General features: G+C 69.0%; 51 protein-coding genes (1 of these 51 running past the window's edge). 22 read left to right on the top strand and 29 right to left on the bottom strand.

Annotated elements, in window-relative coordinates; genetic code table 11:
* Nucleotides 1–337, bottom strand: partial view of a sensor histidine kinase gene (locus HII36_RS12960; protein WP_173523383.1) — the start only. The gene continues 1,097 nt to the left of window position 1, outside the view; 337 of the gene's 1,434 nt are visible here — the first part of the coding sequence; its start codon is at nt 335–337; its stop codon lies beyond the left edge, outside the window.
* A 109-nt stretch (nt 338–446) separates the two neighbouring features.
* Here HII36_RS12960 and HII36_RS12955 point away from each other — a divergent pair, with 109 nt between their 5' ends.
* On the top strand, nt 447–1,352 hold the full coding sequence (locus HII36_RS12955; RefSeq protein WP_173523382.1) for an ABC transporter ATP-binding protein: 906 nt from the start codon (nt 447–449) through the stop codon (nt 1,350–1,352).
* The gene (locus tag HII36_RS12950) at nt 1,349–2,083 is read left to right on the top strand and encodes an ABC transporter permease (protein ID WP_173523381.1); all 735 of its coding nucleotides are present in this window, start codon (nt 1,349–1,351) and stop codon (nt 2,081–2,083) included. Before HII36_RS12955 ends, HII36_RS12950 begins: the two co-directional genes overlap by 4 nt.
* On the opposite strand, the gene HII36_RS12945 is transcribed toward HII36_RS12950, so the two are convergent.
* Nucleotides 2,046–2,984 carry an SMP-30/gluconolactonase/LRE family protein gene (locus tag HII36_RS12945; RefSeq protein ID WP_173523380.1) on the bottom strand — a complete coding sequence of 313 codons (939 nt, stop codon included), beginning with the start codon at nt 2,982–2,984 and terminating at the stop codon, nt 2,046–2,048. The two genes, HII36_RS12950 and HII36_RS12945, sit on opposite strands and share 38 nt — an antisense overlap.
* Before the next feature lie 56 nt (nt 2,985–3,040).
* Here HII36_RS12945 and HII36_RS58605 point away from each other — a divergent pair, with 56 nt between their 5' ends.
* Both HII36_RS58605 and soxR read left to right on the top strand, forming a co-directional pair.
* Nucleotides 3,041–3,478: an Lrp/AsnC family transcriptional regulator gene (locus tag HII36_RS58605; protein WP_328807697.1), complete on the top strand. Its 438-nt coding sequence runs from the start codon at nt 3,041–3,043 to the stop codon at nt 3,476–3,478.
* Between the two features lie 21 nt (nt 3,479–3,499).
* On the top strand, nt 3,500–3,991 hold the full coding sequence (soxR, locus tag HII36_RS12935) for a redox-sensitive transcriptional activator SoxR (RefSeq protein ID WP_173523379.1): 492 nt from the start codon (nt 3,500–3,502) through the stop codon (nt 3,989–3,991).
* Here the strand turns inward: soxR and HII36_RS12930 are convergent.
* Nucleotides 3,981–4,436 (bottom strand): universal stress protein, encoded by a 456-nt coding sequence (locus tag HII36_RS12930; RefSeq protein ID WP_173523378.1) that lies wholly within the window; start codon nt 4,434–4,436, stop codon nt 3,981–3,983. The two genes, soxR and HII36_RS12930, sit on opposite strands and share 11 nt — an antisense overlap.
* Before the next feature lie 73 nt (nt 4,437–4,509).
* Complete coding sequence (locus HII36_RS12925; RefSeq protein ID WP_173523377.1) at nt 4,510–7,194, bottom strand: helix-turn-helix transcriptional regulator; 2,685 nt, start codon at nt 7,192–7,194, stop codon at nt 4,510–4,512.
* Nucleotides 7,195–7,211: 17 nt separating this feature from the next.
* On the opposite strand from HII36_RS12925, the gene HII36_RS12920 reads away from it, so the two are divergent.
* Both HII36_RS12920 and HII36_RS12915 read left to right on the top strand, forming a co-directional pair.
* A complete protein-coding gene (locus HII36_RS12920; RefSeq protein WP_173523376.1) occupies nt 7,212–7,985 on the top strand; it encodes an ABC transporter ATP-binding protein in 774 nt (257 codons plus the stop codon).
* Nucleotides 7,979–10,405 (top strand): ABC transporter permease, encoded by a 2,427-nt coding sequence (locus HII36_RS12915; RefSeq protein ID WP_173523375.1) that lies wholly within the window; start codon nt 7,979–7,981, stop codon nt 10,403–10,405. Before HII36_RS12920 ends, HII36_RS12915 begins: the two co-directional genes overlap by 7 nt.
* A gap of 83 nt (nt 10,406–10,488) precedes the next feature.
* On the opposite strand, the gene HII36_RS12910 is transcribed toward HII36_RS12915, so the two are convergent.
* Both HII36_RS12910 and HII36_RS12905 read right to left on the bottom strand, forming a co-directional pair.
* Nucleotides 10,489–11,211 (bottom strand): hypothetical protein, encoded by a 723-nt coding sequence (locus tag HII36_RS12910; RefSeq protein ID WP_173523374.1) that lies wholly within the window; start codon nt 11,209–11,211, stop codon nt 10,489–10,491.
* A 71-nt stretch (nt 11,212–11,282) separates the two neighbouring features.
* Nucleotides 11,283–11,735 carry a DUF6027 family protein gene (locus tag HII36_RS12905; RefSeq protein ID WP_173523373.1) on the bottom strand — a complete coding sequence of 151 codons (453 nt, stop codon included), beginning with the start codon at nt 11,733–11,735 and terminating at the stop codon, nt 11,283–11,285.
* Between the two features lie 121 nt (nt 11,736–11,856).
* Here HII36_RS12905 and HII36_RS12900 point away from each other — a divergent pair, with 121 nt between their 5' ends.
* On the top strand, nt 11,857–12,372 hold the full coding sequence (locus HII36_RS12900; RefSeq protein ID WP_217369451.1) for a GtrA family protein: 516 nt from the start codon (nt 11,857–11,859) through the stop codon (nt 12,370–12,372).
* 77 nt (nt 12,373–12,449) lie between these two features.
* Here the strand turns inward: HII36_RS12900 and HII36_RS12895 are convergent, their stop codons facing one another.
* From HII36_RS12895 to dnaB, 9 genes are all read right to left on the bottom strand, one after another.
* Nucleotides 12,450–14,876: a TniQ family protein gene (locus HII36_RS12895; RefSeq protein ID WP_236003443.1), complete on the bottom strand. Its 2,427-nt coding sequence runs from the start codon at nt 14,874–14,876 to the stop codon at nt 12,450–12,452.
* Between the two features lie 5 nt (nt 14,877–14,881).
* Nucleotides 14,882–16,012 carry a TniB family NTP-binding protein gene (locus tag HII36_RS12890; protein WP_217369450.1) on the bottom strand — a complete coding sequence of 377 codons (1,131 nt, stop codon included), beginning with the start codon at nt 16,010–16,012 and terminating at the stop codon, nt 14,882–14,884.
* The gene (locus HII36_RS12885; RefSeq protein ID WP_173523371.1) at nt 16,009–18,105 is read right to left on the bottom strand and encodes a helix-turn-helix domain-containing protein; all 2,097 of its coding nucleotides are present in this window, start codon (nt 18,103–18,105) and stop codon (nt 16,009–16,011) included. Before HII36_RS12885 ends, HII36_RS12890 begins: the two co-directional genes overlap by 4 nt.
* Entirely contained in the window at nt 18,102–18,839 is a 738-nt protein-coding gene (locus HII36_RS12880; protein ID WP_217369449.1) for a TnsA-like heteromeric transposase endonuclease subunit, read from the bottom strand. The genes HII36_RS12885 and HII36_RS12880 overlap by 4 nt, the downstream gene beginning before the upstream one ends.
* A gap of 266 nt (nt 18,840–19,105) precedes the next feature.
* The gene (locus HII36_RS12875; RefSeq protein ID WP_236003443.1) at nt 19,106–21,532 is read right to left on the bottom strand and encodes a TniQ family protein; all 2,427 of its coding nucleotides are present in this window, start codon (nt 21,530–21,532) and stop codon (nt 19,106–19,108) included.
* A gap of 5 nt (nt 21,533–21,537) precedes the next feature.
* On the bottom strand, nt 21,538–22,668 hold the full coding sequence (locus HII36_RS12870; RefSeq protein ID WP_217369450.1) for a TniB family NTP-binding protein: 1,131 nt from the start codon (nt 22,666–22,668) through the stop codon (nt 21,538–21,540).
* The gene (locus HII36_RS12865) at nt 22,665–24,761 is read right to left on the bottom strand and encodes a helix-turn-helix domain-containing protein (protein ID WP_173523369.1); all 2,097 of its coding nucleotides are present in this window, start codon (nt 24,759–24,761) and stop codon (nt 22,665–22,667) included. The genes HII36_RS12870 and HII36_RS12865 overlap by 4 nt, the downstream gene beginning before the upstream one ends.
* A complete protein-coding gene (locus tag HII36_RS12860) occupies nt 24,758–25,495 on the bottom strand; it encodes a TnsA-like heteromeric transposase endonuclease subunit (protein ID WP_217369449.1) in 738 nt (245 codons plus the stop codon). Before HII36_RS12860 ends, HII36_RS12865 begins: the two co-directional genes overlap by 4 nt.
* Nucleotides 25,496–25,697: 202 nt before the next feature.
* Nucleotides 25,698–28,352: a replicative DNA helicase gene (dnaB, locus tag HII36_RS12855; RefSeq protein ID WP_236003440.1), complete on the bottom strand. Its 2,655-nt coding sequence runs from the start codon at nt 28,350–28,352 to the stop codon at nt 25,698–25,700.
* Between the two features lie 372 nt (nt 28,353–28,724).
* Here dnaB and HII36_RS12850 point away from each other — a divergent pair, with 372 nt between their 5' ends.
* Both HII36_RS12850 and HII36_RS12845 read left to right on the top strand, forming a co-directional pair.
* Nucleotides 28,725–30,026 carry an MATE family efflux transporter gene (locus HII36_RS12850; protein ID WP_173523366.1) on the top strand — a complete coding sequence of 434 codons (1,302 nt, stop codon included), beginning with the start codon at nt 28,725–28,727 and terminating at the stop codon, nt 30,024–30,026.
* 101 nt (nt 30,027–30,127) lie between these two features.
* Nucleotides 30,128–31,603: an APC family permease gene (locus tag HII36_RS12845; protein WP_173523365.1), complete on the top strand. Its 1,476-nt coding sequence runs from the start codon at nt 30,128–30,130 to the stop codon at nt 31,601–31,603.
* Here HII36_RS12845 and HII36_RS12840 read toward each other — a convergent pair.
* The 7 genes from HII36_RS12840 to rpsF form a co-directional block, all read right to left on the bottom strand.
* Nucleotides 31,600–32,343 carry an amino acid ABC transporter ATP-binding protein gene (locus HII36_RS12840; RefSeq protein ID WP_173523364.1) on the bottom strand — a complete coding sequence of 248 codons (744 nt, stop codon included), beginning with the start codon at nt 32,341–32,343 and terminating at the stop codon, nt 31,600–31,602. The two genes, HII36_RS12845 and HII36_RS12840, sit on opposite strands and share 4 nt — an antisense overlap.
* On the bottom strand, nt 32,340–33,185 hold the full coding sequence (locus HII36_RS12835; RefSeq protein ID WP_328807695.1) for an amino acid ABC transporter permease: 846 nt from the start codon (nt 33,183–33,185) through the stop codon (nt 32,340–32,342). The genes HII36_RS12840 and HII36_RS12835 overlap by 4 nt, the downstream gene beginning before the upstream one ends.
* 31 nt (nt 33,186–33,216) lie before the next feature.
* Nucleotides 33,217–34,080, bottom strand: a complete 864-nt coding sequence (locus HII36_RS12830) for an ABC transporter substrate-binding protein (RefSeq protein WP_173523362.1) — start codon at nt 34,078–34,080, stop codon at nt 33,217–33,219.
* A gap of 153 nt (nt 34,081–34,233) precedes the next feature.
* On the bottom strand, nt 34,234–34,680 hold the full coding sequence (gene rplI / locus HII36_RS12825; RefSeq protein ID WP_173523361.1) for a 50S ribosomal protein L9: 447 nt from the start codon (nt 34,678–34,680) through the stop codon (nt 34,234–34,236).
* Between the two features lie 15 nt (nt 34,681–34,695).
* Nucleotides 34,696–34,932, bottom strand: coding sequence for a 30S ribosomal protein S18 (gene rpsR / locus HII36_RS12820; RefSeq protein WP_020543048.1), 237 nt, complete (start codon nt 34,930–34,932; stop codon nt 34,696–34,698).
* Between the two features lie 62 nt (nt 34,933–34,994).
* On the bottom strand, nt 34,995–35,558 hold the full coding sequence (locus HII36_RS12815; RefSeq protein ID WP_173523360.1) for a single-stranded DNA-binding protein: 564 nt from the start codon (nt 35,556–35,558) through the stop codon (nt 34,995–34,997).
* A 79-nt stretch (nt 35,559–35,637) separates the two neighbouring features.
* A complete protein-coding gene (gene rpsF, locus HII36_RS12810; protein ID WP_157253949.1) occupies nt 35,638–35,928 on the bottom strand; it encodes a 30S ribosomal protein S6 in 291 nt (96 codons plus the stop codon).
* Nucleotides 35,929–36,119: 191 nt separating this feature from the next.
* On the opposite strand from rpsF, the gene HII36_RS12805 reads away from it, so the two are divergent.
* The gene (locus HII36_RS12805) at nt 36,120–36,437 is read left to right on the top strand and encodes a hypothetical protein (protein WP_236003437.1); all 318 of its coding nucleotides are present in this window, start codon (nt 36,120–36,122) and stop codon (nt 36,435–36,437) included.
* Nucleotides 36,438–36,525: 88 nt separating this feature from the next.
* Here the strand turns inward: HII36_RS12805 and HII36_RS12800 are convergent, their stop codons facing one another.
* Complete coding sequence (locus HII36_RS12800) at nt 36,526–36,705, bottom strand: hypothetical protein (RefSeq protein WP_173523358.1); 180 nt, start codon at nt 36,703–36,705, stop codon at nt 36,526–36,528.
* Nucleotides 36,706–36,779: 74 nt separating this feature from the next.
* On the opposite strand from HII36_RS12800, the gene HII36_RS12795 reads away from it, so the two are divergent.
* The gene (locus HII36_RS12795) at nt 36,780–37,523 is read left to right on the top strand and encodes a deoxyribonuclease IV (protein ID WP_173523357.1); all 744 of its coding nucleotides are present in this window, start codon (nt 36,780–36,782) and stop codon (nt 37,521–37,523) included.
* An 80-nt stretch (nt 37,524–37,603) separates the two neighbouring features.
* Here HII36_RS12795 and HII36_RS12790 read toward each other — a convergent pair whose 3' ends face one another.
* The 4 genes from HII36_RS12790 to HII36_RS12775 all read right to left on the bottom strand — a co-directional run bounded on the left by HII36_RS12790 (nt 37,604) and on the right by HII36_RS12775 (nt 43,188).
* Nucleotides 37,604–38,668, bottom strand: a complete 1,065-nt coding sequence (locus tag HII36_RS12790) for a mannosyltransferase family protein (RefSeq protein WP_173523356.1) — start codon at nt 38,666–38,668, stop codon at nt 37,604–37,606.
* A complete protein-coding gene (locus HII36_RS12785) occupies nt 38,665–39,987 on the bottom strand; it encodes a glycosyltransferase family 87 protein (RefSeq protein ID WP_328807694.1) in 1,323 nt (440 codons plus the stop codon). The genes HII36_RS12790 and HII36_RS12785 overlap by 4 nt, the downstream gene beginning before the upstream one ends.
* A complete protein-coding gene (locus HII36_RS12780) occupies nt 39,984–42,662 on the bottom strand; it encodes a transglycosylase domain-containing protein (RefSeq protein ID WP_173523355.1) in 2,679 nt (892 codons plus the stop codon). Before HII36_RS12780 ends, HII36_RS12785 begins: the two co-directional genes overlap by 4 nt.
* 139 nt (nt 42,663–42,801) lie before the next feature.
* A complete protein-coding gene (locus tag HII36_RS12775; RefSeq protein WP_173523354.1) occupies nt 42,802–43,188 on the bottom strand; it encodes a DUF5318 family protein in 387 nt (128 codons plus the stop codon).
* A 133-nt stretch (nt 43,189–43,321) separates the two neighbouring features.
* Here HII36_RS12775 and HII36_RS12770 point away from each other — a divergent pair, with 133 nt between their 5' ends.
* Both HII36_RS12770 and HII36_RS12765 read left to right on the top strand, forming a co-directional pair.
* On the top strand, nt 43,322–43,906 hold the full coding sequence (locus tag HII36_RS12770; RefSeq protein ID WP_173523353.1) for a PadR family transcriptional regulator: 585 nt from the start codon (nt 43,322–43,324) through the stop codon (nt 43,904–43,906).
* Nucleotides 43,907–43,919: 13 nt separating this feature from the next.
* Entirely contained in the window at nt 43,920–44,999 is a 1,080-nt protein-coding gene (locus HII36_RS12765; protein WP_173523352.1) for an inositol-3-phosphate synthase, read from the top strand.
* A 63-nt stretch (nt 45,000–45,062) separates the two neighbouring features.
* Here the strand turns inward: HII36_RS12765 and idi are convergent, their stop codons facing one another.
* Nucleotides 45,063–45,647, bottom strand: a complete 585-nt coding sequence (gene idi, locus HII36_RS12760) for an isopentenyl-diphosphate Delta-isomerase (protein WP_173523351.1) — start codon at nt 45,645–45,647, stop codon at nt 45,063–45,065.
* 157 nt (nt 45,648–45,804) lie between these two features.
* On the opposite strand from idi, the gene HII36_RS12755 reads away from it, so the two are divergent.
* Nucleotides 45,805–47,103, top strand: a complete 1,299-nt coding sequence (locus HII36_RS12755) for an MFS transporter (RefSeq protein ID WP_173523350.1) — start codon at nt 45,805–45,807, stop codon at nt 47,101–47,103.
* Here the strand turns inward: HII36_RS12755 and HII36_RS12750 are convergent.
* Nucleotides 47,074–48,465, bottom strand: a complete 1,392-nt coding sequence (locus HII36_RS12750) for a CCA tRNA nucleotidyltransferase (protein WP_173523349.1) — start codon at nt 48,463–48,465, stop codon at nt 47,074–47,076. The two genes, HII36_RS12755 and HII36_RS12750, sit on opposite strands and share 30 nt — an antisense overlap.
* Nucleotides 48,466–48,615: 150 nt before the next feature.
* Between HII36_RS12750 and HII36_RS12745 the strand changes: the two genes are divergently transcribed.
* The 8 genes from HII36_RS12745 to trxA all read left to right on the top strand — a co-directional run bounded on the left by HII36_RS12745 (nt 48,616) and on the right by trxA (nt 57,539).
* Entirely contained in the window at nt 48,616–49,140 is a 525-nt protein-coding gene (locus HII36_RS12745) for an aminoacyl-tRNA deacylase (protein ID WP_173523348.1), read from the top strand.
* Nucleotides 49,141–49,190: 50 nt separating this feature from the next.
* A complete protein-coding gene (locus HII36_RS12740) occupies nt 49,191–51,305 on the top strand; it encodes a DUF6049 family protein (RefSeq protein WP_173523347.1) in 2,115 nt (704 codons plus the stop codon).
* Nucleotides 51,302–52,915, top strand: a complete 1,614-nt coding sequence (gene murJ / locus HII36_RS12735; protein ID WP_173523346.1) for a murein biosynthesis integral membrane protein MurJ — start codon at nt 51,302–51,304, stop codon at nt 52,913–52,915. Before HII36_RS12740 ends, murJ begins: the two co-directional genes overlap by 4 nt.
* Nucleotides 52,916–53,079: 164 nt before the next feature.
* Nucleotides 53,080–54,582 carry a protein kinase family protein gene (locus HII36_RS12730; protein ID WP_173523345.1) on the top strand — a complete coding sequence of 501 codons (1,503 nt, stop codon included), beginning with the start codon at nt 53,080–53,082 and terminating at the stop codon, nt 54,580–54,582.
* Nucleotides 54,583–54,597: 15 nt separating this feature from the next.
* Nucleotides 54,598–55,233, top strand: a complete 636-nt coding sequence (gene sigM / locus HII36_RS12725; protein WP_173523344.1) for an RNA polymerase sigma factor SigM — start codon at nt 54,598–54,600, stop codon at nt 55,231–55,233.
* Nucleotides 55,223–56,134: an anti-sigma factor family protein gene (locus HII36_RS12720; RefSeq protein ID WP_173523343.1), complete on the top strand. Its 912-nt coding sequence runs from the start codon at nt 55,223–55,225 to the stop codon at nt 56,132–56,134. Before sigM ends, HII36_RS12720 begins: the two co-directional genes overlap by 11 nt.
* Before the next feature lie 145 nt (nt 56,135–56,279).
* Complete coding sequence (trxB, locus tag HII36_RS12715; protein WP_173523342.1) at nt 56,280–57,212, top strand: thioredoxin-disulfide reductase; 933 nt, start codon at nt 56,280–56,282, stop codon at nt 57,210–57,212.
* Between the two features lie 12 nt (nt 57,213–57,224).
* A complete protein-coding gene (trxA, locus tag HII36_RS12710; protein WP_173523341.1) occupies nt 57,225–57,539 on the top strand; it encodes a thioredoxin in 315 nt (104 codons plus the stop codon).
* Nucleotides 57,540–57,671 lie beyond the last annotated feature (132 nt).

Genomic DNA, 57,671 nt, shown 5'->3' with positions numbered 1-57,671 from the left:
CGGGGTCGGTGATCATCCACTTCCACCGGTCGTTCCAGGCGGGGATGCGCGGGGTCTTGTACAGCGTGCGGTCCGAGCGGTACATGCCGTCGGACTGCGGCACCGGGGGCGGCGGCTTGGGCAGGTAGGGCGCCTCGATCGCGACGTCGGCCCACCGGCGCATCAGCCGCCGGTTCTGCTCGGCCAGCGCCCGCACCATCCGCACCTGGGGCGGGAACAGCGGCACCGCGCCCAGCCCGAACGCCAGGACGAACATCGCGGCCGACAGCAAGATCGCCGCCACCTGCACGGCGATCAGCAAGAGCAGCGCCATGACCTGGCCGTACTTCCGCAGCATGCCTCCAGTGTGCGCGAGCTCGACGCATGCCGTCACTGCACCTAGGTACACCCTTGCCGGGCATCCAGCCGGATTCTCCGTGAACCCGCTGATTTCTAGCGTCTATCCCATGAAAGTCATCGAGGTCAGGAACCTTCACAAGCGGTATCCGAACCACGTGGCGGTGCGTGACGTCTCGTTCGAGGTCGCCGAGGGCGAGATCTTCGGCATTCTCGGGCCGAACGGCGCCGGCAAGACCACCACCGTGGAGTGCGTGGCCGGGCTGCGGGTGCCGGACGGCGGCAGCGTCCGCGTGAGCGGATTCGACCCCCAGAAGGATCGCGCCGAGCTGCGCAAGGTGCTGGGCGTGCAGCTGCAGTCGGCGGCGCTGCCGGAGAAGATCAAGGTGTGGGAGGCCCTGGAGCTGTACGCCTCCTTCTACCCCGAGCCGGCCGACTGGCGCGAGCTGCTGGAGCGGGTCGGGCTCGGGCACAAGCGAGACGCGGCGTTCGGCAAGCTGTCCGGCGGCCAGCGCCAGCGCCTGTCGGTCGCCCTGGCGCTGATCGGCCGGCCGCGCGTGGCGGTTCTCGACGAGCTGACCACCGGCCTCGACCCGCAGGCCCGCAGGGACACCTGGGAACTGGTCGAGCAGATCAGGGACTCGGGCGTGACGATCGTGCTGGTCACCCACTTCATGGAGGAGGCCGAGCGGCTCTGCGACAGGATCGCGCTCATCGACGCCGGCACGGTCGCCGCCATCGACACGCCGGCCGGGCTGATCGCCCAGGTGGGCGGCGAGCAGCGGCTGCGCTTCCGCCCGTCCGCGCCGCTCGATGACTCCGTCCTGCTCGCCCTGCCCGAGGTGCGCGAGGTCACCAGGAGCGGCGAGCAGGTCGTCGTGACCGGCGGCGGCAACCTCGCCCACGCCGTCACGCTCGCGCTGGCACACAACCAGATCGTGCCGGGGGACCTGCGGATCGAGCAGGCCACGCTGGACGACGCCTTTCTCGCCCTGACCGGAAGGAAGCTCACGTGAAGCGGATCCTCTTCGTAGAGACCAAGCTCTACCTGCGGGAATGGCCCGCGCTCGTGTTCACCCTGGCACTGCCGCTGGCACTGCTGCTGGTGATCGGCAGCCTGCCCACGATGAGCAAGCCGTCCCCCGAGTTCGGCGGCGAGCGGTTCGTCGACACGCAGCTGCCCACCACGATGGTGTTGCTCGCGCTGGCCACCGTGGCCTTCACCGTGCTGCCCGGGGCCCTGGCCACCTACCGGGAGCAGGGGGTGCTCAGGCGGATGTCCACCACGCCGGTGCATCCGGGCCGGCTGCTCGTCGTGCAGCTCCTGATCAACCTGGCCGTCGGCACGCTGGCGGCGGTGCTGCTCATCGTGGCGGCCAAGCTGGTGCACGGCTCGCCGCTGCCCGGCAACCTGCTGGGGTTCGTGCTGGTCTTCCTGCTCGGCACGGCGGCGCTGCTGGCACTCGGCCTGGTGGTGGCGTCGGTGGCGCGCACCGGCAGGTCGGCGCCGGGCATCGGCTCGGCGGTGATGTTCCCGCTGCTGTTCGTGGCCGGCATGTGGCTGCCCCGCGAGGTCATGCCGGACGCGCTGCGCACGGTGAGCGACTACTCGGTGGTCGGCCCGTTCGTGCAGGCGCTGCGCGACACCTGGTCGGGGCAGCCGCCGCAGCTCATGAGCCTGCTGGTGATGACGGCGGGGCTGGCCGTGTTCACCGGGCTGGCGATCCGCCTGTTCCGCTGGGAGTAGCCCATACCGGGCGCGCGCCCGTGACGTTCGTCATGAGCGAGTAGAGCGAGGACGAGGCGGCGATGAACAGGCGGTTGCGCTTGCGGCCGCCGAAGACCAGGTTCGCCGTGAACTCGGGCAGCTTGAGCCGGCCGATGAGCGTGCCGTCGGGGTCGTAGCAGAGCAGCCCCTTGCCTGCCGCGGCCCAGAGGCGGCCGGTGTCGTCGAGCCGCAGGCCGTCGTACTTCTCGTGCGGGCCGCCGGTGGCGAAGACCCGACCGGCGCTCAGCTTGTCGTCGTGCACCTCGAAGACCCGGACGTGCCCGGCCCTGGTGTCTGCGACGTAGAGCAGCCGCTCGTCCGGGGAGAAGGCCAGGCCGTTGGGCCGGACGAAGTCGTCGGCCACCACCCGCACCTCGCCGCTCACCGGGTCGACGCGGTAGACGTGGCAGCCGTCGATCTCCTGCTCGGCGACCTCGCCCTCGTAGTTGCTGATGATGCCGTACGGGGGGTCGGTGAACCAGATGGAGCCGTCGGAGCGGACGACCGCGTCGTTGGGGCTGTTGAGCCGCTTGCCCTCCCAGCGGTCGGCGATGACGGTGATGGAGCCGTCGTGCTCGGTGCGGGTGACGCGGCGGTTGCCCTGCTCGCAGGAGATCAGCCGGCCCTCGCGGTCGAGGGTGTTGCCGTTGACGTAGCCGGACGGCACGCGGAACGGGCCCACCGCGCCGGTCATCTCGTCCCAGCGCAACATCCGCTCGTTCGGGATGTCGCTCCAGACCAGGAAGCGGCCGGCGGGGAAGTAGACCGGGCCCTCGGCCCAGCGGGTGCCGGTGTGCAGGATCTCGATCCGGTCGTCGCCGCCGATCATGGCGAAGCGCTCGTCGAGCACCTCGAACTCGGTGGGGATCGTGTCTGTCATGACCCTCACCATACATCGTTCGGTCATCTTGATGAATCGTGAGATAGCATCCTGTCGTGGACGATATCGACAAGATGCTGGTCGGCCTGCTGCAGGAGGACGCCACGCAGTCGTACGCGGCGCTCGGCAAGGCGGTGGGCCTGTCCAGCGGGGCCGCGCACGAGCGGGTGCGCAAGCTGCGCGAGCGCGGCGTGATCAGGCGCACCACGATCGAGGTCGACCCGGCGGCGCTCGGGCGGCCGGTGACGGCGTACGTGCTGGTCGACGGCAGCAGCTGGATGGGCGACAGCGCGGCCAGGCTGTCGGCGATCCCCGACGTCGAGGAGGCGCACGTCATCGCGGGCCCGGCCTCGGTGCTGCTCAAGGTCCGCACCCGCGACACGAAACGCCTGCAGGACGTGCTGCGCCAGGTCTTCGAGGTGGACGGCGTGACCGGCACGCAGACCGTGGTGGTGCTGGAGACCTTCTTCGAGCGCCCGACCCGGGCCGACTGACTCTCAACTATTGTTGAGGTTATGACGAAGGTCGCCTGGAACTCCAAGGAACTCACGGTCGGGCAGCTCGCGGAACGCAGCGGCGTCGCGGTGTCCGCGCTGCACTTCTACGAGGCCAAGGGGCTCATCTCCAGCCGCCGCACGGCCGGCAACCAGCGCCGCTACCACCGCGACACGCTGCGCAGAGTGGCGTTCATCCGGCTGTCGCAGCGCCTGGGCATCCCGCTGAAGACCATCAAGGACGCGCTCGACGAGCTGCCGGGCGAGCGCACGCCCAACCGCGAGGACTGGGCCAGGCTCTCCGCCGCCTGGCGCAGCGAGTTGGACGACCGGATCATCCAGCTCCAGCGCCTGCGCGACGACCTGACCGACTGCATCGGCTGCGGCTGCCTGTCGCTCGACCGGTGCGCGCTGGCCAACCCCTACGACCGGCTGGGCGAGGAGGGGCCGGGCGCCCGACGCATCGACACCCGGCTGTGCCCGCCCCAGTCGGCCGGCTGCCTCACTCCTTAGCGTTCTTCGCCGACGGCACGATGAGCGTGGGCCGGTGCGCGTGATGCAGCACGTGGTTGGAGACGCTGCCGAGCAGCACCGATCTGACCCCGGCCAGCCCGCGCGAACCGGTCACGATCACCGCCGCGTCGATCTCGTCGGCGACGTCCACGATGGTCTTCCAGATCGACTCGTTGTCGGCGACCGCCCGGTGGCTCACCTCGCTCAGGCCCGAGGCGATCGCCAGCTCGGCGCCCTCCTTGGCGTGCTGCTCGGCGTGCGCCCTGGCCTCGTCCTCGGTGTCGGGGCCGAGGCCGGCGGCCGCCAGCGGGTATTTCCTCAGCTGCACGAGCAGCGGTTCCCAGACGGTCAGCACCACCGTCGGCCCGGCGGCCAGGTTCTTGGCCGCGAACTCGATCGCGGCGCGCGCGTCCGCCGAGCCGTCATAGGCGACAAGGATGGTCATGGTGTTCCCCCTTCGCTCACTGGCTAGAGCATCCGGTTGATCACCGTTCATCCCGTACCGGCTGTCTGCTTGGTCACACCAGGCCGAGTCCGGCCAGCTGGGCCCGGCTGGCCACGTTGAGCTTGGGGAAGGCCCGGTAGAGGTGGTAGCTGACGGTCTTCGGGCTCAGGAAGAGCTGCGCGCCGATCTCCTTGTTCGTCAGCCCCTCCGCCGCCAGCTTGACGATCTGCAGCTCCTGCGGCGACAGGTTCGCCGCGGCCTCTCCGGCCGAGGCGGGCGAGCTGGTGTCGCCGGCCGCGCGCAGCTCGGTCCTGGCCCGCTCGGCCCAGGGACGGGCGCCGAGCCGGTCGAAGATCTCCAGCGCCGCGCGCAGATGCGGGCGTGCGCTGCCCTTGTGACGTTCCCTGCGCAGCCGTTCGCCGAAGGCGAGCCTGGTACGCGCCGTCTCGAACGGCCTGCCGCTGGTCGCGTGTCCGGCCAGGGCGGTGCGGAAGTGCTCGTGCGCGGTGTCCCAGTCGGGTTCCGACAGCGCCAGGCAGCGATGCAGCACCGCGTCGGCCCAGTCCAGCTCGGCCGCCCCGGCCCACTCGGCGAAGCGGCGCAGCGGCTCGTGCGCGGGCAGGCCGAGCCGTACCGCCGCCTCGATCTGGTCGGGCGCGAAGTACACGGCCTGGATCTGGTGGCGCACCGGGCCCGCCATGGCGGCGTCGAGCCGGTCGAGGGCCTCGACGAAGCGGCCCTGGCCCAGGTCGAGCATGGCCAGCGCCCATTCGGCCCAGGCCAGGCCGTTGACGATGCCGTTGGTGTCGTAGCGGCCGAGGCAGCGGGCGGCCAGTTCTGCGCACTCCCTGGCGTCCCCGCGTACCGCCGCGATCCAGGCGAGCATGCCCTCCAGGTAGCCGGCCCGGTTCGGCTGGCCGGTGTCGGCGGCCAGTTGCAGCCCCTCCGTCGCGGTCGCCACGGCGTCGGTGAACCGTCCCAGGTACAGCTCGGCTGCGGCCAGCGTCAGATGCGCCAGCGGCAGCCGGCCGATCTCGCCGTTCGCGCGGCACTCGCCGGCGACGGCGGCGGAGATCGCGCGTGAAGACTCGAAGTCGCCCACCAGCCCGGCCACGAACGCGGCGTTCACCCGCGTGGCGTGCGCGCCGCTGTCGATGCGGCCACCGGCGGCGACCAGGCCGCGCATGACGGGCAGCGCCCCGGCGGGTCCCTCGGCCAGGAACGCCGCCGCCCCGGCGACCGCCTCGACGGCCGGGCCGAGCCCGTCCTCGGGACGCAGGCCGAGCGCGTACAGGCGATCGGCCGCCTCGGCCACCCTGGCGGGATCGCTGAGCTGCCAGGCGTTGCGCGCGGCGTCGATGAGCATGAGCCCCGCCGCGACCCGGTCCAGGCCCGCCACGCGCTCGGCGCCCGACACCAGCAGGTCGTGCGCCTCGTGCGGCGCGCCTTCGTCGAACGCCACCCGGGCCCGCAGCTCAGCCAGCCTGGCCAGCGGCAGCGGATCGGTGACCAGCCGGCGGGCCTGCTCGCCGAGTTCCTTGGCCCGGTCGGGCCGTCCGGCGTCGGCCGCCGCCACGGCCGCGGCGGTCAGCCGCCGCGCCCTGGTCCCGGGATCGGGGGTGAGCTCGGCGGCGCGCTCGAGCGCGGCCGCGGCACCGGCGTGGCCGCTGCGCTCGCGGGCCCGCTCGGCCGCCTCCTCCAGCGCCAGCGCCGCGTCCTCGTCCGGGCCCGTGGCCGCCGCAGCCAGGTGCCAGGCCCTCCGGTCGGGCTGGGCCACCAGCTCGGCGAGACTCCTGTGCACGGCCAGCCGCAGGTCGAACGTGCCCAGCCGGGCGGCCGCCGCCCGCATGAGCGGATGGGTGAAGCTCACCTGCCCGGACGAGATCGTGACCAGCCCGGACTCCTCGGCCGCGGCCAGCGCCGACGGCCCGGCGCCCAGGCGCTCGCCCGCCCGCAGGACGACGTCCAGCTCCCCGCCGTCGGCCAGCGCCGCCACCAGCAACGCGGTCTGGGCGGCCGCGGGCAGCGCGGCGATGCGGACGCTGTAGGCCCGGCGCAGGCGTTCCGGCAGCGGCAGCGGACTGTGCGCGTCACCCGCCGACTTGGGCAGTTCCAGCAGGGCCAGCGGGTTGCCGCCGCTCTCCTCGATGATCCGGCGGCGCAACGGCTCGCCGAGCCCGGGCGCGGTGTCGGACAGCAGCTGCGCGGCGCTGACCTGGTCGAGCCCGGCCAGCCGGTGCACCGGCAGCCCGGAAGGGTCGAAGCCGTCGCGCGCGCCGAAGATCATGGCGATGCCCTCGGCGTGCAGCCGGTGTGCCGCGAACCGCAGGGCGTGCGCCGAGGACTGGTCGAGCCAGTGCGCGTCGTCGATCAGGCAGAGCAGCGGCCCGTCCTCCGCCAGCTCGGCCAGCAGCGACAACACGGCCAGGCCGACGAGGAGCTGATCGTCCCTGGTCGCCTGGGCCAGCCCGAACGCGCCCTTCAGCGCGGCCGCCTGCGGCCCCGGCAGGGCGTCCAGCCGGCCGAGCGCCGGGCGCAGCAGCAGGTGCAGCGAGGCGAACGGGATCTCGGCCTCGGTCTCGATGCCGGTGCCGCGCAGCACGGTCAGGCCGGTCGCCCGCTGCTCGGCGTACCTGAGCAGGGACGTCTTGCCGATCCCCGCGTCGCCGCTGATGACCAGGACCCCGCTGCGGCCGCCGCGAGCGGCCTCCAGCAGCGCCTCGACGGTGTCCTGGTCGTCGTCTCGTCCCCGCAGCACCCCCGAATCCTAGTCAGATGTCCGATATCGCGGAGATCACGGAGTTCGTAGCGTTCTGTCCCGTGAATCTCCTGGAAGCAGTCGAGCTGAACTCCGTGACCAAGCAGTACGCCCACGGGGTCACCGCGCTCGACGACGTGACGATCGGCTTCGCGCCCGGCACCTTCACCGCCGTGATGGGACCCTCGGGATCGGGCAAGTCCACGCTGCTGCAGTGCGCGGCCGGGCTCGACCGGCCCACGTCCGGCCGGGTGGTCGTGGACGGACGCGACCTGGCCACGCTGAGCGACAAGAAGCTCACCCTGCTGCGGCGCGACAGGATCGGCTTCGTGTTCCAGGCGTTCAACCTGCTGCCCTCGCTCACCGCCGCGCAGAACGTGGGGCTGCCGATGCGCCTGGCCGGCCGCCGTCCCGACCCCGAGCTGGTCCGCCAGAGCCTGGCGGCGGTCGGCCTGGCCGAACGGATGAACCACCGGCCCGGCGAGATGTCCGGCGGCCAGCAGCAGCGGGTCGCCATCGCGCGGGCCCTGGTGAGCAGACCGGCCGTGCTGTTCGCCGACGAGCCGACCGGCGCGCTCGACGCCAACACCAGCCGCGACGTGCTGCGCCTGCTGCGCACGCTGGTCGACAAGCACGCGCAGACCATCGTCATGGTCACGCACGACCCGGTGGCCGCCTCCTACGCCGACCGGGTGGTCTTCCTGACCGACGGACGCGTCTACGGCGAGCTGCAGGACCCCACGGCTGAGCTGGTCGCCACCCGGATGCTGCAGCTGGAGGCGTCGTGCTGAGCATCGCCTGGTCCACGCTGCGCACCCGCCTGCTGTCCTTCGCCGGCACGTTCGTCGCGCTCGCGCTCGGCGCCGCCCTGATCGCCGCGCTCGGCCAGGTGCTGGCCACCACCGTCACCGCGCCCGACCGGGGTCCGCAACGCTACGCCGCGGCCCCCGTCGTGGTCGCCGCGGACGAACGGCTGACCGTGAACACCTGGCGCGGCGCGGAGAGCCGGCCGCTGGCCGAGCCGCGCGGCCTGCCCGCCGAGCTGGTCGCCCGCTTCCCCGACGCCGTGGTCGACCGGGTCTTCCCCGCCCAGCTCGCCGGTGGGCCCGACGCGGTGGGCCGGCCCTGGTCGGCCGCGCGTACCGCGCCGTACTCGCTGGTCTCCGGGCGGGCGCCCGCCTCCGCAGGCGAGATCGCGGTCTCGGCGGGCGCCGCGGCCGGTGACCGGGTGCTGGTCGTCACGGCGTCCGGGTCGAAGGAGTATGACGTGGTCGGCGTCACGACGCCGGGGCCGCAGCCGGCCGTGTTCTTCACCGACGCCCACGCCGCCCGCCTGTCCCCCCGGGTGGACGCGCTCGCGTTGTGGAGCCCGGCCCCGGAGGTCCGTGCCGCCGTCGGTGCCGCTGTTGGTGCCGCCGCCCGGGTTCTGACCGGGCAGGACCGGGCCCTGATCGACCCGAACAGGGCCGCCGACGAAGAGGCGAGGAACAACGCGAACACCATCGTCGGCATCGCCGCCGGGTTCGCCGCCTTCGTCGCCGTCTTCGTGGTCTCGTCCACGTTCGCGTTCGCGGTCGGGCAGCGCCGCCGCGAGTTCGCCCTGCTGCGTACCGTCGGCGCGACCGTACGCCAGGTCAGGCGCATGGTGTACGCCGAGGCCGCGCTGGTCGCCGTCACCGCCTCGGCGGCCGGGGCGTTGGCCGGGCCGCTGGGCACGCGGCCGATCCTGGACTGGCTGGCCGGCCTCAGGATGGCGCCCGCATGGCTGGTGCCGAGCACGTCGAACGTGCCGTCCTGGGTGGCGTTCTGCTCCGGGGTGCTGGTCGCGCTGCTCGGCGTGGCCGTGGCCGCCAGGCGGGCCGGGCGGGTGCGTCCGTCCGAGGCCATGCGTGAGGCCGCGGTCGAGCCGCGGGCCATGACCGCGGGACGGTGGGTGATGGGCCTGGGCGTGCTGGGGACCGCGCTGGTCAGCATGGCCGTGACCGCGGTGGGCGACCCGTCGTCGGCGATGAACAACAAGTCGTTCATGCCGCTGGTGATGCTGCTCATCGCGGCGGCCGGGCTGCTGGCGCCGGTGGTCGTGCGGCCGGTCACGCGGCTGCTGACGCTGCCCGTCGCCCGGCTGCGCGGCGCGGGCGGGACCGTGGTCGCCGCCGGGGCCATCGCCTCGGCCAGGCAGACCGCGGCCACCGCCGCCCCGGTGCTCGTGACGGTGGCGCTGGCGGCCTCGCTGCTCGGCGGCGCGGCGATGACGGACGCGGCCAAGTCCGCGGTGCAGACCGGCCCGGTGCGTGCCGACTACCTGGTGCTCCCGTCCGGGGCCGCGGGTCTCGACCGCGAGTTGGTCGGCCGCCTCGGCCGCATCCCCGGCGTGACCGTCACCACCACCACCCCGACCAGCGTCTACACGCTCGAAGGCGACACCGCGCTCATCCAGCGACCGGCCGAGGCGGTGGAGCCCGCCGCGCTGCGCGCCGACCTGGACATCCCGGTGCTGTCCGGCTCCCTGGACGACCTGCGTGACGACACCATCGTCGTCTCCGAGACCTGGGAGCTGACGGCCGGCCAGACGGCCAGGATGTGGCGCGCGGACGGCAGCGAGGCGACGTTCAAGGTGGCGGCCGTGATGGCGGCCTCGGCGCCGGCCGACGCGTACGTGACCGCCGCGCACGCCTTCTCCGCGCGGCCGGCCGCCGCGTACGTCACGCTCAAGCCCGGCACCTCCGCATCCACGGCGGAAGCGGCACTCGCGCGGGCCACGGAAGGCCACAACGCGCGAGCCGTCAGCAAGGCCGAATGGCGCGGCGACGCCGAGCAGCGCCGCAACTCGGCCAGCCGGCTCGGGCTGATGGTGGTGCTGTACATCATGCTGGCCTACACGGTGATCGCGATGGTCAACACCCTGCTGATGGCCGCGGGCGACCGCGCGGCAGAACGCGGCTCGCTGCGCCTGCTCGGCGCCACGCGCGGCCAGGTGCTCAGGTACGTGATGGGCGAGGCGGTGCTGGTGGTCGCGGTCGGGGTGGTGCTGGCCGCGGGGGCGACCGGGCTGAGCCTGGGCGGGCTGTGGGTGGCGCTCGCGCAGGTGGCGGGGCCGGTGGCGGTGAGCCTGCCGTGGGCGACTTTGGGGGCGTTGGTGGCGGGGTGTACGGCGCTCGCGGTGCTCGCCACGGTGATCCCCGCCCTGTCGGCCCGATCGTCCCGCCTCTGACCCGCGCTCGCCCTCGTGCGTCGGCCGCCAGGTCCTCCGGGGACGCCGCTCCCCCGACGGCACCGCTCAGCCGAGGACGCCGTTCAGCCGAGGACGCCCAGTGCGAAGGCGGCCGGGATCAGCGCCAGGGTGAGCGCGGCCGCCCACCACCGGGGCCTGGGCGCCGTCCGCAGCACGGCGGCGCCCATCGGCACCAGCGCCACCACCAGCCCGGCCAACACGACCAGCGACACCGGATCGCCACTGCCCTTCAGCACCCCCAGCGGCAACGCGGCGGCCAGCCCCAGCGCCACGCACCGCGCCACCCCGGCCGCCCCGCCCCCGAACGCCCTGGCGCGGAAGGCCCCGACAGCGAGCACCACCCAGCCGCCCATGATGGCCGGATTGACCGCCTTGAACAGGTGGAAGGCCCCGTACGTCCGGCTCACCGCCCGCTGCGCCGCCTCCAGGCCGAGCACGTCCACCAGGTGGAAGGCCAGATGGCTCACCCCGGCGTGGAACACCCGTCCGAACAGCCCGAGCACCACCAGCGTCACCCCCCACCGGGCCCAGCCGGGATGAGTGACGGCCACCCGCCTGCCCAGCGCGACCACGGCCGGCCACAGCAGCACGACACCGGCCGCGAAGAGGCTGTACGACACCACCATCCGGCCGGGATCGGCGGCGTAGGCGGCCAGTTGCCCGGGGAAGAAGTCGTCCGTTCCGGCCCGGACGAGCACGCCCGCGAGCAGGAGCGGCGGCCCGAGCACCGCGCAGAGCCCCTCGATCCACTGGCCGACGCGCTGGGGAAACACCTGCTGAGTCATACCGACCAGTGAATCGGCCACGCTCCCCCGGCACACGGGCGCGAGAACGAGACCTCAAGGTAGTGCGGGCACTACCCCGCCTCCTCCTCCTGCGCCTGGGGCGGGTAGGCCGCGGACTGCCCCTGGGCCGGGTAGACCTCGGGGTCGTCCAGCGGCACCTTCAGCCAGGAGATCATCTGCCGCAGCCGATGGTAGGCGGCCAGCCGCTGCTCGTCGCTGTCGGCCTCCTCGGCGGCCGCGATGGGCTCCCACAACTTGGGCACCATCTCGGGACCGAGCTCCAGCAGCCCGCCGCTGCCGCCGGTGGCCCACTTGGCCAGCACGTATCTGGCGATCGCGCCGACCGGGACGTCCAGGTCCGCGGACATCCCCCGCAACGTGACCAGCGGATCGAGCAGGCCGTAGAGCTGTACCTCGGCCTTGAAGGCGGCGTGCGGGTCGTCCCGCGCCCACTCGCCCTTCCACCGGTCGAGCCTGAGCACCTGCTCACCGTCGTCCTCCGGCCGTGGCGACGTCTCGGCCACGCGCGACCCCTCCCCCGGCGTCGGATACGGTTCCAGCCATGTCCGTGAATCTTGTTACCAGTGTGAACGACCGGTGAGAAGATCGGGGGTGCTCCGAATAGCGAACGCAGTACTCGCGAGATTGCCGGCACCGCTGCACGCACTCGTGCAGAAGCACCACGAACTGCTGAAGTTCGGGGTAGTGGGCGGAACGGCGTTCCTGGTCGACAACGCGACGTTCTACGCGCTGAAGCTCACCGTCCTGGAACCGAAACCGGTCACCGCGAAGATCATCGCGGTACTCGTGGCGACCATCGTGTCGTACGTGCTGAACCGCGAATGGTCGTTCCGCACCAGGGGCGGCCGCGAACGCCGGCACGAGGCGGCGCTGTTCTTCCTGGTCAGCGGCATCGGCCTGGTGCTCAGCTCGGCACCGCTGTGGATCTCCAGATACGTGTTCCGCCTGGAGACCCCGGACGTGAGCCTGGTCACCCAGGAGATCGCCGACTTCGTGAGCGCCCAGGTCATCGGCACCCTGGTCGCCATGGTCTTCCGCTTCTGGGCGTTCAAGAAGTGGGTCTTCCCCAAGGAGCAGGCCCGGCCCGGCCGCATGCGCCTGGCCCCCACCCCCGACTCCAAGGACGAAGCCGCGGCCTGACGCCGATGTAGGATCCGCGTTCGGCTGTCACACGTCGACTCCGTGAGCTGCGCGTTCTGCTGAATCCATGCTCCGTGTCACCTTGATCGTTCCACGCTTGGTGTCATTTCCTCGGCGTCCGTCGGCGAGGCAGCTCCGGTGGAGTCGGTCTTAGCGTCCATTGCTTTGCGGGTGCTGGCGCCGCCGCTTGGGCGGAGCGGGACGCCCAGGTCGTGGGCTCGGTGGATGATGTAGGTGGTGCTGGTGCCCTTCTCGCGTGCGATGTCTGCCAGGGTCCGGCGGCGGGTGACGTATTGCTCGTAGAGCCAGTCTCGGTCGATAACGTTGTGCTGCTTGAAGTAACGTCCGACTTTCCGCAGTTCGATGCCGTACTCCGCTGCGAGCCTGGTAACGGTGGATTTCGATACTCCGACGTCGAGCGCGATGGCGCGCGCTGACTGGTGCTCGTCGAGGTAGCGGCGGCGAAGTTCCTCTTCGGTGAGCACTTGGCGAGCGGCGTGGCTCACCTGTCCGAGGGCGCGGGCTTGGGCAATGCTGAGCGGAGAAGACGGAATTGGGTGCTCTTCGAGGAGGAGACGGACGGTCTCGATGCTGACGCCGAGCTCCTGGGCTGCTGATCCGGCTGGGTAGCGGTGTCCGCGAGTTATCTCATGCAGGTGATCGATGTCGATGGTCGACGGGTCGGTGCCGTGCAGGTCGAGGCCCTCGAGCATTTCAGATGGGGGGCACCAGGTCACCGGTTCGCTCTGCAGTCCACGTCCGTCGACGAAGTCGCGTGCGACATGCCTCAGCTCGTTCGCGAACTGGAGCGACCACACCTCCGTGAAGCGTGCGGCTTCCGCGCGGAAGGTACTCACGCCAGTAGTGGGGAAATCTGGCGCTCGGTCGAGGGGCATGCCGCTGATCCAGCTGAACAGCACGCATCGCGCGATGCGAGCACGTAGCCCAGTTCCCGGAGATTGGCGGCTTCGACGGCATACTTCCACCCATTGTTCGGTGGGCAGCAGGTTCGAGTAGTCCAGGGCGCGGCGTCGGTGGTAATCGATGGGAATGTCGTTCTCGTCCAAGTAGTGCGCGAGACGGACCAGGGCCGTGGCGATGGGTTCCCAGCACTGCCGGTCACGCAGCATCTGCAGGACACGCGAGAGAGATCCTCCGTCGCTGGCATATCCGAGGATCGACGCGGCCTCATCGAGCTCGAGCTTGGCGCCGACCATGAGCACTGACGAGGCCAGAACGGGGGCCAGGATCCGCTGGTAGGCGCCCCTCGGGGGGCTCAGCCGCACGACCCATGACGGCCATAGCGTGGCAGGGAGCTTGTGCGAGCGGCGGCGGATCTGCCGGGCGGTGGCGGACGGAGGCGAGGGAAGCGCGACGGTTTGATATCGCAGCTGATCGCTCGGGCGGAGAAGAGGTCCGAGCGCGGCCAGTTGAACGGTCTGTAGGACGGGGCCGGTGCCACGGCCCCAACTCCGGATGGTGGTAGCCGTGGTCTTCTCGGATCCGTCGCGGGCCTTGCCGATCACCGTGCGCAGAGCCTGGGCCGCTGTGTCCAGTCGTTCTTCGCCGAGCACCTGCAGTGCGGTGATGATTCCGACTGCGGTCATCGCAGCGGTCGGCGGTGCCATGGAGCCTGGACGGCCCGTCGTGGTGGCCCGTCGCCCTGGATCGTCGCTGGGTTGGAGAGTCAGGTAGGCGCTGAGCGTCTCGGCGGGAACCCTTGCCGCCAGGTCGTCAGGGTCCAGGTGTGTGAGCATCCGGCTGGCGACTGCGCGTAGTTCAGAGAGCACCACGGTCGAAGGCTGGGGGTGGCGAGCATACTGGCCGAAGTCCGCGCGGCCCGTCTCGATCATGTTCATGATCAGGTGCTGGGCCTCCATCACGGGATGGCTGGCGGGCAGGCGGAGGACCTCAGCTTGGGTGAGGTCCTGATCGCATCCGCGTGGAGCGGCGAGGTCAGCGCCTCGTGCCGGTCGTGCGCCGCAGCGTCCTGGGATCGGCAGGCTGTGTCGGGAGAAGGGGCGTGCTCGTGTAAGGCGTCGGCATCCTTGGCAGGTGTCCGCGAGGAGGAGGGAGTGGCGGGTGCAGGCGAACGACCAACCCAGGCGCCATTCCAGTTTCCATCGTCCGGTGGTGTCTGCGAGGCAGTCGGGGCAGTATCGCGATCCGGCGCCTCGGCCCCAGAGTCGATGCCGGTTGACCTGTCGCTTCTCATGATCGATCAACAGCGCTCGTCCGTGGAAGTGCGCCAGGGTCATGGCATGAACTCGCTGTTTGTCCAGGCCAGTGACGAAGGCGATGTTGTCGGCTTCGCGCTCGCTCAAGGCAATGGTCCAGTCGGTGGGGCGGGGGTGGCGCAGGTCCTGGCTCTTGGCCTTCGTCAAGAGGCCGAGGCTGGTGAGCACATCGCCGTAGCGAATCTGCGTCCGGTGCGCGTATGCCTCCAACCAGGAGTCCAGAGGCTCTCCGGGAAACGGTGACATCCGGATCGGCAGCGTCCGCATCGCGGTCACGCTCGTCGCCTCGTGGACCGCTGTGGCTTGCTGGTCTTCTTGCCGGCGGCCAGCAGAGCCTCCCACTGCGCCTGCCGTTCTTGTGCGGCCCGGTCGAGCTTGACCATGGTCATCAGCTCGAGGGTCAAACGCTCTTCCCCGGTTCGGATCGCCCGCAGGCACCCTCGTTTGATCAACGTCATCAGGGAGCCGATGTGCCCGCTGCAGCGGGCGTAGAGGTGGTCGGACAGATCGTCGGCGAGCATGCCTGGATGCTTGTCGGCCAGTACCAGACGCTGTTCCAGAGAGAGCAGGAAGTTTCGCCATGGCGTGCGTCCAGCGTCGTCGTCGATCGTGAACGGATCCAGAGCGAGCGGGGTAATACGGCGTTCGAGCTGCGGATCGTCGTAGAGGCCCTTGTCCTCCAGGCCGTACCCGATGAAGAGGATCATCAGCGGGAACTCGTTGGCGATCGTCTTGAACTGGTTGGCCAGCTCGGTCCCACGAATCGACCGGAACCGAAGGAACTGAAGGTCATCGACTAGCAAGAGCCGTGATTCGCAAGACAGGGCGCAGTCCAGGGCGCGGGACAGGAACGAGTTCGCGGTCCCGCTGTTGCGCCCGGAGTGGGCGAAGAACTCCAGCATCGCCCAGTTGAAGTCCTTGATCGTGGTGTCGCCCATCATTCCGACCCGGATCACCGGCCACCGCTCGTGCCCGGCCGCGGTGAATCGGCCGTGCTGGCGGATCAGGTCGTTGTGGACGCGCTTGGCGAACGACAGCCCGATCGTGGTCTTGCCCAGGCCGGGGAACGCGTCAACGGCGGCCATCCCCTTGGCCTCCCAGTTCGGCTGGTCCAGGCCAGCTTCGAGGATGTCAGTCAGGTCCTCGACGAGCTGACTTGCCTGGATCGTCTTGATCGGACGCAGATTGGCGAGGAACCTGCGGCGCCACAGATCGTGCTCGGCCTTCGCCTCCGGCTTCATCGCCTTGAGGCCGTGCGCGGTTATGTCCGGCGGGCGCGGGAAGTCCGGCGCCTCAGCGAACGCCGCGAAGCCTTCCTTCCTGGTCAGGGTCAGATCGTCGAGTGCCAGGCTCCGCCACGCGGGATCATCCTCCAGCGGTGCCTGGACCTCAGACGGAATCACAGATCCTCCAGAGCATCGGCGTAGAAGGACTCCTCGTCGAGTTCGGCATCCTCGCCAAGCACCCCGCCCTCGAAGTCATCGGCATCCGCGGCGTCGTCGTCCCCGCCAATGTCGGCGGACTCTCTCACAAGCTCGCGCGGGGCCTGCTTGTCCAACTCGACGGTGAACGCGATCTGTTCTCGGGCGGCACGCAGCGCGATGCGCCGCTCGGCCAGCGTCATGCCCAGCCCCAACTGCCACCGCTCGAGCAGTTCGGACACGGCCAGGCGGTCGTTCGGGTATGGGTGCTTCGTCGCGGCGAGCTTGCGACCGTACTCCAGAGCGTCCTCGCTCAGCGGGAAACTGCGGCTGGCCGCGTGCTCCCAATCCAGCTGGTGCCAGGTCCGGTCCAGATCACGGAAGTAGGCGTGGTCGATGTCGTCCGGGTTGACCTGGATCGGCCACTTGCCGCCCAGATACGGGCTCGGGCGCCCGTCGAGGTAGAGACCAGGGCCGTTGTAGCGCCGACCATCGATCTCGACCCCGTAGGGCTGGATGGTGCGCCACTTGGTCTCCAAGAACTCCAGCGCCAGGAATCTGTCCCGTGGAACCTCGATGTATCCGGCCCTGGCCATCCCGTGCTCGAACATCTGCGCAGGCGACATGCGCAGCCCCGGGACCGCCGGATCGACCAGGCTCGAATGGGGCGTGAGGTGATAGGTCGCCGCGACCCATTGCCGGATCCGATCGAACAACTCGTCGATGTAGTAGAACGCCTCCCGTTCAGGCGCCTCGCCTCGGGAGAAGAGGTCTGGGCCCTTATAGCCGGGCAGGGCGTGCAGCAGCCCTTCCCTCAACGTCTTGAAGAACCGCTCGACCGGACCTTTGTCCCGGCCTGTCCGGAGCCGGACCGGCTGGATGGAGATGCCCATCCGGGCGCAGACGCTGCGCAGATGTTCCGAGACGTAGATCTTCCCGTGGTCGATCACTACGGTCTCGGGCACCAGCGCCGGCCCAGCGGCCCTCACCATCGGCCCATCAATCACCGACGGGTCGATCAGCACCGAACGGGGGATGCCGTGCTCGGGCCAGACCGCCTCAGGCGGCCAGTGCGCCGCGACCAGCAATGGCCGGTATGCCTGGAAGAGAGCCGCGGCCGCGTCCACCGCCTTGGTGGAGACCGGCGTCAGCCGGATCCCCACGATGCAGCGGGTGTACCAATCCATCACGACGGTCAGCTCGCAGTTGATCCACCGCAGAGTCACCGGATCCAGCGCGAACACGTCCAGCCGGGTGGTGTCCATCAGCAGGTACTCACCCGGCCGGGTCGGACGCAGCCGCCCGAACACCTCCCGGGGCCGTCCGGCGATGTCCCGGTTCCGCTTCGTACTCAGCCGGAACGTCGGGTGCTGCCGTTCCAGCGCTTCCAGCGCCTCATATGCCTTGGACCGGCCGGGCATGTCCACCGCACCCTCACCGAACCTTGCGACCAGGCGTGCCCGCGTGCGTTCGATCACCTCGTTGCGCTGCGGCTTGGACTGGTCGGTGTGCTCGACCATCACCTCCAGCGCCGTCTCGACCCACCGCGGGTCGAGACGGTCGAGCAGCGTCGTTCTGCGGGCGCGGGGCGCGAGCCCGGCCGCTCCTCGTTCCTCAACCGCGGCCATCCACCGCTTGATGGTGCGTACTGAGACGTCCAACTCCCGCGCCTTGGCCGCATATCTGGTCATCTTCGGCAAACCGGGGTCGTACTCAGGTCTCGGCTCACCGGGCGCTGGCAGCTCGGAACTGCCCGACCAGTAGCCGAACCGCACCTCTCGAACATGTCCCACCAGGTCCGCCACACGTTCCTGTTCAGCACGGTCAAGCCGCGAGAGCACCACCGAGGCGACATCTTCGACATCCCCCGAGCAGGCTCCGGGCTCCTCGGGAACAACCGTGGCCCGAGCGGAGAACAACAGCTCTTTGACCGAGACTCGCAGCATCCGCCCCCTGCAGTCCTTGAGCACTACCTCGTTGCCCGCACCGGTCGCCGCGAATTCGACGACTTCGACGGCCTCCCCGTCGTAGACGAGTCGCGCCCCAATGCCGAGCCGCGCTGTGCCATGGCTCATGACGACCTCCTGAGAACGGTGCCTGGGCATAGCCGGATACTCAGATCAGCCCTGAACTGTCCGGTCCAGAGCAGGTGGAGGACAGCCGCCCGTACCAGCCTCCGATCGAAGCTCGACGCCGCTGCGAAGGCCTCTCGCAACGTCACCCCGTCCGTCAGGCTTGCCTCCAACGCGGCCACGAGATCGGGTGAGAACAACCAGGGTCTGCGGTATCCGGCGAGAAACCGGATGTTCTCGGTCTCGACCGGATCCGGCTCGCTCCACACTTCAAAACCCCAGCCTCGCGACTCGATCACCTGCCTGCTCCAGGCGAAGGTGAACGCGACCTCCGGACGCGCCAACCGCCGTGCCGGCTTCACATCTACCACCAGCGGACCGGACTCGGTCATCAGCAGGAAATCGGGGATGTGTCGACGCTCAGCGCCCTCCACCTGGGCCGTCATCAGAAACGGCTGAGCCACGATCCGAGAGACCGACCGGTCGAAGTCGGCAAAAAGAAGCCGCGCCAGCTCAAGCCGGGACTCGTAGATCACATGTGAGCCCTCGGTAGCAGACCAGAAAGCACCCGAATAGTGCTTCTGACCATGGTGCCAGCGGAACGTCCGCCACGGCCCGGCCGCGAGCATCTCCTGCACCGGCGCATCCATGAACCGGCACGACACCGCCGCGGTCCCGTTCGGCGACTTTGCGCGAACCTCGGCCGTACCTACGACATCAGCATCCGACAAGAGCACCTCGACCCCCCTCATGGAGACCTGGCAGGTGCCCTCATCATGGGTTCCAATGACCCCACCGTCACCAGAAACGCCAAGAACATCACTACATAGTGCGACCCTGTAGACCTGCGAGTCCGCGAATGGTGTCCTAAGGGCCATCTATGGGACACGGTGACGCGGAAAGGGACATCAAAGCGCGGACCCTACAAAAGATGTAGGATCCGCGTTCGGCTGTCACACGTCGACTCCGTGAGCTGCGCGTTCTGCTGAATCCATGCTCCGTGTCACCTTGATCGTTCCACGCTTGGTGTCATTTCCTCGGCGTCCGTCGGCGAGGCAGCTCCGGTGGAGTCGGTCTTAGCGTCCATTGCTTTGCGGGTGCTGGCGCCGCCGCTTGGGCGGAGCGGGACGCCCAGGTCGTGGGCTCGGTGGATGATGTAGGTGGTGCTGGTGCCCTTCTCGCGTGCGATGTCTGCCAGGGTCCGGCGGCGGGTGACGTATTGCTCGTAGAGCCAGTCTCGGTCGATAACGTTGTGCTGCTTGAAGTAACGTCCGACTTTCCGCAGTTCGATGCCGTACTCCGCTGCGAGCCTGGTAACGGTGGATTTCGATACTCCGACGTCGAGCGCGATGGCGCGCGCTGACTGGTGCTCGTCGAGGTAGCGGCGGCGAAGTTCCTCTTCGGTGAGCACTTGGCGAGCGGCGTGGCTCACCTGTCCGAGGGCGCGGGCTTGGGCAATGCTGAGCGGAGAAGACGGAATTGGGTGCTCTTCGAGGAGGAGACGGACGGTCTCGATGCTGACGCCGAGCTCCTGGGCTGCTGATCCGGCTGGGTAGCGGTGTCCGCGAGTTATCTCATGCAGGTGATCGATGTCGATGGTCGACGGGTCGGTGCCGTGCAGGTCGAGGCCCTCGAGCATTTCAGATGGGGGGCACCAGGTCACCGGTTCGCTCTGCAGTCCACGTCCGTCGACGAAGTCGCGTGCGACATGCCTCAGCTCGTTCGCGAACTGGAGCGACCACACCTCCGTGAAGCGTGCGGCTTCCGCGCGGAAGGTACTCACGCCAGTAGTGGGGAAATCTGGCGCTCGGTCGAGGGGCATGCCGCTGATCCAGCTGAACAGCACGCATCGCGCGATGCGAGCACGTAGCCCAGTTCCCGGAGATTGGCGGCTTCGACGGCATACTTCCACCCATTGTTCGGTGGGCAGCAGGTTCGAGTAGTCCAGGGCGCGGCGTCGGTGGTAATCGATGGGAATGTCGTTCTCGTCCAAGTAGTGCGCGAGACGGACCAGGGCCGTGGCGATGGGTTCCCAGCACTGCCGGTCACGCAGCATCTGCAGGACACGCGAGAGAGATCCTCCGTCGCTGGCATATCCGAGGATCGACGCGGCCTCATCGAGCTCGAGCTTGGCGCCGACCATGAGCACTGACGAGGCCAGAACGGGGGCCAGGATCCGCTGGTAGGCGCCCCTCGGGGGGCTCAGCCGCACGACCCATGACGGCCATAGCGTGGCAGGGAGCTTGTGCGAGCGGCGGCGGATCTGCCGGGCGGTGGCGGACGGAGGCGAGGGAAGCGCGACGGTTTGATATCGCAGCTGATCGCTCGGGCGGAGAAGAGGTCCGAGCGCGGCCAGTTGAACGGTCTGTAGGACGGGGCCGGTGCCACGGCCCCAACTCCGGATGGTGGTAGCCGTGGTCTTCTCGGATCCGTCGCGGGCCTTGCCGATCACCGTGCGCAGAGCCTGGGCCGCTGTGTCCAGTCGTTCTTCGCCGAGCACCTGCAGTGCGGTGATGATTCCGACTGCGGTCATCGCAGCGGTCGGCGGTGCCATGGAGCCTGGACGGCCCGTCGTGGTGGCCCGTCGCCCTGGATCGTCGCTGGGTTGGAGAGTCAGGTAGGCGCTGAGCGTCTCGGCGGGAACCCTTGCCGCCAGGTCGTCAGGGTCCAGGTGTGTGAGCATCCGGCTGGCGACTGCGCGTAGTTCAGAGAGCACCACGGTCGAAGGCTGGGGGTGGCGAGCATACTGGCCGAAGTCCGCGCGGCCCGTCTCGATCATGTTCATGATCAGGTGCTGGGCCTCCATCACGGGATGGCTGGCGGGCAGGCGGAGGACCTCAGCTTGGGTGAGGTCCTGATCGCATCCGCGTGGAGCGGCGAGGTCAGCGCCTCGTGCCGGTCGTGCGCCGCAGCGTCCTGGGATCGGCAGGCTGTGTCGGGAGAAGGGGCGTGCTCGTGTAAGGCGTCGGCATCCTTGGCAGGTGTCCGCGAGGAGGAGGGAGTGGCGGGTGCAGGCGAACGACCAACCCAGGCGCCATTCCAGTTTCCATCGTCCGGTGGTGTCTGCGAGGCAGTCGGGGCAGTATCGCGATCCGGCGCCTCGGCCCCAGAGTCGATGCCGGTTGACCTGTCGCTTCTCATGATCGATCAACAGCGCTCGTCCGTGGAAGTGCGCCAGGGTCATGGCATGAACTCGCTGTTTGTCCAGGCCAGTGACGAAGGCGATGTTGTCGGCTTCGCGCTCGCTCAAGGCAATGGTCCAGTCGGTGGGGCGGGGGTGGCGCAGGTCCTGGCTCTTGGCCTTCGTCAAGAGGCCGAGGCTGGTGAGCACATCGCCGTAGCGAATCTGCGTCCGGTGCGCGTATGCCTCCAACCAGGAGTCCAGAGGCTCTCCGGGAAACGGTGACATCCGGATCGGCAGCGTCCGCATCGCGGTCACGCTCGTCGCCTCGTGGACCGCTGTGGCTTGCTGGTCTTCTTGCCGGCGGCCAGCAGAGCCTCCCACTGCGCCTGCCGTTCTTGTGCGGCCCGGTCGAGCTTGACCATGGTCATCAGCTCGAGGGTCAAACGCTCTTCCCCGGTTCGGATCGCCCGCAGGCACCCTCGTTTGATCAACGTCATCAGGGAGCCGATGTGCCCGCTGCAGCGGGCGTAGAGGTGGTCGGACAGATCGTCGGCGAGCATGCCTGGATGCTTGTCGGCCAGTACCAGACGCTGTTCCAGAGAGAGCAGGAAGTTTCGCCATGGCGTGCGTCCAGCGTCGTCGTCGATCGTGAACGGATCCAGAGCGAGCGGGGTAATACGGCGTTCGAGCTGCGGATCGTCGTAGAGGCCCTTGTCCTCCAGGCCGTACCCGATGAAGAGGATCATCAGCGGGAACTCGTTGGCGATCGTCTTGAACTGGTTGGCCAGCTCGGTCCCACGAATCGACCGGAACCGAAGGAACTGAAGGTCATCGACTAGCAAGAGCCGTGATTCGCAAGACAGGGCGCAGTCCAGGGCGCGGGACAGGAACGAGTTCGCGGTCCCGCTGTTGCGCCCGGAGTGGGCGAAGAACTCCAGCATCGCCCAGTTGAAGTCCTTGATCGTGGTGTCGCCCATCATTCCGACCCGGATCACCGGCCACCGCTCGTGCCCGGCCGCGGTGAATCGGCCGTGCTGGCGGATCAGGTCGTTGTGGACGCGCTTGGCGAACGACAGCCCGATCGTGGTCTTGCCCAGGCCGGGGAACGCGTCAACGGCGGCCATCCCCTTGGCCTCCCAGTTCGGCTGGTCCAGGCCAGCTTCGAGGATGTCAGTCAGGTCCTCGACGAGCTGACTTGCCTGGATCGTCTTGATCGGACGCAGATTGGCGAGGAACCTGCGGCGCCACAGATCGTGCTCGGCCTTCGCCTCCGGCTTCATCGCCTTGAGGCCGTGCGCGGTTATGTCCGGCGGGCGCGGGAAGTCCGGCGCCTCAGCGAACGCCGCGAAGCCTTCCTTCCTGGTCAGGGTCAGATCGTCGAGTGCCAGGCTCCGCCACGCGGGATCATCCTCCAGCGGTGCCTGGACCTCAGACGGAATCACAGATCCTCCAGAGCATCGGCGTAGAAGGACTCCTCGTCGAGTTCGGCATCCTCGCCAAGCACCCCGCCCTCGAAGTCATCGGCATCCGCGGCGTCGTCGTCCCCGCCAATGTCGGCGGACTCTCTCACAAGCTCGCGCGGGGCCTGCTTGTCCAACTCGACGGTGAACGCGATCTGTTCTCGGGCGGCACGCAGCGCGATGCGCCGCTCGGCCAGCGTCATGCCCAGCCCCAACTGCCACCGCTCGAGCAGTTCGGACACGGCCAGGCGGTCGTTCGGGTATGGGTGCTTCGTCGCGGCGAGCTTGCGACCGTACTCCAGAGCGTCCTCGCTCAGCGGGAAACTGCGGCTGGCCGCGTGCTCCCAATCCAGCTGGTGCCAGGTCCGGTCCAGATCACGGAAGTAGGCGTGGTCGATGTCGTCCGGGTTGACCTGGATCGGCCACTTGCCGCCCAGATACGGGCTCGGGCGCCCGTCGAGGTAGAGACCAGGGCCGTTGTAGCGCCGACCATCGATCTCGACCCCGTAGGGCTGGATGGTGCGCCACTTGGTCTCCAAGAACTCCAGCGCCAGGAATCTGTCCCGTGGAACCTCGATGTATCCGGCCCTGGCCATCCCGTGCTCGAACATCTGCGCAGGCGACATGCGCAGCCCCGGGACCGCCGGATCGACCAGGCTCGAATGGGGCGTGAGGTGATAGGTCGCCGCGACCCATTGCCGGATCCGATCGAACAACTCGTCGATGTAGTAGAACGCCTCCCGTTCAGGCGCCTCGCCTCGGGAGAAGAGGTCTGGGCCCTTATAGCCGGGCAGGGCGTGCAGCAGCCCTTCCCTCAACGTCTTGAAGAACCGCTCGACCGGACCTTTGTCCCGGCCTGTCCGGAGCCGGACCGGCTGGATGGAGATGCCCATCCGGGCGCAGACGCTGCGCAGATGTTCCGAGACGTAGATCTTCCCGTGGTCGATCACTACGGTCTCGGGCACCAGCGCCGGCCCAGCGGCCCTCACCATCGGCCCATCAATCACCGACGGGTCGATCAGCACCGAACGGGGGATGCCGTGCTCGGGCCAGACCGCCTCAGGCGGCCAGTGCGCCGCGACCAGCAATGGCCGGTATGCCTGGAAGAGAGCCGCGGCCGCGTCCACCGCCTTGGTGGAGACCGGCGTCAGCCGGATCCCCACGATGCAGCGGGTGTACCAATCCATCACGACGGTCAGCTCGCAGTTGATCCACCGCAGAGTCACCGGATCCAGCGCGAACACGTCCAGCCGGGTGGTGTCCATCAGCAGGTACTCACCCGGCCGGGTCGGACGCAGCCGCCCGAACACCTCCCGGGGCCGTCCGGCGATGTCCCGGTTCCGCTTCGTACTCAGCCGGAACGTCGGGTGCTGCCGTTCCAGCGCTTCCAGCGCCTCATATGCCTTGGACCGGCCGGGCATGTCCACCGCACCCTCACCGAACCTTGCGACCAGGCGTGCCCGCGTGCGTTCGATCACCTCGTTGCGCTGCGGCTTGGACTGGTCGGTGTGCTCGACCATCACCTCCAGCGCCGTCTCGACCCACCGCGGGTCGAGACGGTCGAGCAGCGTCGTTCTGCGGGCGCGGGGCGCGAGCCCGGCCGCTCCTCGTTCCTCAACCGCGGCCATCCACCGCTTGATGGTGCGTACTGAGACGTCCAACTCCCGCGCCTTGGCCGCATATCTGGTCATCTTCGGCAAACCGGGGTCGTACTCAGGTCTCGGCTCACCGGGCGCTGGCAGCTCGGAACTGCCCGACCAGTAGCCGAACCGCACCTCTCGAACATGTCCCACCAGGTCCGCCACACGTTCCTGTTCAGCACGGTCAAGCCGCGAGAGCACCACCGAGGCGACATCTTCGACATCCCCCGAGCAGGCTCCGGGCTCCTCGGGAACAACCGTGGCCCGAGCGGAGAACAACAGGTCTTTGACCGAGACTCGCAGCATCCGCCCCCTGCAGTCCTTGAGCACTACCTCGTTGCCCGCACCGGTAGCCGCGAATTCGACGACTTCGACGGCCTCCCCGTCGTAGACGGGGCGCGCCCCAATGCCGAGCCGCGCTGTGCCATGGCTCATGACGACCTCCTGAGAACGGTGCCTGGGCATAGCCGGATACTCAGATCAGCCCTGAACTGTCCGGTCCAGAGCAGGTGGAGGACAGCCGCCCGTACCAGCCTCCGATCGAAGCTCGACGCCGCTGCGAAGGCCTCTCGCAACGTCACCCCGTCCGTCAGGCTTGCCTCCAACGCGGCCACGAGATCGGGTGAGAACAACCAGGGTCTGCGGTATCCGGCGAGAAACCGGATGTTCTCGGTCTCGACCGGATCCGGCTCGCTCCACACTTCAAAACCCCAGCCTCGCGACTCGATCACCTGCCTGCTCCAGGCGAAGGTGAACGCGACCTCCGGACGCGCCAACCGCCGTGCCGGCTTCACATCTACCACCAGCGGACCGGACTCGGTCATCAGCAGGAAATCGGGGATGTGTCGACGCTCAGCGCCCTCCACCTGGGCCGTCATCAGAAACGGCTGAGCCACGATCCGAGAGACCGACCGGTCGAAGTCGGCAAAAAGAAGCCGCGCCAGCTCAAGCCGGGACTCGTAGATCACATGTGAGCCCTCGGTAGCAGACCAGAAAGCACCCGAATAGTGCTTCTGACCATGGTGCCAGCGGAACGTCCGCCACGGCCCGGCCGCGAGCATCTCCTGCACCGGCGCATCCATGAACCGGCACGACACCGCCGCGGTCCCGTTCGGCGACTTTGCGCGAACCTCGGCCGTACCTACGACATCAGCATCCGACAAGAGCACCTCGACCCCCCTCATGGAGACCTGGCAGGTGCCCTCATCATGGGTTCCAATGACCCCACCGTCACCAGAAACGCCAAGAACATCACTACATAGTGCGACCCTGTAGACCTGCGAGTCCGCGAATGGTGTCCTAAGGGCCATCTATGGGACACGGTGACGCGGAAAGGGACATCAAAGCGCGGACCCTACAAAAGACCCGGCGCTAGTGCTGGGCCATGTCCACGAACCGGCTGTAGTGACCCTGGAACGCCACGGTGACGGTGGCCGTGGGACCGTTACGGTGCTTGGCCACGATCAGGTCGGCCTCCCCCGCCCTGGGCGACTCCCGCTCGTAGGCGTCCTCCCGATGCAGCAGGATCACCATGTCCGCGTCCTGCTCGATCGACCCGGATTCACGCAGGTCGCTCACCTGGGGACGCTTGTCCGTACGCTGTTCCGGACCACGGTTGAGCTGCGAGATCGCGATGACCGGCACCTCGAGCTCCTTGGCCAGCAGCTTGATCGCACGCGAGATCTCCGAGACCTCGTTCTGGCGGCTCTCGGTCTTCTTCGGCGAGCTCATCAGCTGGAGGTAGTCGATGACCACGAACCGCAGGTCGTTGCGCTGCTTGAGACGACGGCACTTGGCCCTGATCTCCATCATCGACATGTTGGGCGAGTCGTCGATGAACAGCGGCGCCTCGGCCACCTCGCTCATGCGCCTGGCCAGCCTGGTCCAGTCGTCGTCGCCCATCATGCCGGAGCGCATGGCGTGCAGCGCGACGCGTGCCTCGGCGGAGAGCAGACGCATGGTGATCTCGTTGCGCGACATTTCCAGGGAGAAGATGACGGTGGTCATCCCGTGCTTGATCGCGGCCGACCGCGCGAAGTCGAGACCCAGCGTGCTGTTGTGCGTGGGCACGCACGTCCGGCCGGCCAAGTACATGTGGTCGGCGTTGTCGACCTCGACGCAGCGAACCGGACGGGAGGCGATGGGGCGCACGTCGACGATGTAGCGGACCAGCGTGGTCGGGTGAGCCGTCGCCACCTGCCTGGCGGCCTTGCGCGGCAGGCGGAAGACCGGGTCGGGCGTGGTGAAATTGATCATGTAGCAGGTGGAGGTCTCTTCCGACCTGCCCTTGACGGGCTTCGTGCGCATGGTGGCCTGGTAGCCGAGGCTGAGGATGAGCTCGTGCACGTCGTACGCCAGCCGCCGGTCGGTCACCGCGAACTGGATCTGGCCGGCGCTGCTCACGTATCCGTCGGAGTCGAGCAGCCCGGCCAGCAGCTCCCGGCGTTGCCGCTGAGAGGCGCGCAGGTAAGCCGCGGGGATGTGCTTGTTCTCCAGCACGCCGAGCGTGCGCAGCAGACCCTGGACGCTGCCGTGCCCGCGGTGGCAGGCGGCGCAGCGGGCCCTGGCGCCTGACGGCCGGCCGCAGTCCGGGCACGTCGTCGTGGAGGCGGGGGCGGGCGCGGGGAGTGTCATCTGGTAGGCGATCGAAGATCCGACCTGCTTGACGTCGATGCCCTCGGCCGCCACCGCGGCGATGACCTCGGGGTCGGTCGTGGAGAACCGTGCGGTGGCGCTGTGGCCGTCGCCCAGCCAGATCCCCAGGACGTACGGCGCGAGCGGGAGGTCGCGCTCGTCGAGCTCGAACGCCGACGCCACCTCGACCGCGTGGTTGGCCCGCCCGTCGGCGCTCGCGCAGCGCAGGGTCGCGGCGATCTCCTCGGTGGTGACCACGCTCTTGTGCCGTGCGGTGGTGGCCGCGTTCTTCGGCGTGGTGATGCGTTCGTAGAGGGCGCCGAGGAGTTCCGCGGCGGGATAGGCGGGGGCGGTCCAGACATGGCTGCGGGTCGGGCCGCCGACGAGCACGGGCACCTTGTCGACAGAACCGATGTTCCGCTGCACGGTGTGCAGGACGTGCCGGAACTCCTCGCCCACGAGCGTGAGGGCCTGGCGGTGTGTGACGAGCCGGCTCGGCTCGGCCAGCGCGGCGGCGTAGGCCTCGCCCACCCGGCTGACGGCCTCCTGCGGCCAGTGGAGCGCCGAGCCGGCCTTCGCGGCCCTCCTCGACGCGCGGGTGGAGGTGCGCCACTGGTGTTGCGCGTCGGCGACGATCACCGTTCCGTCGCTGAACTCGACCTCGAAACACGGCCGGTCGTACATGATCTCGGTGGCCGCGACGACTCTGGTCGGCCTGCCGTCGGCGCCCATGAGCCGGTCGCCGACCTGGACCTCGCCCATCGTGGTCCAGCCGGTCGGCGTGGGCAGCGGCGTGTCGAGCGCCAGTGCCTTGCCAATGGCGGGCCGGGCGGCCACGACGATCATCTGGCCGGGGTGCAGGCCGTTGGTGAGCTGGTCGAGGTCCTGGAAGCCGGTCGGGACGCCGACCATCTGGCCGCCGCGGCTGCCGATGGCCTCCAGTTCGTCGAGTGCGCCCGGCATGATCTCCGACAGCGGCCGGTAGTCCTCGGAGGTGCGCCGTTCGGTGACCTTGTAGATCTCGGCCTGGGCGCGGTCGACGAGGTCGTCGACCTCTTCGTTGTTGCCGCCGTAGCCGAAGGAGACGATGCGGGTGCCGGCCTCGATGAGGCGGCGCAGGATGGCCTGCTCGCGGACGATCTTGGCGTAGTAGCCGGCGTTGGCCGCCGTGGGCACGACCGCCGTGAGCGTGTGGAGGTAGGCGGCGCCGCCCACCCGGGCCATCTCGCCGCGTTTTTGCAGTTCGTCGAAGACGGTGACCGCGTCGGCGGGCTCGCCCCTGCCGTACAGGTCGGTGATGACGTCGTAGACCATCTGGTGCGCGGGACGGTAGAAGTCGTCGGAACGCAGGATCTCCACCACGTCGGCGATGGCGTCCTTCGACAGCAGCATGCCGCCGAGCACCGACTGCTCCGCCTCGATGTTGCTGGGTGGTGTGCGTTCGAACCCAGGGCCGCCACCGGCCTCGTCGTCAATGCTCACCGCGCCCCCTCGAACACTCGCAGGCGGTCGCACCACCCCCACTTGTAGTCGACCGGTGTGACAGTTTCGCGGGTTCGGCAGGCAACGGCAACGCGACCTGTGGACAACGCTGTGGTCAAGCTGTGTACGAGCGCGCCCAAGGTGTGAACGGCCTGTGGACGAGCCTGGGGATAACTCACATTGTTATCCACCCAACCGCCTCTGACCAGGCAAAACAGTGTCCACCGACTGTGGAGGAAAGAAAGTTACCGCGACACGCGGCGTAATGCGCATAATGGACGAATGCTCATTACGCGCCAGGACAGGGAGATTCTGCGCCTCGCCGTGCCCGCGTTCGGCGCGCTGGTCGCGGAACCGCTGTTCCTGCTCGCCGACTACGCGATCGTCGGCCACGGGCTCGGGACCACCGCGGTGGGCGCCCTGGGCGTGGCCGGGGCGGTGCTGACGACCCTGGTGAACCTCTGCGTCTTCCTCGCCTACGGTACGACCGCGTCCGTGGCCAGGCAGACGGGGGCCGGCAACCACGAGCGGGCCATGCGCAACGGGGTGGACGGCATCTGGCTGGCCCTGGGCATCGGCCTGGCGCTGATCGTGATCTGCTGGCCGCTGGCGCCGTCCGTGGTGGAGCTGTTCGGGGCCAGCGCGGGACAGACCGAGGCGGCCGTGACCTACCTGCGGATCAGCCTGCTCGGCGCGCCCGGCATGCTCGTCGTGCTGGCCGGCACCGGCGTGCTGCGCGGCCTGCAGGACACCGTGACCCCGCTGGTCGTGGCCGTGGGCTCGTTCGCGCTCAACGCGGCGCTGAACGCCTGGTTCGTGCTCGGGCTCGACTGGGGCATCGCCGGCTCCGCGTGGGGCACGGTGGCCGCTCAGACGCTCGGAGCCGCCGTCTACCTGGTCGCGGTGGTCCGGGGGGCCCGGCGGCTCGGTACGCCGCTCAGGCCCGACCTGGCGGGCGTCAGGCAGGCGGGCACGGCCGGCTTCGCCCTGCTCATCCGTACGGTCTGCCTGCGTATCGTGCTGCTCGTGGCCACCGTGATCGCCACCAGGATGGGCGAGCCCCAGCTGGCCGCCTACGCCATCGCCACCCAGGTCTGGACCCTGCTCGCCTTCGCGCTCGACGCCATCGCGATCGCCGGCCAGGCCATCACCGGACGCTCGCTCGGCGCCGGCGACACGGCCGCAACCAGGGCCGCGACCAGGCGCATGGTCCAGTGGGGCCTGTGGTCGGGCGTGGTGCTCGGCGCACTCGTGGTGGTGGCCAGGCCGCTGGTGCCCGGGCTGTTCGACGCGGACGCGCTGGTCACCGCGGAGCTGCTGGCCGTGTTGTGGCCGGTGGCGCTGTTCCAGCCGATCTGCGGGGTGGTGTTCGTCCTGGACGGCGTGCTGATCGGGGCCGGCGACCAGCGGTACCTGGCGTGGGCCGGGGTGTGGACGACGCTGGCGTACCTGCCGGCCGCCTTCGTCGCGGCGGACTTCGGGATCGTTGCGCTGTGGGGCGCGCTGGGCGTGTGGATGGCGGCGCGCCTGATCACCCTCACCCGCCGGGCCGCGGGAACCGCCTGGCTGGTTACCGGAGCGTAGACACCGCCACATCCCGGGGTGAACGCCAATGTAATCGTCTCGTGCTTGCTGTTGTCCAAGTGGTGAGACATTGTGGGCGAGTTCCCTGAGCGGGGTGTGTCTTGTCCACGATTACGCGACGACTGCCACCTGGTGAGGCGACCGGCTTACGCACGGGCGCCCGCCACAGCCTGGCCGAGCTCTACCGACCGGCCGACCTGGTCGTGCTGGGTCTCGGCGTGATGATCGGCGCCGGCATCTTCTCCATCGCCGGCGACCAGGCCGCGAACACCGCCGGCCCCGGCGTGATCCTGTCCTTCATGATCGCGGGGATCGCCTGCCTGCTGGCGTGCCTGTGCTACGCCGAGCTGTCCTCCACGATGCCGACCTCCGGCAGCGCCTACACCTTCACGTACGTCATCTTCGGCGAGGTGTGGGCGTGGATCATCGGCTGGGCGCTGATCCTGGAGCTGCAGCTCGCCGCGGCCGTGGTCGCCAGGGCGTGGGCGGGCATCACGGTGGGCGCGATCAAGAACTTCGGCGTCACCCTGTCCGACCAGGAGCTGATCGGCGACATCCTGGTGGTGGTGATCCTGGTCGCGATCACCGGTGTGGTGGCCGCGGGCGCGCGGATCGGGCTGCGCGCCCTGTGGATCATGGTGACCGCGAAGCTGGTGGCCATCGGCGCGGTGATCGTCGTCGGCGTCCAGCACGTCGACGTGGCCAACTTCGGCGACTTCTTCGTCGCGCCCGAGACGCTGGCCACCCCGCCCGCGACCGTGCTCGACGTCTTCGTCGGGCAGAGCCAGGTCTTCGGCTGGTTCGGCATCTTCGCCGCGGCCTCGGCGATCGCGTTCGCCTACATCGGCTTCGACATCGTGGCCACCTCGGCCGAGGAGACCGTCAACGCGCCCAAGGCCGTGCCGAAGGGCATGATCCGCAGCCTGGTCATCGCGACCGTCATCTACATCGCGGTGGCCCTGGTCATGGTGGGCATGGTGCCGTACAACAAGATCGAGTCGCGGGCGCCGCTGTCGAGCGCGTTCCGGCTGGCCGGCGTCGACTGGATGGTGCACGTCATCGACTTCGGCGCGGTGCTCGGTCTGACGACGGTGATCCTGGTGCTGATCGTCGGCCAGACGCGGGTGTTGTTCTCGATGGCCCGCGACGGGCTGATCCCGCGCGCGCTGGCCACGGTCAGCCGCAGGTACCACACGCCCTCGCTGGTGACGCTGGTGATCGGCGGCACCACGATCCTGCTGGCCGAGTTCGTGAACGTGCTCACCATGCAGGAGCTCGTGGTGATCGGGACCCTGTTCGCGTTCCTGTTCGTCGCGGCCGGAGTGATCGTGATGCGCCGCCGCATGCCGCATCTGGAGCGCGGGTTCCGGGTGCCGCTGTCACCGCTGCTGCCGGCGCTGTCGCTGGTCGCCACGCTCTGGCTGATGGTGAACCTGCGGGTGCTCACCTGGGCCTGGTTCGCCCTGTGGATGGCCTTCGGCCTGCTGGTCTACCTGCTGTACGGCCACCGCAACAGCCTGCTGGCCAAGCCCAGGCCCCAGGCCGAGCCCGTCCGCGGCGGCCGCCACCGCCGTTAGAACCGGCCCGACTCCAGCACGGTACGCAGGAAGTCCCTGGTACGCGGATGCTCGGGATCGCTGAAGATCTTCTCCGGCGGCCCCTTCTCCAGCAGGACGCCGCCGTCGAGGAAGCACACCGTGTCCGAGATGTCGCGGCAGAAGCTCATCTCGTGCGTGGTGAGGATCATCGTCATGCCGGTGTTCTTCAGCTCTCTGATGATCTCCAGCACCTCGCGCACCAGCTCGGGGTCGAGCGCCGAGGTGACCTCGTCCAGCAGCATGAGCATGGGCTTGGTGGCCAGCGCCCGGATGATCGCCACCCGCTGCTGCTGCCCGCCGGAGAGCTGGTCGGGATAGGCGCCGGCCTTGTCGCGCAGCCCGAACCTGGCCAGCAGCTCCCGGGCCTCCTCCTCCGCCTGCTCCTTGGACGTCTTGTGCACCTGGCGCGGCGCGAGCGTGACGTTGTCCAGCACGCTCATGTGCGGGAACAGGTTGAACGCCTGGAACACGATGCCGAGCCGCTTGCGCACGTCGTCCACGTTCACCCGGGGGTCGGTGATCTCCTCGCCGTCCAGGTGGATGGTGCCGTCGTCGACGGTCTCCAGCAGGTTGACGCAGCGCAGCAGCGTGGACTTGCCCGAGCCGGACGCGCCGATCAGCGACACCACCTCGTGCCTGCCGACCTCCAGGTCGATGCCGCGCAGCACGCTGTGGCCGTGAAAGTTCTTCCACACCCCGTCGATGGTCAGCAGGCTCATGCTCCTCGCCTCCTGCGGGTACGCGCGGCCAGGTAGTCGGTGAACCTGGCCATCGGCACGGTGAGCAGGATGAACAGCAACGCGGCCACCAGGTAGGGCGTGTAGTTGAACGAGCTGGCGGTGTGGATGTGGGCCGCCCTGAGCGCCTCGATCGGCCCGATGGTGGCCACCAGCGCGGTGTCCTTCTGCAGCGAGATGAAGTCGTTCAGCAGCGGCGGCACCACCCGCCGCGTGGCCTGCGGCAGCACCACGAACCGCATGGTCTTGGCGTGGCTCAGGCCGAGCGAGCGGGCCGCCGCCACCTGGCTGGGGTGGACCGACTCGATGCCCGCGCGGAACACCTCCGCCACGTACCCGCCGTAGGAGAACGTCAGCCCGATGATGCCGAGCGTCACCAGGTCCACCGGGACGCCCTGCAGCCGCAACGCGGGCAGGCCGAACCCGACCAGGTAGATGACCAGGATCGTCGGCACGCCGCGCGACAGGTCGGTGTAGAGCGTGGCCAGCGCCCTGATCGGGAAGAACGCGGGTGTCTTGATGCCCCTGGCCAGCGCCACCAGCAGGCCGACGATCAGGATCAGCGGCTCGGCGATCAGGAACATCTTGATGTTGAGCAGGAAGCCGTCGAGCACGTCGGGCAGCGCCTCGGTGAAGTGCTCCCAGCTGAGGAACGTCTCGCGCACGCGCGTCCAGCCCGGCGCGCTGGTGACCAGCCACACCACCAGGACCAGGAAGATGATCGTCGAGGTGGTGGCGACGGACGCGGAGCGGCGGCCCTGCGACCGGCGCAGGCGCTCGCGCTCCCGCTGCCGGTCGGACTTGACCCAGTCGGTCTCGCTCACCACCGCACCTCGCCGGACTCGGTGCGCATGCTCACTTCAGCTCCGGCGCGCCCACCGCCGAGCCGAGCCATTCCTGCTCGATCTTGGCCAGGTCGCCCCGGGTCTTCAGCGTGTCGATCGCCTTGTCCACGCAGGACTTCAGCTCGCTGCCCTTCTCCATGACCAGCCCGAACTCCTCCGGCGTGCCGCCGGTGGAGCTGAACTGGCCGACGATCGCGGAGTTGTCGACCTGGGCGGCCGTTACGTAGAACGCCGTCGGCAGGTCCACCACCAACGCGTCGACCTGCTCGTTCTTCAGGCCGTTCACGGCGTCGATCTGCTCGTTGTACACGTTCGGCTCGGCGCTGGGCTTGATGACGTCCTTGACGGCGGCCAGCGAGGTGGTGCCCACCTGCACGCCGATCTTGGCGTCCTTCAGCTCGGCCAGGCTCTTGGCCGAGGCGAACTTGTTGCCCTTGATGGCCACGATGGCCTGCTTGACCGTGTAGTAGCCCTTGCTGAAGTCGACGGCCTCGGCGCGCTTGGGAGTGATCGAGACCTGGTTGACGTCGAAGTCGAACTGCTTGGCCCCGGGCGCGAAGGCGGAGTCGAACTTGACCGTGCTCCACTGCACCTCGCTGCGGTCGAAGCCGAGCTCACCGGCCACCGCGTAGGCGACGGCGCTCTCGAACCCCTGCCCGTTGGTGGGGTCGTCGTCCTTGAACCACGGCGAGAAGGCCGGCTTGTCCGTGCCGATCGTCAGCTTGCCCGCGGTGACGAGCTTGAGCTGCTCCTTCGTGCACGAGGTGGACGTGGTGGGAGCTGCCGTCGTGGTCGCCGTGTTGTCGACGGGCGCACACGCGACGGTGGCCGCCGCGAGGGCACCCAGCGCGAGCAGGAGGGACGGACGGGCCATGGCGGGCCTCCAGGGGGACGTGCGAGAGAACTACGGCATTCTACGCTGCCCGAATAGGGAATATGTCACCGCCCGTCCCATTCACTCGCTCAGGGCCCGGGGAAACGAAAAGCCCCTCACCGAAACGGTGAGGGGCCTTCGTTGCGCAGGGGATCAGCCCGCGACGACCTCGACGTCCACGGAAGCGGACACCTCGGGGTGCAGCTTGACGCTGATCTTGTGCGAGCCGACGCTCTTGATCGGGTTGACGATCTCGATGCGGCGGCGGTCGAGCAGCGGGCCACCGGCGGCCTTGACCGCGTCGGCGATGTCGCCCGTGGTGATCGAGCCGAACAGGCGGCCGGACTCGCCGGCGCGCGTGGCCAGGCGCACGCGCAGGGCGCCGAGCTGGCCGGCGACCTCCTTGGCGGTGCCCAGGTCGCGGATCTCGCGAGCGTCACGAGCCTTGCGAATGGTCTCGATCTGCTTCTCCGCGCCGCGCGTCCAGCGCATGGCGTAGCCACGCGGGATGAGGTAGTTACGGCCGTAGCCGTCCTTGACCTCGACGACGTCGCCAGGGGCGCCGAGGCCGGAGACCTCGTTGGTGAGGATGAGCTTCATGTCGACAAACCTCCCTTAGCGCGCGGTGCTCGTGTAAGGCAGCAGAGCCACCTCACGCGCGTTCTTGATCGCGGTCGCCACGTCGCGCTGGTGCTGGGTGCAGTTGCCCGTCACCCGGCGCGCACGGATCTTGCCGCGGTCGGAGATGAACTTCCGCAGCAGCGCCGTGTCCTTGTAGTCGACGTAGGAGATCTTGTCGTGGCAGAACAGGCAAACCTTCTTCTTGGGCTTGCGCAGTGCCGGCTTAGCCATCGTGGTGCTCCTTTCAGAGCCCCGCCGTCAAGCGGGAATGGACTCGGGCTTGTGAACTGGATTTAGAAAGGCGGTTCGTCGCTGAAGTCGTTGCCGCCGCCGCCGAAACCGCCGCCGCCGCCGCTCTGCTGGCCGCCACCCTGGTAGCCGCCACCGCCGCCACCACCGAAGCCGCCGCCCTGGGGCGGGGCCGGCGAGGCCGAGGCCCACGGGTCGTCGGCCGGACCGCCGCCGAAGCCACCACCGCCGCCACCCTGACGGGAGGTGCGGTTGACCTTGGCGGTCGCGTTACGCAGAGACGGGCCGACCTCGTCGACCTCGACCTCGTAAACCGTGCGCTTCTCGCCTTCCTTGGTCTCGTAAGACCGCTGCTTGAGCCGCCCCTGCACGATGACCCGCATGCCGCGCTGGAGGCTCTCGGCGGCGTTCTCCGCCGCCTGCCGCCACACGTTGCAGGTCAGGAAGAGGCTTTCGCCATCCTTCCACTCGTTGGTCTGGCGATCCATGAACCGCGGAGTGGACGCGATGCGGAATCGAGCCACCGCTTGACCCGTGGGGGTGAAGCGCAGCTCCGGGTCGTCGACCAGATTGCCGACGATGGTGATTACGGTGTCGCCTGCTGCCATGGCTAGCGCTCGCCTTCCTGCACGCCTTCGCTTGGGTTACGGCTCAGAGTACGGGTGTGCCCCGACAAAAAGCCGGGCTTTAGTGCACGTCCGGACGGATGACCTTGGTGCGCATGATGCCCTCGTTGAGGTTCATCTGCCGGTCGAGCTCCTTGACCGTCGCGGGCTCCGCGGACAGGTCGATGACGGCGTAGATGCCTTCCGACTTCTTGTCGATGTCGTAGGCGAGACGGCGACGGCCCCAGACGTCGACCTTCTCCACGGTGCCGCCGTCGTTGCGGACCACGGTGAGGAACTGGTCGAGGGACGGCGCCACGGTGCGCTCATCGAGCGAAGGGTCCAGGATGACCATTACTTCGTAACGACGCATGCGGGACTCCAACCTCCTCTGGACTCTTGCGGTCACGACACTCTGCCGTGACAGGAGGACGCTGACGTTTCGGCCGGCGCGCCCCTTTCGGCGCCCCGGAGTGACGGATCACCCATCACAACGCAGCCTGACTAGGTTACCAGCCGCTCGCAGGTGGGAAGGCATGGAGAAGAACCAAGGGGGTGATGGCTGTGCCGCATGTGCTTCAGCCCTCCGAGAACGAGCGGTTCAGGCTCACGCTCAACAGCGATGGGCATCCGCATCCGGTGGAGAACATCCTGGCCGTCGCCACGCTCGTGTGCGGTCTGGTGGCGTTCGTCGCGACGTTCTTCCCCGCCGCGCACATGATCTCGTCGTGGTTCGGGACCCTGGGATTCGGGGTCGGTCTCTACTCGCAGTACATCTCCGCGACCACTCCGCAGCGGTCGCTGAACATCGTGGGCCTGGTGGCGTCGTTCGTGGGCGCCGCGCTCGGCATCGCGCACGGCGGCTTCCTGCCGCATCCGTGATCCACGGCCACGAAGATTCACGGCACGAAGATCCACGGCCACGAAGAACGGCCCCCGGCGCGTGCCTGGGGCCGTTCTCGGCGATATGTCAGCCGCCGATGTGCAGATCCACACCGAGCAGGACGAGGAACCACAGGAAGACCGCGAGCAGCGCTTCCGCCAGGTCCTTGAGCAGCCCGGGCGTGATGTAGTCGTAGACCCAGGCCACGTAGATACCCACCACCACGTAGATCAATAAGATCAGCGCGCGCCAGCGCCAAGGTGCCATGTCGCTCTCCTCGATCAGGGGGCGCATCGGCAACTGCCCTGACCCACCGCACGCAAACGGATAAGCTCCGTGACATGGTGCGCATCGGAGCTCATGTCGACCAGGACGACCCCGCAGCCCACGCCGCCGCGGTGGGCGCGGAAGTGGTGCAGTTCTTCCTCGGCAATCCCCAGGGCTACGACAAGCCGGTGCTTCCCGGCAAGCCGGTCGAGGGCGTCGACATCTACATTCACGCCCCGTACCTGATCAACGTGGCTACCACGAACAACCGCATCAGGATCCCCAGCCGCAAGCTGCTGGCCCAGCACCTGGAGGCCGCGGCCGGGCTCGGCGCCAAGGGGCTGGTCGTGCACGGCGGCCACCTGAACAAGAACGACGACCCGCAGACCGGTTTCGACAACTGGCGCAAGGTGTTCGAGCGGCTGGAGTGCCCGATCCCGGTGCTGATCGAGAACACCGCGGGCGGCGACAACGCCATGGCGCGCAGGCTCGACAGCATCGCCCGGCTCTGGGACACCCTCGACGGCTTCGACGTGGGCTTCTGCCTCGACACCTGCCACGCGCACGCCGGCGGCGAAGAGCTGCTCGACCTGGTCGACCGGGTGATGGCCATCACCGGCAGGATCGACCTGATCCACTGCAACGACTCGCGCGACGACTTCGACTCCGGCGCCGACCGCCACGCCAACCTGGGCAAGGGCAAGATCGACTCGGAGCTGATCCTGGCGGTGTGCCGGGCGGCGAACGCCCCGATCGTGGTGGAGACGCCGGGCGAGGGCCAGGCCGAGGACATCGCGTTCCTCCGCAAGAACCTCTAGGCCCGCGCACAAGCCTCGGGAAATACACAGCCTGTGGATAACTTCCCTGGATTACCGAAGCGCCGAAACGGGTATAGAGGTCAGCCCGCCCAGGCGCCCGACAGGAATCTGGACGTGTCGAGCAGCATGAGCGGTCCGCTGATCGCCACGTACAGCACGATCACCCAGCGCCGCCGGGTGGCGAGCCTGGCGATCGCCGTCCACAGCGGGAACCACAGCAGCAGCGAGCGCGGGATCGACAGGTAGTAGGCCGAGGTCATCAGCGCGCCGGCCTGCGTGCCGGTGTAGACGACCTCGCTCCACCTGCGCTGCGCGCACAACCACGCCAGCGCGGCCACGGCCAGCACCGCCCCGGCGATCTCCATCCGGAACGCCATCGCGAACTCGTCCGTGCCCATGGCCGAGCCCCACGTGGTTCGCCAGGCCTCCCACGGCCAGGCGAACTCGCGTCCCCATCCGGCCTCCTGGGCGTGCTTCCAGGCCAGCCAGTCCCCGGTACGCGTGAAGTGGTAGTACGCGTACGCCACCACCGGCAGGATCGGCACGGCCAGCCAGCCGGCCTGGCGCAGCGGCGAGCGTCCGGTGCGGAACTCCACCACCAGCGCGAGCGCCAGGAACAGGCCCGTGATGCGCACGCACGAGGCGCCGGCGGCCAGGGCGACGGCGAGCGGCCAGCGTTTCTGCCTGGCGGCCAGCCAGGCGGGGATCGCGAAGGCCAGGAACAGCGACTCGCTGTAGCCCGCGGACAGGAACACCGCCGTGGGGAACAGCAGCAGCGCGGTCACCGCGATCCACCCGTCGGCGCCTTCGAGCTCGGCCAGCCTGGCCAGGGCCACCACCGCCACCGCGCCGGACACCAGCGAGATCAGCAGCCCGCACGCCGCCCAGTCCGACACGACCAGGTTCACCAGGCGCAGCGCGAGCGGCATCCCGGGGAAGAACGCGGGCAGCCCGTCGTCGATCGGCCGTCCCGGGTCTCCGTCGTAACCGTGGCGGGCGATCGTGACGAACAGCTCGGCGTCCCAGCGCCGCCAGCGTTCCAGGTAGCCGGCCAGCGACGCGCCGAGCAGCGTGGCGACCAGCAGCCCGGCCCGCGAGCCGCACCACAGCAACAGTGCGTCCAGGCGGGCCGAGCGGGTGATCATCGTACGGTGTTCAGCGAGAAGCGGTCCTGGGCGCCGTCGAACACGCCGCCCACCTGATCGTCGATCCCGTCCTGGCGCACCAGGTCTCTCTCCGGCCGCAGGATGTCGCGGACGACGAAGGCCATCATGATGCCGATGGTGATGACGCGTCCCCACACGGCGGTGAAGTACGTGTCGTCACCGATGCCCAGATCGGGACGGCTCACCGGCCCCTGCGAGAGCAGGTAGAGCCAGATCGCGAAGAAGTACCACAGCTCGGCGAGCTGCCACAGCACCAGCGGCTTCCAGTTCGGCCTGGCCAGCACGGCGAACGGCACCAGCCAGAGCACGAACTGCGGCGACCACACCTTGTTCGTCATCATGAACGCGGCCAGCGCCAGGAAGCAGATCTGCGCCAGGCGCGGGCGGCGCGGCGCGGCCAGCGTCAGCACGGCGATGCCCACACACAACAGCGCCAGCGAGGTCATGCCGAGGATGCTGACGTTGGACGCACCCACGATCGGCCAGCCCTTGTTCTGGAAGAACAGCCAGACCGAGCCCCAGTCGATGCCGCGTTCCTGGGAGAAGACGTAGAACCGCTTCCAGCCCTCCCAGGCGAACACCATGTACGGCAGGTTCACCGCGAGCCACGCGCCGGCCGCCGAGCCCACCGTGACCAGGAACGGCCGCCACTTCAACGTACGCAGGCTGAGCAGGAACAACGCGCCGATGAACATCAGCGGATAGAACTTGGTCGCGATCGCCAGCCCCAGCAGCACGCCCGCCAGCACGTGCCGGCGGCGCGACCAGGCCAGCAGCATGCCCATCGACAGCGCGCCGGCGACCAGGTCCCAGTTGATGTAGGCGGCGAAGACCACGACGGGCGAGATCGCGTACCACAGCGGGTCCCACCGCCTGGTCGGCCCGGCCACCGCGGCCATCAGCAGCACGCCGGCCACCAGGCAGACGCCGAGCAGGATGACCGTGAGGTCGTAGAACTTCACCGCCTGCGCGGCCGGGTCGATGGCCAGCTCGCGCACCACCCAGGCGATGGCCTGCATGACCTCGCCCAGCACCACCGGGTACTCGACCTGCTTCTCGAACGGCACGTCCGCGAAGTACGGGTTCTGCGTGGCGAGCTGGCGGTCGAAGTACAGCGGGTAGATGTCGGTGTAGCAGAAGTTCGTGTAGATGGTGACCTGGTCGCCCCAGCCGCCGGAGCGGCAGGGCAGCCTCACCACGTACGCCAGCACCGCCCCCAGGGCCGCGAACAGGCCCAGGGGCAGGTACGGGACGGCGCGCGCCATCAGCGGGGCGCGGACCTCGGTGTCGGTGGTCACCGGTCCTCGGGTCTGCTCGGCACGGGCGTCGGACCGGACGATCCCGGCTGCGGAGCCGTGCCGCCGCCCATGATCCCGTGGTCTTCGGAGTCGGGGATGCCCTGGTCGACGTCGGGGTCGGAGGTCACGTCCTCGCCGATGTCGTCACAGCCGAGCAGGCCGCAGTCCGGGTCGCCGGTCGGGTCGCCGAACGGGTCGGTCGGGGTCGGCGTGGGCGTCGGCTTGGTCACGATGTTCTCCGCGATGCCGACGTCGGCCCGCGCGGGGAACTGCTCGATCTCCTTGCCCTCGTGCGCGAGCATCATGAACGTGCGCCACACGCGGGTGGGCGGACCCGCGCCCTCGAAGCCGAGCGAGGCCTCCCTGGCCGTGCTGTACGGGTTATGCGGCCCGTACTTCTTGCTCGCCTTGCCGCCTGGCGTCGCGGGACAGGCCGAGTTCCTGGGCGGCACGACCCTGCCCGTCTTGGTGTAACACACCTCCCTGTACATGCCCACGGCCACGCTGAGCTGCGGCGTGTAACCGACGAACCAGGCTTCCTTCTCGTCGTTGTTCGTACCGGTCTTGCCGGCCGCCGGCCGGGCGCCCAGGCCCTGACCCCGCGCGGTGCCGCTCTTGAGCACCTCCTGCATGGCGATCGTGGCGTCGGCGGCCACGTCGGGGTCGATGACCTTCTTGACGTTGCGCAGCTCGGGCAGCACGACCTGGCCGTCCTTGGTGACCTTCTGGATCACGTGGTAACGGGTGTACTTGCCCCCGTTGGCGAAGATCGAGTAGCCGGCCGCCTGCTCCACCGGTGACACCAGCGCGCTGCCGATGGAGAACTGGAACTGGTGGTCGCGCACGTCCTCGTCCATGCGCTCGGCGTTGAACCCGGCGAGCTTGACGAGATCGTTGACGTCCTCGAGCTGGTTCGGCAGCTTGAACGCCATCGACACGTAGGCGGTGTTGACCGACTGGGCGGTCGCCCTGATCACGTCGATCGCGGGGTCTTCGTTGTGGCTGTTGTTGAAGCCCGTCTTCGCCTGGCCGGGGATCTTCTCCGGCACGGTCTTGTTACCCGGCACGTAGCTCTGCAGCGAGTAGCCGGCCTGCAGCCAGGCGGCCAGCACGTACGGCTTGAACGCCGACGCGGCCTGCTTCTCCGCGTCGAAGGGCTCGTTGAACTGGTCCTTGTCGTAGTCGTCACCGCCGTAGAACGCGATCACGCGCCCGGTCTTCGGGTCGACGGCGGCCAGACCGGTGTGGAACTCCGACGACATCTGGTCCATGTGGGTGTGGACGGCCTTCTTGGCGTCCTCCATGAGCTTCTTGTCGAAGGTGGAGACGATCTTGTAGCCCTCGCTGCGCACCATTTCGTCGGTCACGTTGCGGTCGGCCAGCTCCGCCATGACCTCCTTGACCATGTAGCCCTTGAGGTCGCCCAGGTCCTGGGACTGGCTGCGCTTGGCGGTCTTGGGGAACTCCGCCTTGGCGGGCAGGTCGCCGTACTTCTGCGGCCACTGCTTGGCCATGTAGTCGATGACGGTCTTCCACCGGTACTTCAGCTCAGGCGCGTCGGGCTTCCAGTTCGGCTGCTGGATCCTGGCCGCCAGGTAGGCCGCCTGCGACGGCGTGAGGTTCTTGGCGGTGGCCTTCTTGCCGAAGTATTCCCTGGCCGCGGCCTCGGCGCCGTAGGCGAGACCGAAGTTGACGGTGTTCAGGTAGTTCCTGAGGATGTCTTCCTTGGTCAGCCGCTGGTCGAGCTTGACCGCGACGAAGATCTCCTTGACCTTACGGGTGACCGAGACGTCCCTGCTCAGGCCGTCGTAGTAGTTACGGGCCATCTGCTGGGTGATGGTCGAGGCGCCCTGGAGCTGCTGGCCGGTCGCCGTCATCCAGACCGAGCGGAACATGCCGGAGATCGAGATGCCGGAGTCCGTCCAGAACGTGTCGTTCTCGATGGCGACCGTGGCGTCCTTGAGGTAATCGGACAGCTGGTCGTAGCGGACGATCGTCCGCTTGGTGCCCAGTCTGGCGATCTCGGTCTTGCCGTCGTTGTAGTAGATGATGCTCTGCTGGGCCACCGCGGCGGCCTGCGCGGAATCCTCGTCGGGCAGGGGCGTGAGCGAGTAGGCGACCATGACCATGCCGAACAGGCCCGCCGCCAGCACCACGAAGCCGGCCACGACGATCTTCCAGCTCGGCACGAACCTGCGCCAGCCGCCGCGCGTCTTCTTCGGCGGCCCCGGCGGGTCCGGCGGGGCGCCGGCGCCGCCCCTGCGGCCGCGCCGCGGCGGCGCGTCGCTGACGATCGTCTCCTGGCTGCCGACCACGCGGGTGTCCTGCCTGCCCGCGTCCTGGCGGCCCCCGTCTCGCCTGCCGCCGCCGTCCTGCCTGGAACGCGCGCGCGGCTGACGCTGCGTGGGCGCGGGCTCGGACGCGGCGGGATGCCGCTGGGTCATCGCGGTCTCCTGCGGACCCTGCTGGTAAGGGCCCGGTCCCTGGGGGCCGGGCTGCTGCGGGCCGGGCTGCTGGGGCCGCTGCGGGCCGGAGTTGCGCTGCCGGCCGGACGGCTCCTCGTACTGCTGCGCGGCCATGGCGCCGGTCTGCTCGTAGGCGGCCTCGGGCCGCCGCTGCGGCTGCGCCGCGCCCCAACCCGCGTCACCGGTTTGAGCGGGAGAACCTGGGGGCACAGAACGGGATGAGCTGGAGCGACGGCGCCGCCCAGGGCGAGGCGGATGGGCCGCCCCCTCATTCATGCTGTTACTCACACGTCCTCGCATCGTCGACGGATAAAACGGCGTTGGGCGTGAGGTTTCCCGCCCTCGGTCATCAGGTTCGGCCGACGAGGTCCGGCGGTCCGTTTCCGAGGACGAACGAGACCGTCAGGTGGTTCCAGGAACAACCTTGGCAGACCTCGACGACGTACACCCGGAACTCATCGTAATCATGGGCCATCTCGGCGAGCTCTGATGTGACCTTTGCCTGACCGGCATGCCGCCCCAACGAATCCCCATAGACATAGGTCACGTTGGTGACGTTCTCCCTCTCGCACACCGGGCAGAGACGTTCGGTCGGTTCACCGAAGAAACGGGCCGCGCGGAGGAGGTAGGGCTGTGCGTCACAGACGTCACCGCGCGAGGCCCGCCCGGTACGCAGGGAGCGGACGACCGCCCGCTTGGCGAGGCCGTAGTCCACCACCCTTCGCTGTGACCACATGAGCGCCAGACTACGGCGTTTTACCGATTCATCCCAACGGCTTGGTCAAACCCTTAATTGCGGCGATATAGCGGAGCGACGTATCCTCAGGATGTATCGGCTCGATACATCGACGCGAGAGGGGGCGGTTCCCATGGCCGGCGGACAGGGCCGGGTACTGGAACTCGCCGTGCTCGGGTCGCTGCACGAGACGCCGCTCCATGGCTATGAGCTGCGCAAACGGCTCAACGCCCTGCTGGGGATGTTCCGTGCGTTCTCCTACGGGTCGCTGTACCCCTGTCTGCGATCACTGCTGGCGCAGGGCCTCATCACGGAAGAGCAGCCGGAACAACCCGCGATCGTCGGGGGCAGGTCGAAGATCGTCTACAAGCTGACGGCCGAGGGCAAGGAGCGCCTGCAAGAGCTGCTCACCCAGGCCGGTCCCTCCGCTTGGGAGGACGAATCCTTCGGCGTGCACTTCGCCTTCTTCAGGCACACCGAGGCCGAGGTGCGCCTGCGCATCCTCGAAGGCCGGCGCAGCCGGTTGGAAGAGCGACTCGACGCCGTGCGCACGGCCCTGGCGCGGACCAGGGAGCGTCTCGACAGCTACACGCTCGAACTGCAGCGCCACGGGCTGGAGTCGGTCGAACGCGAGGTGCGTTGGCTGAACGAGTTGATCGCAACGGAGAGACGGGCCTCTGAGGGGCCCGAAAGAGATACCACGTCAACTGATGAGTAAGGGAGCGAGTGCGATGGGTTCGGTTCGCGTGGCCATTGTCGGTGTCGGCAACTGCGCGTCGTCGCTGGTCCAGGGCGTTCACTACTACAAGGACGCCGACCCGGACACACGGGTCCCGGGCCTGATGCACGTGAAGTTCGGCGAGTACCACGTAGGCGACGTCGAGTTCGTCGCGGCCTTCGACGTGGACGCCAAGAAGGTCGGCCGCGACCTGTCGGAAGCGATCGTCGCCAGCGAGAACAACACGATCAAGATCACCGACGTGCCGCCCACGGGGGTGACCGTGCTGCGTGGTCATACCTTCGACGGCCTGGGTGAGTTCTACCGCGAGATCATCGAGGAGTCCGACGAGGAACCCGTCGACGTGGTCCAGGTGTTGAAGGACCAGCGGGTGGACGTCCTGGTGTCCTACCTGCCGGTGGGTTCGGAGGAGGCCGACCGCTTCTACGCGCAGTGCGCGATCGACGCCAAGGTGGGCTTCGTGAACGCGCTGCCGGTCTTCATCGCCTCCGACCCCGAGTGGGCGGAGAAGTTCACCGAGGCCGGCGTGCCGATCGTGGGCGACGACATCAAGTCGCAGGTGGGCGCCACGATCACGCACCGGGTGATGGCCAAGTTGTTCGAGGACCGCGGGGTCGAGCTGCTGCGTACCTACCAGCTCAACTTCGGCGGCAACATGGACTTCATGAACATGCTGGAGCGCAGCCGCCTCCAGTCCAAGAAGATCTCCAAGACCCAGTCGGTCACCTCGCAGATCCCGCACGAGATGGGCAAGGCCGACGTGCACATCGGCCCGTCCGACCACGTGCCGTGGCTGGACGACCGCAAGTGGGCCTACGTCCGGCTCGAAGGCCGTTCGTTCGGCGACACCCCGCTGAACCTGGAGTACAAGCTCGAGGTGTGGGACTCGCCGAACTCGGCCGGCATCATCATCGACGCCGTCCGGGCCGCGAAGATCGCGATGGACCGGGGCGTCGGCGGGCCGATCCTGTCGGCGTCGTCGTACTTCATGAAGTCGCCGCCCGTCCAGCACTCCGACGACGAGGCGCGCGAGTACGTGGAGAAGTTCATCCGCGGCGAAGTCGAGCGGTGACGGCTTCCCCGGCCTCGTGATTCACGTGAAACGGCGTCGCGCGCGGTGCGTGCGGCGCCGTTGTCACGCGCGGGCGGCCTGGGGCAGCCGCTCGTCGGTGGCGGACGCCCAGCCGAGCGGGTCCGCGCCCAGCTCCATGAGCAGCGGGACCTGCTCGCGGCACCAGGGCGAGATCGCCAGCAGGCCGCTGCGCACGCCATCGGCGAACTCCTTCCACGGCATCCAGCGCACCTCGCCCACCTCGTCGGGGTTCGGCAGCACCGGGGCGTCGACCGTGACCCGGTAGACCGGGCACAGCTCGTGCTCGACGATCCCGTTGCCCATCACGGCCCGGTAGGAGAAGGTCGGCAGCATCAGGTCGGCGTGGTCGGCGACCAGCCCGAGCTCGTAGGAGAGCCGGCGCAGGACGGCCTGGTCGACCGGCTCGCCGGGCAGCGGGTGCCCGCAGCAGCTGTTGGTCCACACGCCGGGCCAGGTGACCTTGTGCGCGGCCCGCCTGGTCAGCAGCACGCGACCGTCGTGGTCGAAGACATAGCTGGAGAACGCCAGGTGGAGCGGGGTGTCCTGGCGGTGCACGGCCGACTTGGGCGCGGTGCCCAGCGCGCGGCCTTCAGGATCAACCAGTACAACGTGTTCCTCAGTCGTCACGCTATGAAGCGTACGTGATCATGATGACCAGGAGGAACGGTTGGCCCACCTGCTGCACCAACCTCTGCCTCATCCCGGCTCATCCCGGCTCATCCCGGCTCATCCCGGCGGACGCGCACCGCGTCGTCCATGGGGCCCGCCGGGCTAGGCTGACTGCGTGTCATTTGTCGCCGACCTGCGCGTGGTACTCCAGGGCAGGGATTTCCGACGGCTGTTCGGCACCCGGCTGGTCTCCCAGTTCTCCGACGGGATCTTCCAGTTCGCGGTGGCGAACTTCGCCTTCTTCCGGCCCGAGGAGCAGACGACCGCGCTCGCGGTGGCCGCGGGGCTGGCGGTGCTGCTGCTGCCGTACAGCCTGCTCGGCCCGTTCGTGGGCGTGTTCATCGACCGCTGGTCGCGGCGGCAGATCCTGGTGATCGCGCCGTTCGTCCGCGGCGGGGCGCTGCTCCTGGCCGCCACGCTGGTCGCGCTCGACGTGCCCGATCCCGCGTTCTACGCCGCCGCGCTCGGCGTGCTCGCGGTCAACAGGTTCTTCCTGGCCGCGCTCGGCGCCTCGCTGCCGCACGTGGTGCCGACCGACCGGCTGCTGTCGGCCAACGCGGTCGTGCCCACCTCGGGCACCGTGGTCACGTTCGCCGGCTTCGGCGTCGGCTACGCGCTGCGCAAGCTCGTCGGCGGCGACGACCTGGGCATCGCGGTGCTGCTCGCCGCCTCGGGCGTGCTGTTCGCGCTGAGCGCGCTGGTCGCCCGCACCATGAGGCGCGACCTGCTCGGCCCGTGGTTCGACCCCGACCAGCCGCAGGCGCGCGAGGCCGTGCGCAACGTGGTGGCCGGCCTCGTCGACGGCGCCAAGCACCTGGCCCGCCACCGCGTGGCCGCCGCCACGATGGGCGCGATGGCCGCGCACCGGTTCTTCTACGGCCTGCTCACCGCGCTCGGGATCATCCTGTTCCGCTACTACTTCACCAGCAACGACCCTGATGCCGCGCTGGAGGGGATCAGCGTCGTGGTGGCCACCTCGGGCGTCGGCTTCGCCGTCGCGGTGGTGCTCACCCCGTGGGCGACCGAGCGCTTCACGCTGGAACGCTGGGTGCCCATCGCGCTGACGGCGGCCGGCCTGATCTCCGCCGTGCTGGTCCTGCCGTTCCAGGAGTGGGGGCTGTGGATCGCCGGGTTCGTGCTCGGCGTGGCCGGGCAGAGCGTCAAGATCTGCGCCGACACCGCCGTGCAGCGCGACGTCGACGACGCCTACCGCGGCCGTGCCTTCTCCGTCTACGACATGCTGTTCAACGGCGTCTACGTGGCCGCCGCGGCCGCCGCGGCGGTGATCCTGCCCGCGAACGGCAAGTCGTACCTGGCGGTGGCGATCATCGCGGTGGGCTACCCGCTGGCCGGGCTCGCCTACCGGATGATCACCGCCTCGGCGCTACGAGTTCGCTCTGGCCCAGTCGAGTAGCGCCTGGGTGGCGGCCTCCTTGCCGATCATGCCCTTGTCGAGCCTGAGGTCGAGCAGGAACTTGTACGCCTGGCCGACCACCGGGCCCGGGCCGACCCCGAGAACCGCCTGGATCTCGTTGCCGTCGAGCTCGGGCCGGATCTTGGCCAGCTCCTCCTCGTCGGCCAGCCGCGCGATGCGCTCTTCGAGCTGGTCGTAGGTGCGCGACAGGGTCGCGGCCTTGCGCTTGTTGCGGGTGGTGCAGTCGGCCCTGGTCAGCTTGTGCAGCCGGTCGAGCAGCGGGCCGCCGTCGCGGACGTAGCGGCGCACCGCGCTGTCGGTCCACTCCCCCGTGCCGTAGCCGTGGAAGCGCAGGTGCAGCTCCACCAGGCGGGAGACGTCGGACACCACGTCCTTGGGGAACTTCAGCTCGGTCATGCGCTTCTTGGTCATCTGGGCGCCGACCACCTCGTGGTGGTGGAAGGAGACCCGGCCGCCCGCCTCGTGGCGGCGCGTCTTGGGCTTGCCCACGTCGTGCATGAGCGCCGCCCAGCGCAGGATGCGGTCGCACTGGCCGTCCTCCTCCTGCGCCATGGCCTGGTCGAGGACGGTCAGCGTGTGCTCGTAGACGTCCTTGTGCCGGTGGTGCTCGTCGATCTCCAGGCGCAGCTTGGGCAGCTCGGGCAGCACGTACGCGGCCAGCCCGGACTCCACCAGCAGCCGCAGGCCTTCGCGCGGGTACCGGCCGCAGACCAGCTTGTCGAGCTCGTCGCGGATGCGCTCGGCCGAGACGATCTCGATGCGCTCGGCCATCGACGTCATCGCCGCCATGGCCGCCGCGTCGACGGTGAACCCGAGCTGCGAGGCGAACCTGGCGGCACGCAGCATGCGCAGCGGGTCGTCGTCGAACGAGCGCTCGGGCGGGCCCGGCGTGCGCAGCACCTTGGCCGCCAGGTCGCTCAGCCCGCCGTACGGGTCGACGAACTCGTGGCCGGGCAGCCGCACCGCCATCGCGTTGACCGCGAAGTCGCGCCGCTCCAGGTCGGCCTGGAGGGTGTCGCCGTACATGACCTCGGGCTTGCGCGACTTCGGGTCGTACGACTCGCTGCGATAGGTGGTGATCTCGATCAGGAAGTTGGCCTTGCGCAGGCCGACCGTGCCGAAATCGATGCCGATCGTCCAGACCGAGTCGGCCCAGTCCCTGACGAGCTCCAGCACCCGTTCCGGACGGGCGTCTGTGGTCAGGTCGAGGTCTTTGCCGATACGGCCGAGCAGGATGTCGCGCACGGGGCCGCCGACGAGGGCCAGCTCATGGCCCTGATCGGCGAACAGCCGGCCGAGCTCGTCGGCCACCGGCGCGATCTTGCGGAACAAATCAGTCATGGCCCGCTGCTGGGTTTCGGTCAGATTTGAGTCGGACAAGCTCGGTAGGTCCTTCTTCTATTCCCGGAACATATCCCCCGAGCCACACCAGGTCCGGGTTACCGTCGGTCAGAGGACCGTCGGGGCCATGGAACGAGGCAAGGAGGACATATGAAGGACGCCCTCGCGCTCCACCGCTGGCTCCTCGCACACCAGGTCCATCATGAGATCGTACGCCTTCCGCGCCCCATGACATGCGCGGAAGAGCTGCCAGAGACGGTCTCCGCGGCACCCGAGCGGTGCGTGGTGGTCACGGTGTTCGAGGTCGCCATGAGGATCGGCCGCGAGGTCGTCGTCGCGGTCGTGTCCACGGCGGCGGCGCCACCCAGGCCGGGAGCGGTCGGCGGGCTGCTCGGCGCGCGGCAGGTGCGCCCGGCGCCGGCGTTCCTGGTCAACTCCGCGACCGACTACGCCGACGGGCTGGTCAGCCCGTTGCTGCTGCCGGAATCGCTGCCCGTGCTCATCGACGAACGGCTGGTCGTCGACGACGAACCCGTGTTCACCGCCACCGGCGAACGCCACACGGCGCTCATGCTCGGCGCACTCGACCTGCTCACTCTGCTGACCGGAAAGATGGTGGACCTACGGGTGCCGCGGCCGCGAGGATCCCGTGAGGCGGTCGCGCCGCGGCACTGAGCCCGTACCATTGCGGGCGTGCGTCGTCGTACTCCAGCCCGGGCAGACGCGTGATCCGTAAGGCCGCGCTGCTCGCCGCACTGTCCGCAGCGTTGCTCGCCCCTCTGGTGGCGGCGACGCCGACCACCGCTGCCGCGAACGCGCCGGCCGTCACCCAGGCGAACAGGCAGTCGATCGCCGTCTCGATCACCTCGATCACACCCGAGGTGCCCAAGACGCCCAACGACGAGATCAAGATCTCCGGTGTCGTGCGCAACGACACCGGAGCGCCGCTGTCGTGGCTGAGAGTGCAGTTGCGTTACACCTCGCAGCGGTTCGCCGACCGCACGGCGATGGCGGCCTACCACGACGACCCGAACGCCAAGCCGCCGCTCGTCTCCGAGTCCTCCTTCGTGCCCATCCAGGCGCTCGCCGCGGGCGCCTCGGTCCCGTTCGAGATCGTCAGGACGCCCGCGCAGCTCGGGCTGACCTCGTTCGGCGTCTACCCGGTCGCGGTCGAGGTGGCGCAGAGCGGCGTGGGCGTCGTCGCGCAGAAGACCTTCCTCACCTACGCCCCGCCCATGACGCCCGCGCTGCCGAAGAACCGCCTGGCCATCGCGCTGCCGGTGATCGACCAGCCGCACCGGGCCGACGGCTCGACCTTCTTCGACGACAAGCTGAGCCAGTCCCTGACCGGCAAGGGCCGGCTGGCCGACCTGGCTCGCATCGCGCAGACCGCGCCCAAGTCCGTCACCTGGTTCTTCGAGCCCGCCCTGCTCGACGACGTGCAGGCGATGACCAGGAAATACACGGTCAAGACGAAGAAGGAGACGCAGGAGAAGCCGGCCGACCCCAACGCCGCGCAGTGGCTGCAGAGCATGCGCACCTCGCTGGCCGCCTCCCCGGTGGTGGCCACGCCGTACGCCGACCCCGACATCACCGCGCTGGCGCACCAGGGGCTCGACGGTCAGACCAGCAGGGCGATCGAGCTGGGCGGGCAGACCGCACGCTCGCTGCTCAACCGCAACGCGCAGACCACCACGAACTGGCCGCCCGCGGGCGTGCTCGACGCCGACGCGCTCGACCTGCTCGCGGTGAGCAAGGACCGGGTCGACCGGGTCCTGCTCAACGCCACGAACCTGCCGCCGCAGACCCCCACCGCGACCACGCCCGACGCCGCGTCCACGATCGACACCGTGAACGGCCCGGTCACCGCGCTGGTCGCCGACCCCGAGCTGAGCCGGCTGTTCGAGCCGACCGCGCCCACCACGACGCTGCTCAGCACCCAGCGCTTCATCGCCGAGACCGCGATGATCGCCACCGAGCCCGGGCAGACCCTGCCCAGGTCGCTGGTCGTCGCGCCGTCCCGGCGCTGGAACCCCAACCCCACGCTCGTCAGCGGCCTGCTGCGGACCGCGGCCCGGCTGCCCTGGCTGACGCTGACCCCGCTCAACGAGCTCCAGCCGAGCAAGGCCTCGGTCCCGCGCTCCGGCCCGGTCTACACCGACCAGAACCGCGGCGACGAGCTGAGCGCGAAATACCTGGAGCCGGTCAAGGACGTCGCCTGGAAGGCGCAGCTCACCTCGCTGATCACCGCCGACAAGCGGGCTTCCGGCTTCGACACCGCGGTGCTCAGGCTCACCTCGTCGGCCTGGCGCACCAGCACCCGCACCGGACGCGGCGCGACCAAGCTGGTCGACTCGGTGGTCGAGGCCAGGACGGACAAGATCCAGATCACCGGCGTCGGCCCCGACCGGCCGCGGACCCTGGCCGGCCGCAACGGCGAGGTCCCCATCAGCGTGAAGAACGGCCTCGACTCCAGGGTCACGCTGAAGATCGACGTCAAGTCGAACAATCCCGAACTGCTGTCGGTCGACATCGTCGAGAAGCTGACGATCGAACCCGGGCAGAGCGGCACGATCCAGGTGCGGATGCAGGTCCCCGAGGGCACCAGCGACAGCGGCGACGCGACCGTGTCCGTCCAGTTGCTCACCGCCGACGGCCAGCCGTACGGCGAGGCGGAGAAGCTGACCATCCGCACCACCGGCTACACCGGCATCGCGCTGGTGATCGTCGGGGCGGCGCTGACCGTGATGCTGGCCGCCGTGGTGCTGCGGATCCTGCGCCGCAGGTCGGAACGACGGCTCGCGCGGGCGGCGAAACTACGGGAGAGTGAGGCCGTATGAGCCGCATCCTGCGGGCCAGCGCGATCATGGCCGCGGGCACGATGGTGTCCAGAGTCACCGGTTTCGTCCGCACCATGGTCCTGGCCTACGCCGTCGGCACCGCCGCCATGGGCGACGCCTACAACGCGGCCTACGCGATCCCGTACAGCATCCTCGACCTGCTGCTGCTCGGCGTGCTGAGCAGCGTCGTGGTGCCGATGATCGTGCGGGCGCAGCAGCAGGACCCCGACGGCGGCCGTGCCTACGAGCAGCGGCTGATGACGCTCGTCACGATCGCGCTGATCGTGGTCGCGGCGCTGTCGGTGTGGGCCGCGCCGCTGCTGATCGACCTCTACACCACCAACTGGGCGCCGGACAGCGCCAAGTTCGAGGTCGCGGTGCTGCTGGCCAGGTTCATCCTGCCGCAGCTGGCCTTCTTCGGCATCGGCGCGGTGGCCGGCGCGATTCTCAACACCCGCGACCGCTTCGCCGCCCCGATGTGGGCGCCGGTGGTCAACAACCTGGTGGTCATCGCGACGATGTTCGCGTTCGCGACGATCGCCGGCCCCGACGGCAGCGAGGTCGACAAGGTCACCGACGGTCAGCTCGCGCTGCTCGGCCTGGGCACCACGGCCGGCATCGTGGCCCAGGCCATCGTGCTGATCATCTCGCTCAAGCGCATCGGCTTCTCCTTCAAGCCCCGCTTCGACCTGCGTAACGCGCGGCTGGGCGAGATGGCCAGGATGGGCGTGTGGACCATCGGCTACGTGGTGATCACGCAGCTCGGCTTCCTGGTGACCACCAACCTGGCCACGTCGGCGGGCGACGAGGTGCCCAACCACGGCTTCACCCCCTACACCTTCGCCTTCCAGCTCTTCCAGCTCCCCTACGGGGTCATCGGCGTCTCGGTGATCACGGCCATGCTGCCGCGGATGAGCCGGGCGTACGGCGAGGGGCGGCTCGACGACGTGCGCGGCGAGTTCCAGTCGGCGGTGCGGCTGATCAGCTCGGTGATGGTGCCGGTGTCGCTGCTGCTGATGGTGCTCGGCCCGGCCATCACCGTGCCGATCTACGCCCACGGCAACACCACCGTCCCCGACGCCGTCTACATCGGCAACGTGCTGCAGGTCTACGGGCTGGCGCTGATGCCGTTCGCGATCTTCCAGCTGCTGCTGCGGGTCTTCTACAGCTTCGGCGACACCCGCACGCCGGTGTACGTCGGCGCCGGGGTGACCGCCGTCAACGCGGCGCTCATGGTGATCCTGTACTTCACGTTGCCGGCCGCGTACGTGGTCATGGGCCTGGCCTTCGCCTACGCCGTGGCGTACGCGCTGGGCGCGGTCCTGGCCTGGAACCTGGCCGCGCGCCGGATACGGGGGCTGGGCGGCTGGTCGATCGGGTCGGGGCTGACCAGGATGTACCTGGCCGCGCTGCCCACCGCCGCGCTGGCACTGGCCTCGGTGTGGCTGGTTCAGGAGATCTTCGGCCGGCCCGGGTTCCTCAACTCGCTGATCACGCTGGCCGTCGGCGGCGGGCTCGGCATGCTGCTCTACCTGGGTGTGGCGCACAAGATGCGCATCCCGGAGGTCAACTCGATCGTTGGGATGGTTGCGGGACGGGTAGGTCGTTAGGAGGCGGGCGGAATCGACTCGGCACTACCATGGTGCCCGACACGCGCGAATGGAAGCAGGAGGGGCGTGGGCGGATCCACCCGGCATAGCGTGCCTACGTGGGACACGGCCACGCAGGTGAGTCGAGTCATGAGCACGCCCGATCGGCCGAGCGGAGTGATCCAGTGAGCACGTCTGCGGTCGAGCCAGGCACGCGCCTCGCCGAACGCTTCCGGCTGGAAGACCGGGTCAGCGAGTCCGACGGCGCCACCCTGTGGAAGGCCATCGACGAGATCCTGGCCAGGCCGGTGGCGGTGCACACCTTCGCCCCCGACTTCCCCCGCGTGCACGAGGTGGTCACCGCCGCCCGCGCCGCGAGCCGGCTGACCGACCCGCGCCTGACCCAGGTGTTCGACGCGGCCCAAGACGACGACCACTCCTACGTGGTCAGCGAGTGGGTCACCGGCGAGACCCTGACCGACCTGCTCGCGGCCGGCCCGCTGGAGCCCGAGCGCGCCGCCGGCCTGGTGGCCGAGGCCGCCGAGGCCATCGCGCACGCCCACGACGCCGACCTGTACCACCTGTGCCTGCGCCCGGCCCACCTGGTCTGGACGACGGGCAACACGGTCAAGGTGCTCGGCGTGGCGGTCGACGCCGCGCTGGCCGGGCTCACCACCGACCAGCCCGCGCTGGAGGACGCCGAGGGCCTCGGCCGCCTGCTGTACGCCGGGCTGACCGGCCACTGGCCGGGCGACGAGGAAGAGGGCGGGCTGCCCGCCGCCCCGATGACCGACGGGCATTTCTGCACGCCGCGCCAGGTGACGGCCGGGGTGCCCGGCTATCTCGACACGGTCACCGTACGCGCGTGCCTGCCCGAGTCGCGCAGGGGCCAGGGGGCGCTGACCAGCCCGGCCGACGTGGCCGAGTCGCTGGCCGACGTCGCCAGGCCGATGCCCATCCCGATCTCCTACCCGGCCACGCCGCCCGCCGTCACCGCGGCCTCGCACGCCGAGGGCGTGGAGGTCAAGCACCGGCCGACGGCCATCCATCAGGCGCCCGTACGCGTGCAGAACGGCGGCGGCAGCACGCTCAACCGGGTGCTGATGACGCTGGTGGTGCTGCTGGTCATCGCCGCGGTCGGGGTCGGCGCCTGGACGATCGGCCGCAGCCTGGGCAGCCCCACCCCACCGGAGGCGGGCACGACGCCGTCCACGTCGAAGTCCAGCTCGGCCGAGCCGCAGACCGTCAAGGCGGCCGGGGCGCAGGGCTTCGACCCGCTGGGCGACGACCGGGAAGAGCACCCCGAGATGGCCAGGCTGGCCATCGACGGCAAGCCGAGCACGTTCTGGAAGACCACCAACTACAACAGCGCCGACCTGGGCAATCTCAAGCCCGGTGTCGGGCTGCTGCTCGACATGGGCAAGTCGATGCAGATCAGCGACGTCGTGGCGACGCTGTCCGAGGCTCCGGGCGCGAGCGTCGAGCTCAAGGTGGGCGACTCCCCCGAACTGGGCTCGCTCAAGACCGTGGCGAGCAAGACGAACGCGGCGGGCAAGATCACCTTGACCCCCGAGCGAGCGGCAAGTGGCCAGTACGTTTTGATCTGGTTTACGCGTGTTCCGGCGGACGCAGGCAAGTTTCATGGCACCATCTATGAAGTAGTGGTGCACTCTCCCGGATCGGCATAATCAGGAAACTCTCTTGTGAACTCCCCACCCGAGACACCCTCATCAGCGGAGCGGCCGGCGGTCACAGACGCCGAGCTGCTGACCGCGCATATCAACGGGGATCCACACGCGTTCAGTGAAATCGTCAAGAGGCACCGCGACCGTATGTGGGCGGTGGCCCTGCGTACGCTGGGCGATCCTGACGAGGCGGCCGACGCCGTTCAGGACGCGTTCGTCTCCGCCTATCGCAAGGCCGCCACGTTTCGCGGCGAAGCGGCCGTCACGACCTGGCTGCACCGGATCGTGGTCAACGCCTGTCTCGACAGGATGCGGCGCAAGTCCGTCCGTCCCGTGGCCGACGACGAGCTCATCGAGGCCGCTGAACGCGAAACCCCGCTGCCCGACCAGACCGTGGAGCGCGAGGTCTCCATGGAGGTCTCGGCCGCGCTGAAACTGCTGCCCACCGACCAGCGGGCGGCGCTCGTCCTCGTCGACATGATGGGGTATTCGGTCGAAGACGCAGCTCAAGTGCTGGAGGTGCCCAGCGGCACGGTGAAGAGCCGATGTGCGCGCGGTCGCGCGAAACTTGCCCCAATTCTTTCCCATCTGCGGAACCGTTCGGACCTCAACCGCGTCTCATCCGCGAAGGGAGCAGAACTTCGTGACGGGTGATACGCACTACGATCTGGAAATCCTGGCCGAGCTGGCCGAGGGTCTCCTAGACGTCGGCACGGCACGCCAGGTCCGCGAGCATCTCGCGGTCTGTGACCCCTGCGGGGAGCTACTGGCAGACCTGGCGGCGGTTCGAGAGGTGCTCGCGGCGACTCCGACCCCGGCCATGCCGATGGGTGTCGCGCTGCGCATCGACAAGGCATTGGCCGCCGAAGCGGAGACTCGCGGAGCTCGCCGGGGAGGTGTCGGCCTGGCGGAAACCCCTGACTGGGATGAGCTCATGCGGGACTCCCCGTGGGAGCAGCCGGTCGCGGTCCCCGAGCCGGTTCTCGGGTCGGTCCTGGAGCCGGTGCGCCTCGGGGTGGTCTCCGACGACGGCACCATCGTCCCCGCCAGGCGGCGGGCCTCGCGAGGGCGCAGGTGGGCGATGCCCATCGTGGCCGCCGCCGCGTCGGCCGCGGTGGTGGGCACGCTGGCGGTCTCCACGGGGCTGCTGGCCTCGGGCGGCGGCACCACCAGCGGCACGACCGACGTCAAGGGCGGCGGCGTGATCGCGCAGGAGCCGACCAGGAGTCATGCGCGGGTTCGTTCGTACGCGCTGACCGACAGCGACTACAACTACAGCGACACCGCGCTGCGCCAGCCGCTCCAGGGCTACCTCGCTCCCGCTCCCATCTGGGGCGGGGCCGCGCCCGACATGGCGAAGGTCGAGCGGTGCGTCTCCCAGGTGTCCGACCGGTCGAAGCTCAAGCCCTTCGCCGTCGACCAGGGCCAGTACAACGGCCAGGAGGCGCTCGTCGTGGTCTCCTGGAAGAACCAGGCGAAGCAGCAGGTGCGGCTCGACGTCGTCGACCCGTTCAACTGCAAGAACCTGCGCAAGCCGAGTCTTGGCCGCTGGTGACGAGCACGTAAGCGAAAACCCACGTCAGAGCCCGCTTCGGCGGGCTCTTTCGTTTTGTGCCAGCGTTGTGGGTAGGGCTGGGAATCAGGGCGGCCTAGGATCTGTTGACGCCGGTGGCAACAGCAGACGAGGAAGGCGTGGAGCGTTGAGCGACGTTCGTAACGTGATCATTATTGGATCCGGCCCCGCCGGATACACCGCGGCCGTCTACTCCGCGCGCGCCGAGCTCCAGCCGCTGGTGTTCGAGGGGTCCGTCACCGCCGGTGGCGCCCTGATGAACACCACCGACGTGGAGAACTTCCCTGGTTTTCCCGACGGGATCATGGGCCCCGACCTCATGGACAACCTGCGCAAGCAGGCCGAGCGCTTCGGCGCCGAGCTGGTGGCCGACGACGTCGTCGAGGTGGATCTGAACGCCAACCCCAAGGTGGTCAAGACCCACACCGACACCTACTACGCCAAGTCGGTCATCCTGGCCATGGGCTCGGGTTATCGCGAGCTCGGCCTGGCGAACGAGAAGCGGCTGTCCGGGCATGGCGTGTCCTGGTGTGCCACGTGTGACGGGTTCTTCTTCCGCAACAAGGACATCGTGGTCGTCGGCGGCGGCGACACCGCCATGGAGGAGGCCACGTTCCTGACCCGCTTCGGCCGCATGGTGACGGTGGTGCACCGCCGCGACAGCCTGCGGGCCAGCAAGATCATGCAGGAGCGGGCGCTGGCGAACGAGAAGATCCGGTTCGTCTGGGACTCCGAGATCACCGACGTCCTGGGCGACACCAAGGTCGAGGCCGTGAAGCTGCGCAACGTGAAGTCGGGCGAGGAGTGCGAGCTCGCCACCGACGCGCTGTTCCTGGCCATCGGCCACGACCCCCGCACCGAGCTGGTCAAGGGCCAGATCGACCTCGACGAGAACGGCTACATCAAGGTGGCCGCCCCGTCGACGGCGACCAACATCGACGGCGTGTTCGCCGCCGGCGACGTGGTCGACCACACCTACCGCCAGGCCATCACCGCGGCCGGCACCGGTTGCGCGGCGTCACTCGACTCCGAGCGCTGGCTCGCCACCCACGAGAACTGAAGGAGTGCACCCGTGAAGGCTGTAACCGACGCTACGTTCGAGGCTGAGGTACTGAAGAGCGACAAGCCGGTGCTGGTCGACTTCTGGGCGGAATGGTGCGGCCCGTGCCGTCAGGTCGCGCCCATCCTCCAGGAGATCGAGAACGAGTACGGCGACAAGCTGGAGATCGTCAAGCTCAACATCGACGAGAACCCGGATGTGCCGCGTGAATACGGTGTGCTCCAGATTCCGACGATGAACGTCTACAAGGGTGGAGAGGTCGTCAAGCAGATCATCGGCGCCAAGCCGAAGGCCATGCTGCTTCGCGAGCTCGAGGGCATCATCTAGGACGACGCCCAGCACGGCGTAGGCGAGCTGCGGATCGAGCACCCGGCCGCCCGCGGCCACGGTCCGGATGGCGGCGACGAGCTCGTCGGGGCCGGCGTCCTTGAGCATGAACCCCGCCACCTCGGCGGCGAT

The sequence above is a fragment of the Nonomuraea antri genome, from assembly GCF_013283785.1.
Classification (GTDB): Bacteria; Actinomycetota; Actinomycetes; order Streptosporangiales; family Streptosporangiaceae; genus Nonomuraea; species Nonomuraea antri.
The sequence above is the reverse complement of the archived record's forward strand: the minus strand, read 5'-3'. Positions and strand labels throughout refer to the sequence as shown.

Excerpts from the sequence above, each read along its gene's own strand:
- HII36_RS12795 (WP_173523357.1), top strand. The coding sequence starts at position 36,780 with ATGGTGCGCATCGGAGCTCATGTCGACCAGGACGACCCCGCAGCCCAC.
- HII36_RS12865 (WP_173523369.1), bottom strand. The coding sequence starts at position 24,761 with ATGAGCCATGGCACAGCGCGGCTCGGCATTGGGGCGCGCCCCGTCTAC.
- HII36_RS12875 (WP_236003443.1), bottom strand. The coding sequence starts at position 21,532 with ATGCGGACGCTGCCGATCCGGATGTCACCGTTTCCCGGAGAGCCTCTG.
- HII36_RS12955 (WP_173523382.1), top strand. The coding sequence starts at position 447 with ATGAAAGTCATCGAGGTCAGGAACCTTCACAAGCGGTATCCGAACCAC.
- HII36_RS12850 (WP_173523366.1), top strand. The coding sequence starts at position 28,725 with ATGCTCATTACGCGCCAGGACAGGGAGATTCTGCGCCTCGCCGTGCCC.
- HII36_RS12745 (WP_173523348.1), top strand. The coding sequence starts at position 48,616 with ATGAAGGACGCCCTCGCGCTCCACCGCTGGCTCCTCGCACACCAGGTC.
- HII36_RS12920 (WP_173523376.1), top strand. The coding sequence starts at position 7,212 with ATGTCCGATATCGCGGAGATCACGGAGTTCGTAGCGTTCTGTCCCGTG.
- HII36_RS12885 (WP_173523371.1), bottom strand. The coding sequence starts at position 18,105 with ATGAGCCATGGCACAGCGCGGCTCGGCATTGGGGCGCGACTCGTCTAC.
- HII36_RS12790 (WP_173523356.1), bottom strand. The coding sequence starts at position 38,668 with ATGATCACCCGCTCGGCCCGCCTGGACGCACTGTTGCTGTGGTGCGGC.
- HII36_RS12840 (WP_173523364.1), bottom strand. The coding sequence starts at position 32,343 with ATGAGCCTGCTGACCATCGACGGGGTGTGGAAGAACTTTCACGGCCAC.
- HII36_RS12910 (WP_173523374.1), bottom strand. The coding sequence starts at position 11,211 with ATGACTCAGCAGGTGTTTCCCCAGCGCGTCGGCCAGTGGATCGAGGGG.
- HII36_RS12830 (WP_173523362.1), bottom strand. The coding sequence starts at position 34,080 with ATGGCCCGTCCGTCCCTCCTGCTCGCGCTGGGTGCCCTCGCGGCGGCC.
- HII36_RS12800 (WP_173523358.1), bottom strand. The coding sequence starts at position 36,705 with ATGGCACCTTGGCGCTGGCGCGCGCTGATCTTATTGATCTACGTGGTG.
- soxR (WP_173523379.1), top strand. The coding sequence starts at position 3,500 with ATGACGAAGGTCGCCTGGAACTCCAAGGAACTCACGGTCGGGCAGCTC.
- HII36_RS12895 (WP_236003443.1), bottom strand. The coding sequence starts at position 14,876 with ATGCGGACGCTGCCGATCCGGATGTCACCGTTTCCCGGAGAGCCTCTG.
- HII36_RS12945 (WP_173523380.1), bottom strand. The coding sequence starts at position 2,984 with ATGACAGACACGATCCCCACCGAGTTCGAGGTGCTCGACGAGCGCTTC.
- HII36_RS12815 (WP_173523360.1), bottom strand. The coding sequence starts at position 35,558 with ATGGCAGCAGGCGACACCGTAATCACCATCGTCGGCAATCTGGTCGAC.
- HII36_RS12775 (WP_173523354.1), bottom strand. The coding sequence starts at position 43,188 with ATGTGGTCACAGCGAAGGGTGGTGGACTACGGCCTCGCCAAGCGGGCG.
- rplI (WP_173523361.1), bottom strand. The coding sequence starts at position 34,680 with ATGAAGCTCATCCTCACCAACGAGGTCTCCGGCCTCGGCGCCCCTGGC.
- HII36_RS12930 (WP_173523378.1), bottom strand. The coding sequence starts at position 4,436 with ATGACCATCCTTGTCGCCTATGACGGCTCGGCGGACGCGCGCGCCGCG.
- HII36_RS12770 (WP_173523353.1), top strand. The coding sequence starts at position 43,322 with ATGGCCGGCGGACAGGGCCGGGTACTGGAACTCGCCGTGCTCGGGTCG.
- rpsF (WP_157253949.1), bottom strand. The coding sequence starts at position 35,928 with ATGCGTCGTTACGAAGTAATGGTCATCCTGGACCCTTCGCTCGATGAG.
- dnaB (WP_236003440.1), bottom strand. The coding sequence starts at position 28,352 with ATGCTGCTGTCGAAGGACGCCATCGCCGACGTGGTGGAGATCCTGCGT.
- murJ (WP_173523346.1), top strand. The coding sequence starts at position 51,302 with ATGAGCCGCATCCTGCGGGCCAGCGCGATCATGGCCGCGGGCACGATG.
- HII36_RS12765 (WP_173523352.1), top strand. The coding sequence starts at position 43,920 with ATGGGTTCGGTTCGCGTGGCCATTGTCGGTGTCGGCAACTGCGCGTCG.
- HII36_RS12750 (WP_173523349.1), bottom strand. The coding sequence starts at position 48,465 with ATGACTGATTTGTTCCGCAAGATCGCGCCGGTGGCCGACGAGCTCGGC.
- rpsR (WP_020543048.1), bottom strand. The coding sequence starts at position 34,932 with ATGGCTAAGCCGGCACTGCGCAAGCCCAAGAAGAAGGTTTGCCTGTTC.